The sequence below is a fragment of the Streptomyces sp. NPDC048420 genome, from assembly GCF_040651535.1.
Lineage (GTDB): Bacteria > Actinomycetota > Actinomycetes > Streptomycetales > Streptomycetaceae > Streptomyces.
In genome coordinates this window covers 348,091-404,835 of the sequence record NZ_JBEZKG010000002.1, presented here as the reverse complement: position 1 = coordinate 404,835, position 56,745 = coordinate 348,091, and the positions used below count along the sequence as shown (strand labels likewise).

At 70.9% G+C, this 56,745-nt stretch carries 48 protein-coding genes, 3 tRNA genes and 2 pseudogenes; 28 read left to right on the top strand and 25 right to left on the bottom strand.

Annotated elements, in window-relative coordinates; translation table 11 throughout:
* Positions 1-30: 30 nt before the first annotated feature.
* Together AB0D34_RS04570 and AB0D34_RS04565 are read right to left on the bottom strand one after the other, a co-directional pair.
* Entirely contained in the window at positions 31-915 is an 885-nt protein-coding gene (locus tag AB0D34_RS04570) for a DUF2797 domain-containing protein (RefSeq protein WP_362656312.1), read from the bottom strand.
* Positions 916-1,091: 176 nt separating this feature from the next.
* Positions 1,092-1,469, bottom strand: coding sequence for an HGxxPAAW family protein (locus AB0D34_RS04565; protein WP_362656309.1), 378 nt, complete (start codon positions 1,467-1,469; stop codon positions 1,092-1,094).
* A gap of 81 nt (positions 1,470-1,550) precedes the next feature.
* Between AB0D34_RS04565 and AB0D34_RS04560 the strand changes: the two genes are divergently transcribed.
* The 4 genes from AB0D34_RS04560 to AB0D34_RS04545 all read left to right on the top strand — a co-directional run bounded on the left by AB0D34_RS04560 (position 1,551) and on the right by AB0D34_RS04545 (position 3,946).
* Positions 1,551-2,039 carry a MarR family transcriptional regulator gene (locus tag AB0D34_RS04560; protein ID WP_362656306.1) on the top strand — a complete coding sequence of 163 codons (489 nt, stop codon included), beginning with the start codon at positions 1,551-1,553 and terminating at the stop codon, positions 2,037-2,039.
* 176 nt (positions 2,040-2,215) lie between these two features.
* Entirely contained in the window at positions 2,216-2,749 is a 534-nt protein-coding gene (locus AB0D34_RS04555; protein ID WP_362656303.1) for a GtrA family protein, read from the top strand.
* A 571-nt stretch (positions 2,750-3,320) separates the two neighbouring features.
* On the top strand, positions 3,321-3,509 hold the full coding sequence (locus AB0D34_RS04550; protein WP_362656300.1) for a hypothetical protein: 189 nt from the start codon (positions 3,321-3,323) through the stop codon (positions 3,507-3,509).
* Positions 3,510-3,760: 251 nt separating this feature from the next.
* Positions 3,761-3,946 (top strand): hypothetical protein, encoded by a 186-nt coding sequence (locus AB0D34_RS04545; RefSeq protein WP_362656297.1) that lies wholly within the window; start codon positions 3,761-3,763, stop codon positions 3,944-3,946.
* 166 nt (positions 3,947-4,112) lie between these two features.
* Here AB0D34_RS04545 and AB0D34_RS04540 read toward each other — a convergent pair whose 3' ends face one another.
* Complete coding sequence (locus AB0D34_RS04540; protein WP_362656294.1) at positions 4,113-5,228, bottom strand: alkene reductase; 1,116 nt, start codon at positions 5,226-5,228, stop codon at positions 4,113-4,115.
* Between the two features lie 429 nt (positions 5,229-5,657).
* A complete protein-coding gene (locus AB0D34_RS04535) occupies positions 5,658-7,004 on the bottom strand; it encodes an aldehyde dehydrogenase family protein (RefSeq protein WP_362656292.1) in 1,347 nt (448 codons plus the stop codon).
* 173 nt (positions 7,005-7,177) lie between these two features.
* On the opposite strand from AB0D34_RS04535, the gene AB0D34_RS04530 reads away from it, so the two are divergent.
* Positions 7,178-8,098, top strand: a complete 921-nt coding sequence (locus AB0D34_RS04530) for a helix-turn-helix transcriptional regulator (protein ID WP_362656289.1) — start codon at positions 7,178-7,180, stop codon at positions 8,096-8,098.
* Between the two features lie 413 nt (positions 8,099-8,511).
* On the opposite strand, the gene AB0D34_RS04525 is transcribed toward AB0D34_RS04530, so the two are convergent.
* Complete coding sequence (locus tag AB0D34_RS04525; RefSeq protein ID WP_362656286.1) at positions 8,512-9,120, bottom strand: TetR/AcrR family transcriptional regulator; 609 nt, start codon at positions 9,118-9,120, stop codon at positions 8,512-8,514.
* 88 nt (positions 9,121-9,208) lie between these two features.
* On the opposite strand from AB0D34_RS04525, the gene AB0D34_RS04520 reads away from it, so the two are divergent.
* On the top strand, positions 9,209-9,928 hold the full coding sequence (locus AB0D34_RS04520; protein ID WP_362656283.1) for an SDR family NAD(P)-dependent oxidoreductase: 720 nt from the start codon (positions 9,209-9,211) through the stop codon (positions 9,926-9,928).
* Between the two features lie 225 nt (positions 9,929-10,153).
* Here AB0D34_RS04520 and AB0D34_RS04515 read toward each other — a convergent pair whose 3' ends face one another.
* Entirely contained in the window at positions 10,154-10,882 is a 729-nt protein-coding gene (locus AB0D34_RS04515) for an SDR family oxidoreductase (protein ID WP_362656280.1), read from the bottom strand.
* Positions 10,883-10,929: 47 nt separating this feature from the next.
* On the opposite strand from AB0D34_RS04515, the gene AB0D34_RS04510 reads away from it, so the two are divergent.
* Positions 10,930-11,226 (top strand): MerR family DNA-binding transcriptional regulator, encoded by a 297-nt coding sequence (locus AB0D34_RS04510; RefSeq protein ID WP_362656277.1) that lies wholly within the window; start codon positions 10,930-10,932, stop codon positions 11,224-11,226.
* 75 nt (positions 11,227-11,301) lie between these two features.
* Here the strand turns inward: AB0D34_RS04510 and AB0D34_RS04505 are convergent.
* Both AB0D34_RS04505 and AB0D34_RS04500 read right to left on the bottom strand, forming a co-directional pair.
* Positions 11,302-11,374: transfer RNA gene (locus AB0D34_RS04505), tRNA-Arg, on the bottom strand.
* A gap of 187 nt (positions 11,375-11,561) precedes the next feature.
* A tRNA-Ser gene (locus AB0D34_RS04500) sits at positions 11,562-11,652 on the bottom strand.
* A gap of 153 nt (positions 11,653-11,805) precedes the next feature.
* Between AB0D34_RS04500 and AB0D34_RS04495 the strand changes: the two genes are divergently transcribed.
* Both AB0D34_RS04495 and AB0D34_RS04490 read left to right on the top strand, forming a co-directional pair.
* On the top strand, positions 11,806-12,234 hold the full coding sequence (locus AB0D34_RS04495; RefSeq protein ID WP_362656274.1) for an SSI family serine proteinase inhibitor: 429 nt from the start codon (positions 11,806-11,808) through the stop codon (positions 12,232-12,234).
* Between the two features lie 171 nt (positions 12,235-12,405).
* Complete coding sequence (locus AB0D34_RS04490; RefSeq protein WP_362656271.1) at positions 12,406-17,043, top strand: PAS domain-containing protein; 4,638 nt, start codon at positions 12,406-12,408, stop codon at positions 17,041-17,043.
* Between the two features lie 245 nt (positions 17,044-17,288).
* On the opposite strand, the gene AB0D34_RS04485 is transcribed toward AB0D34_RS04490, so the two are convergent.
* The 6 genes from AB0D34_RS04485 to AB0D34_RS04460 form a co-directional block, all read right to left on the bottom strand.
* On the bottom strand, positions 17,289-18,947 hold the full coding sequence (locus tag AB0D34_RS04485) for a long-chain fatty acid--CoA ligase (protein ID WP_362656269.1): 1,659 nt from the start codon (positions 18,945-18,947) through the stop codon (positions 17,289-17,291).
* Positions 18,948-19,352: 405 nt separating this feature from the next.
* Positions 19,353-19,910 carry a SigE family RNA polymerase sigma factor gene (locus tag AB0D34_RS04480; RefSeq protein ID WP_362656266.1) on the bottom strand — a complete coding sequence of 186 codons (558 nt, stop codon included), beginning with the start codon at positions 19,908-19,910 and terminating at the stop codon, positions 19,353-19,355.
* A gap of 147 nt (positions 19,911-20,057) precedes the next feature.
* Positions 20,058-21,224 (bottom strand): lipid-transfer protein, encoded by a 1,167-nt coding sequence (locus AB0D34_RS04475; protein WP_362656263.1) that lies wholly within the window; start codon positions 21,222-21,224, stop codon positions 20,058-20,060.
* A complete protein-coding gene (locus AB0D34_RS04470) occupies positions 21,221-21,628 on the bottom strand; it encodes a MaoC family dehydratase (protein WP_362656260.1) in 408 nt (135 codons plus the stop codon). The genes AB0D34_RS04475 and AB0D34_RS04470 overlap by 4 nt, the downstream gene beginning before the upstream one ends.
* Positions 21,625-22,545, bottom strand: coding sequence for a bifunctional MaoC family dehydratase N-terminal/OB-fold nucleic acid binding domain-containing protein (locus AB0D34_RS04465; RefSeq protein ID WP_362656257.1), 921 nt, complete (start codon positions 22,543-22,545; stop codon positions 21,625-21,627). Before AB0D34_RS04465 ends, AB0D34_RS04470 begins: the two co-directional genes overlap by 4 nt.
* Before the next feature lie 170 nt (positions 22,546-22,715).
* On the bottom strand, positions 22,716-23,030 hold the full coding sequence (locus AB0D34_RS04460; RefSeq protein WP_362656254.1) for a hypothetical protein: 315 nt from the start codon (positions 23,028-23,030) through the stop codon (positions 22,716-22,718).
* 346 nt (positions 23,031-23,376) lie between these two features.
* On the opposite strand from AB0D34_RS04460, the gene AB0D34_RS04455 reads away from it, so the two are divergent.
* Positions 23,377-24,246 (top strand): bifunctional DNA primase/polymerase, encoded by an 870-nt coding sequence (locus tag AB0D34_RS04455; protein ID WP_362656252.1) that lies wholly within the window; start codon positions 23,377-23,379, stop codon positions 24,244-24,246.
* A gap of 621 nt (positions 24,247-24,867) precedes the next feature.
* Here AB0D34_RS04455 and AB0D34_RS04450 read toward each other — a convergent pair.
* Positions 24,868-25,650: an AAC(3) family N-acetyltransferase gene (locus AB0D34_RS04450; RefSeq protein WP_362656250.1), complete on the bottom strand. Its 783-nt coding sequence runs from the start codon at positions 25,648-25,650 to the stop codon at positions 24,868-24,870.
* 309 nt (positions 25,651-25,959) lie between these two features.
* On the opposite strand from AB0D34_RS04450, the gene AB0D34_RS04445 reads away from it, so the two are divergent.
* Positions 25,960-26,883 carry a DUF4231 domain-containing protein gene (locus AB0D34_RS04445; protein ID WP_362656648.1) on the top strand — a complete coding sequence of 308 codons (924 nt, stop codon included), beginning with the start codon at positions 25,960-25,962 and terminating at the stop codon, positions 26,881-26,883.
* Positions 26,884-27,112: 229 nt separating this feature from the next.
* Here AB0D34_RS04445 and AB0D34_RS04440 read toward each other — a convergent pair whose 3' ends face one another.
* The gene (locus AB0D34_RS04440; protein WP_362656247.1) at positions 27,113-27,607 is read right to left on the bottom strand and encodes a hypothetical protein; all 495 of its coding nucleotides are present in this window, start codon (positions 27,605-27,607) and stop codon (positions 27,113-27,115) included.
* 144 nt (positions 27,608-27,751) lie between these two features.
* Positions 27,752-27,838 (bottom strand) — tRNA-Ser (locus AB0D34_RS04435).
* A 355-nt stretch (positions 27,839-28,193) separates the two neighbouring features.
* On the opposite strand from AB0D34_RS04435, the gene AB0D34_RS04430 reads away from it, so the two are divergent.
* Positions 28,194-28,502: a hypothetical protein gene (locus tag AB0D34_RS04430; protein WP_362656244.1), complete on the top strand. Its 309-nt coding sequence runs from the start codon at positions 28,194-28,196 to the stop codon at positions 28,500-28,502.
* A 78-nt stretch (positions 28,503-28,580) separates the two neighbouring features.
* Here AB0D34_RS04430 and AB0D34_RS04425 read toward each other — a convergent pair whose 3' ends face one another.
* Both AB0D34_RS04425 and AB0D34_RS04420 read right to left on the bottom strand, forming a co-directional pair.
* Entirely contained in the window at positions 28,581-29,105 is a 525-nt protein-coding gene (locus AB0D34_RS04425; protein ID WP_362656241.1) for a DUF6221 family protein, read from the bottom strand.
* 149 nt (positions 29,106-29,254) lie between these two features.
* Entirely contained in the window at positions 29,255-30,751 is a 1,497-nt protein-coding gene (locus AB0D34_RS04420; RefSeq protein WP_362656238.1) for a trypsin-like peptidase domain-containing protein, read from the bottom strand.
* A gap of 258 nt (positions 30,752-31,009) precedes the next feature.
* Here AB0D34_RS04420 and AB0D34_RS04415 point away from each other — a divergent pair, with 258 nt between their 5' ends.
* From AB0D34_RS04415 to AB0D34_RS04405, 3 genes are all read left to right on the top strand, one after another.
* The gene (locus tag AB0D34_RS04415; protein WP_362656235.1) at positions 31,010-31,837 is read left to right on the top strand and encodes a glycerophosphodiester phosphodiesterase family protein; all 828 of its coding nucleotides are present in this window, start codon (positions 31,010-31,012) and stop codon (positions 31,835-31,837) included.
* A 58-nt stretch (positions 31,838-31,895) separates the two neighbouring features.
* Positions 31,896-32,531, top strand: a complete 636-nt coding sequence (locus tag AB0D34_RS04410; protein WP_362656232.1) for an ATP-binding protein — start codon at positions 31,896-31,898, stop codon at positions 32,529-32,531.
* Positions 32,532-32,719: 188 nt separating this feature from the next.
* The gene (locus AB0D34_RS04405; RefSeq protein WP_362656229.1) at positions 32,720-33,685 is read left to right on the top strand and encodes a DUF5926 family protein; all 966 of its coding nucleotides are present in this window, start codon (positions 32,720-32,722) and stop codon (positions 33,683-33,685) included.
* 245 nt (positions 33,686-33,930) lie between these two features.
* On the opposite strand, the gene AB0D34_RS04400 is transcribed toward AB0D34_RS04405, so the two are convergent.
* On the bottom strand, positions 33,931-34,560 hold the full coding sequence (locus tag AB0D34_RS04400; RefSeq protein ID WP_362656226.1) for a hypothetical protein: 630 nt from the start codon (positions 34,558-34,560) through the stop codon (positions 33,931-33,933).
* A 55-nt stretch (positions 34,561-34,615) separates the two neighbouring features.
* Positions 34,616-35,281: a bifunctional DNA primase/polymerase gene (locus AB0D34_RS04395; RefSeq protein WP_362656223.1), complete on the bottom strand. Its 666-nt coding sequence runs from the start codon at positions 35,279-35,281 to the stop codon at positions 34,616-34,618.
* Positions 35,282-35,732: 451 nt separating this feature from the next.
* Between AB0D34_RS04395 and AB0D34_RS04390 the strand changes: the two genes are divergently transcribed.
* The 3 genes and pseudogenes from AB0D34_RS04390 to AB0D34_RS04380 form a co-directional block, all read left to right on the top strand.
* Positions 35,733-37,244, top strand: coding sequence for a PP2C family protein-serine/threonine phosphatase (locus tag AB0D34_RS04390; RefSeq protein ID WP_362656220.1), 1,512 nt, complete (start codon positions 35,733-35,735; stop codon positions 37,242-37,244).
* An 83-nt stretch (positions 37,245-37,327) separates the two neighbouring features.
* Positions 37,328-38,794 carry an aminopeptidase P family protein gene (locus AB0D34_RS04385; RefSeq protein ID WP_362656217.1) on the top strand — a complete coding sequence of 489 codons (1,467 nt, stop codon included), beginning with the start codon at positions 37,328-37,330 and terminating at the stop codon, positions 38,792-38,794.
* Between the two features lie 61 nt (positions 38,795-38,855).
* Positions 38,856-39,790: pseudogene (locus AB0D34_RS04380) on the top strand (PLP-dependent aminotransferase family protein); the annotation flags it as partial.
* 161 nt (positions 39,791-39,951) lie between these two features.
* On the opposite strand, the gene AB0D34_RS04375 reads toward AB0D34_RS04380, so the two are convergent.
* Both AB0D34_RS04375 and AB0D34_RS04370 read right to left on the bottom strand, forming a co-directional pair.
* Complete coding sequence (locus AB0D34_RS04375) at positions 39,952-40,785, bottom strand: triphosphoribosyl-dephospho-CoA synthase (protein WP_362656214.1); 834 nt, start codon at positions 40,783-40,785, stop codon at positions 39,952-39,954.
* A gap of 9 nt (positions 40,786-40,794) precedes the next feature.
* The gene (locus tag AB0D34_RS04370) at positions 40,795-40,956 is read right to left on the bottom strand and encodes a hypothetical protein (protein ID WP_362656211.1); all 162 of its coding nucleotides are present in this window, start codon (positions 40,954-40,956) and stop codon (positions 40,795-40,797) included.
* Between the two features lie 541 nt (positions 40,957-41,497).
* Here AB0D34_RS04370 and AB0D34_RS04365 point away from each other — a divergent pair.
* The 4 genes from AB0D34_RS04365 (at position 41,498) to fxsT (ending at position 49,603) form a co-directional block, all read left to right on the top strand.
* Entirely contained in the window at positions 41,498-41,695 is a 198-nt protein-coding gene (locus AB0D34_RS04365) for an FXSXX-COOH protein (RefSeq protein WP_362656208.1), read from the top strand.
* A 52-nt stretch (positions 41,696-41,747) separates the two neighbouring features.
* Positions 41,748-44,156, top strand: a complete 2,409-nt coding sequence (locus tag AB0D34_RS04360) for an FxsB family cyclophane-forming radical SAM/SPASM peptide maturase (protein ID WP_362656205.1) — start codon at positions 41,748-41,750, stop codon at positions 44,154-44,156.
* 131 nt (positions 44,157-44,287) lie between these two features.
* A complete protein-coding gene (locus AB0D34_RS04355) occupies positions 44,288-45,547 on the top strand; it encodes a TIR-like protein FxsC (protein ID WP_362656202.1) in 1,260 nt (419 codons plus the stop codon).
* Between the two features lie 90 nt (positions 45,548-45,637).
* The gene (fxsT, locus tag AB0D34_RS04350; RefSeq protein ID WP_362656199.1) at positions 45,638-49,603 is read left to right on the top strand and encodes an FxSxx-COOH system tetratricopeptide repeat protein; all 3,966 of its coding nucleotides are present in this window, start codon (positions 45,638-45,640) and stop codon (positions 49,601-49,603) included.
* A 214-nt stretch (positions 49,604-49,817) separates the two neighbouring features.
* On the opposite strand, the gene AB0D34_RS04345 is transcribed toward fxsT, so the two are convergent.
* Both AB0D34_RS04345 and AB0D34_RS04340 read right to left on the bottom strand, forming a co-directional pair.
* A complete protein-coding gene (locus AB0D34_RS04345; protein ID WP_362656196.1) occupies positions 49,818-50,696 on the bottom strand; it encodes an alpha/beta hydrolase in 879 nt (292 codons plus the stop codon).
* 100 nt (positions 50,697-50,796) lie between these two features.
* On the bottom strand, positions 50,797-51,237 hold the full coding sequence (locus AB0D34_RS04340) for an ATP-binding protein (protein WP_362656194.1): 441 nt from the start codon (positions 51,235-51,237) through the stop codon (positions 50,797-50,799).
* Between the two features lie 230 nt (positions 51,238-51,467).
* Here AB0D34_RS04340 and AB0D34_RS04335 point away from each other — a divergent pair, with 230 nt between their 5' ends.
* The 6 genes and pseudogenes from AB0D34_RS04335 to AB0D34_RS04310 all read left to right on the top strand — a co-directional run.
* Complete coding sequence (locus AB0D34_RS04335) at positions 51,468-52,310, top strand: hypothetical protein (protein WP_362656191.1); 843 nt, start codon at positions 51,468-51,470, stop codon at positions 52,308-52,310.
* 125 nt (positions 52,311-52,435) lie between these two features.
* Positions 52,436-53,173 (top strand): YcnI family protein, encoded by a 738-nt coding sequence (locus AB0D34_RS04330; protein WP_362656188.1) that lies wholly within the window; start codon positions 52,436-52,438, stop codon positions 53,171-53,173.
* Between the two features lie 77 nt (positions 53,174-53,250).
* The gene (locus AB0D34_RS04325; protein WP_362656185.1) at positions 53,251-53,907 is read left to right on the top strand and encodes an SCO family protein; all 657 of its coding nucleotides are present in this window, start codon (positions 53,251-53,253) and stop codon (positions 53,905-53,907) included.
* Positions 53,904-54,344: a copper chaperone PCu(A)C gene (locus tag AB0D34_RS04320; RefSeq protein WP_362656183.1), complete on the top strand. Its 441-nt coding sequence runs from the start codon at positions 53,904-53,906 to the stop codon at positions 54,342-54,344. The genes AB0D34_RS04325 and AB0D34_RS04320 overlap by 4 nt, the downstream gene beginning before the upstream one ends.
* Before the next feature lie 13 nt (positions 54,345-54,357).
* Entirely contained in the window at positions 54,358-56,376 is a 2,019-nt protein-coding gene (locus AB0D34_RS04315) for a copper resistance protein CopC (RefSeq protein WP_362656181.1), read from the top strand.
* 8 nt (positions 56,377-56,384) lie between these two features.
* A pseudogene (locus AB0D34_RS04310) lies at positions 56,385-56,745 on the top strand (hypothetical protein); the annotation flags it as partial.

Sequence of the window (56,745 nt, the reverse complement as noted above, 5' to 3'; positions counted from 1 at the left end):
TCGGTGACCGGCACAGCGCAGCCTCCCCCGTCAGAACAACCCGTCCTGAACCCCCGCCGCCTCCTTGAACTCCCGTATCGGCACGGTGTTCTCCGCGTTGTCCGCTCCGGTGACCGGGACCAGCTCCCACCCCGTCATCAGCCGTGTGTCCAGTACGACGACCCCCTTGCCCTCCGCCAGCAGGTGCAGGTCGGGCCCGGCGGCCGCGAGCAGCCGGCCCCCGACGGTGCCGCCCGCGACGAGCCGGCTCACCTCACCGACGGCGGTGGGCAGCCCGGCGAGGCCGAAGACCCCGACGTGGTCGACCGGTTCGTACGGCGCGCGCTCCAGGGAGTCGGGCCAGCCGCCCAGCACCACCGCCCGCGCGTGCAGTTCGGCGATCTCGGCGGCCCGGTCGGTGGCCGACGCGGGCAGCAGGGACCGTACGGCCCGCTTGTCGCCGTAGGGAATGCGGTCGGGCACCGAGAGCGCCGCCCGCAGGAGTTCCTCGGTGCGTCGCGCCGCCATGAGCGGGCCGGTGCCCAGCCAGCTGAAGCAGACGGCACCCTGCTCCAGCAGCCGCGCGGACCCGCGCTCGTGCGCGGTGATCCCGACCTTGACCAGCCCTGGCCCGAACCACGCCAGATATACCCGGTAGGGCCGGGGGTCGTCCGCGATGGTGTCCGCGGCCACGGAGTGCGCCCGGTCCAGCCGCGCACACTCCTCGCACCGCGCCCCCGTGCTCCGCTCCGACACCGCGGCCCGCGCCGCACACGCATGCCCCCGCGCTCCCACGCATATCCGCACACCCCCCTCCGCGACCCCGAAGGCCACCCGCTTCCCCCAGGTCAGCGCACTGTGCCGCCCGCCGTCCCAGCGCAGCACGGGACCGTCCGCCGACCACGACAACCCCGAGCACTTCCATCCCTGTGCCATCTCTCACGAGGGTAGGGGGCAGCACTGACAACGCCGGTCGCGCGAGAGCGGAGGGCCGGCCCGACACCAGCCCGGCACCGGTCCGGCGACCGCGCTCCATGAGGGAACGGAGGCGGAAGACCAACCCACCCGACATCGTCCCGTCCCTCCCCCCACGACGGCGGGGCCGACGGAAGTCACCCGGCCGACTCCGCGGGGACGGGTTCCGCCTGCCCGGCCGCCCCACCCCTCGGCTCGACCGCCGTGACGCGCGAGCCTCCCCGCCCCGCCATCCGGCACCCCACACACCCGGGATGCCCGTCCCGCGCGCTCGTGTCCCGTACGCGCATCCCCCACTGCTCGCGCGGCCGGCGCCCCGGCGGCTTGCCCCAGCCGGACAGGTGCAGGGCCCAGGTGACGAGGGCGCTGACCAGGGTTGTCGCGAGGCCGACAGCGATCAGCGCGGTCGACACCATGCACACCCCCACTCCCAGCACGGACGTCCCGACGGTGGCGATGGCGACACCGGTCCACCCCGCGACCGTGTGCCCCTCGTCATACTGATGTGCACTCACAGATCCTCCTCGACCCGATCCCTCACTTCCTAAGAAGTTTAGCGAAGAAATCTCTCACCATCTAAGAGAATCAGGATTCCGATGCACGCCGAACCCCGCCCCACCGCCACTCCGGCCCAGGCGCTGGAGGCGATGGACTTCTTCATCGCCACCGCCCACCTCGGCCAGCAGGAGATGGCCCAGCGGCTGGGTCTGAACGTCACCGACCTGCTGAGCTTCGCCTGCGTCCTGAAGGCCGGCGAGAACCTCCTCACCGCGGGCGACCTCGCCGAACACGCCCACGTCACGACCGGCGCGGTCACCGGCATCCTCAACCGCCTCGAACGCGGCGGGTACGTCACCCGCGTCCCCGACCCCACCGACCGCCGCCGCGTCCGGGTCGCCGCCCGCCCCGACGCCGTGGCCAAGGTCGTCGCCCTCTACCAGCCGTACTACGACCGCCTCGACGCCGTCTTCGCGGAGTACTCCGCCGACGAGATCGCCGTACTCCACGACTGGTTCAGCCGTACGACGAACCTCGCGCTGGAGTACATCGAGGAGCTGCGGGCGAAGGACGCGGAGGGCAGGTAAGGGGAGGGCAGGTAAGGGGCTTAAGGGGGCCTCCCCACCCCGGAGGGTAGAGCCAGCCCCACCATGAGTTCGGGAGGGCACTCCATCGTTCCGGCGAGCGCGCGACGGCATCGTTGATCTCACCCTGATCCACCCGGATCAGGCAGAGAAGCCGCGCCGAGCCGGAGGAAACCACCATGGAGACGCAGACGGCCGACAGGACCCAGTCCCCGTCCGCTCCGGCTTCCCCCTCCGCCGCCCCCGGCCCGATCGCCTCCTTCGTCCGCTTCGTCGTCTGCGGCGGCGGCATCGGCATCCTCTCCAGCTTCGCGGTTCCGCTGGTCGCGATGACGATGCCGTGGGCGGTCGCGAACGCGGTGATCACGGCGGCCTCGACGCTCCTGTGCACCGAACTCCACGCCCTGTTCACCTTCGGCACCGGCCGCCGCCCGGGCCTGCGCGAACACTTCCAGTCCTCCGGCTCGGCGATCGCCGCGTACGCCGTCACCTGCGCCGCGATGTTCCTCCTGCACACCGTCCAGTCCTCGCCGAGCATGGTCACGGAACAGGTCGTCTACCTCAGCGCCTCCGCCCTGGCCGGCATCGGCCGCTTCCTGGTCCTGCGCCTGTTCGTCTTCGCCGGCACCCGCAAGCCGGGGCGCCCGGCGGCCCGGACCACGCCCCTGCCCCGCCCGGTGCTGTCCCGGGCGGCGGTGGGCACGGCCTGCTGACCGAGGCCGCGACTGCGTATGTCCGGGGGGAGTGAGCCCCGCCGGGTCGCCCCCTCGAACTCGACGGCCGGGACCTTCAGCGGCGTCGGGGCGCAGGCAACTGACGCAACGCGCCCCTAACCCCTTCTACGGCGCCGCCATCGACTCGGTGCTGTCGGGCTTTCGGAGACGGGTGACGTGGTCTCGGCGGCGTCGATGGCGGCGATGGCGTCGTACAGCGGATGCGGCTGGGAAGGCGACGACCACTGGACCCTCGAGACGGTTGGCACGTGGTGGCGAGAGTGCGGGCGAGCGGATTCTGCCCATCGCAGCCGAACCGGGCGCGAGGGACTCCGTCCGCTTCCGCGACCACTACCTCGACGAGTTCACGGGCCGCCAGTGCACGAGAATCCGTCCGCCAGGATCCCGGCAGACGGGTACGACAGCGACCGTGGGAGGGCTGGCGTCCCCCTGGAGGTACAGCTGGCCCCACCCTGGATTGGGCGGCCGGCCACATGTCGCCGTCACGGGGTCAGCGGGATCGTAGAACCCATCGGAACCCCGTCCCAGGCCCTCTCCGGAAGGAACTCCCATGAGCCAGCTGCCGTCTCCCTCGACCGAGTTCACCCCCCACACCCCCGAGAGCGAGCTGACTCCCCTCCTCACCGCCTGGGACCTGGCCCACCCCACCACTCCCGACCCCGACTGGCGCCACCTGCTCGACGAGATCGCCCACCCACGCACCACCCAGGCCTTCCACAGCCTGGCAACGGCCGCATGACGGCACACCACCCCGACGCGCAGACCGCAAGAGGCCCCGGAGCACCGGCTCCGGGGCCTTCGTCCGATGTCCTTACACGATCACCAGGAACATGATCCACATGATCCCGGTGACGGCCGGCATCAGATACGCGAGCAGGAGTCTGGACTCCAGCCCCGGCGATCTCGTGCAGGAGACCGTGTCCGCATAGGCACGCGGGTCTGCGCGCCCACCACCAGGAGCTGCACGAGCTGATCGACGCGAGCACGCTGGTGGGGCACGGGCTGATCGACGCCACAGCGGTGCATACCGCGCTGGACGTCGCCGCGGCGGGGATCGGCCGGCCGCCGCTGCCCGCGCTGGAGAACTTCCTCATCACGTCCTGGTGGCTGTCGCACACCATGGTCCTGGCCCCGACCGGGGGTGCCCGGGCAACTTGCGGGTCCGCCCTGTCATAGGCGTCAGCCGTGGCCGAAGGGCCGCCGCGGTGGCCACGCACGAGAGCGATGTGCTCGACGAGGTCACCGAACGCAGGCTGCTGACCAGGAACCTGCGGACCGCGACCGCCCTGAAGGACCCTAGAGTCCTCGGGCCGGTGATCGCCGGTGTGACCGCAGGGGGCTTTCAAGCCGCTTCGAGGAAGGGGTAGTCGGTGTAGCCCTCGGCGTCCAGCCCGTAGAACAGTTCCGGCCGCGGCTCGTTCTCGGGGTGGCCGCCGTGCCAGCGCTCGACCAGGTCGGGGTTGGCGATGAGGGCCCGGCCCACGGCCACGGCGTCGGCGTGGCCGGCCTCGATCTGCTGGAGCGCCTGCTCGCGGGTGGTCTGCCCCCCGCCGAGGGGGCCGGTGTTGACGATCAGCTTGCCGGCGAAGCGCCGGCGCAGCTCCTGTACCAGGTCGCCGCCCGGCTCGGCGTGCAGGACGGACAGGTAGGCCAGGCCCAGCGGGCGCAGTTGGTCGAGCAGGGTGCCGTAGGTGGCCAGGACGTCGTCCCGGTCGGTCTCGAAGACGTCCCCGAAGTCGACCTCCGGCGAGATCCGCAGCCCGACCCGCTCGGCACCGACGGCCTGGGCGACCGCCGTGACGACCTCGACGACGAAGCGGGCGCGGTTCTGCGGCGAGCCGCCGTATCCGTCGGTGCGCTGGTTGGCCGCCGGGGAGAGGAACTGGTGGAGCAGGTAGCCGTTGGCGCCGTGGATTTCCACGCCGTCCGCTCCCGCCTCGATGGCCCGGCGGGCCGCGGCGACGAAGTCCTCCAGGGCTGCACGGACCTCTGCGGTGGTCATCGCTTCCGGTACGGGGTAGGGCTGCTCGCCCTTCTCGGTGAACGTCTCGCCGGTCCTGGCGATCGCACTGGGAGCGAGGACGCGGCGGCCGCCGTTGATGTCGGGGTGGGTGCCGCGGCCGGCGTGCATGATCTGCAGGACGATGCGGCCGCCGTCGGCGTGCACCGCCTCGAACACCCGCTGCCAGCCGGCCGCCTGCTCGTCGGTGGCGATGCCCGGCTCACCGACATACCCCTGCGACGCGTGGTCGGGGTAGGTGCCCTCGGCGATGATCAGCCCGACGCTCGCCCGCTGCCGGTAGTACTCGACCATCAGGTCCCCGGGGATGCCTGAGGAGCCGGCCCGGACCCGGGTCATCGGTGCCATGACGACGCGGTTGGCGAGCTCGATCTTCCCGAGAGAGACGGGGGAGAAAAGCGACGGAACGGGCGAAAATTCTGAAGTGTTGGCAGACATGGGTTTCTTTCTTTCTGTAATACGGAGGGGAACGGGATGAAGGTCTGCGACGCAGGGGGTCCACGCTGTCCTGGCGGAGGCGCGGATGCGGTCCTCGGGCAGGCGTGGGCCCGCTGACGGTGACGCGGTTCCAGGACCGCGATCGGGGTGGGGGTGATGTTGGCGGCGAACGCGGTGAGAGCCGCATGCCGTCGGTGTCGGCGTCGGTGTCGGCGTCGACGCCGGTCAAGCGCAACCGCCCGCCGGAGTGCGGGTGTTCACTCCTTGCGCACGATCAGCAGCCGGCCAGGTGACGAAGTCATGGGTGCCGCCGCCGGAGCCGGTACGGATCGGTGTCTGCACCCCGCGCCGCGACCGACTCCCTCGACGCGCCCCCGCGAAGAGGCTCGCCCATCGGACAGCCTGCTTCACGAAAGCGCGAGGCTAGGGCTAGCTGAGCGGGACATCCGCGACACCCTTGAGGTGGCTGAACGTCTCCAGGGAGTACCGGCCGTGGTAGCGGCCCATGCCGCTTTCGCCGACGCCACCGAAGGGCAGGCCGGTCATGAGCAGCTGCATCACCGGCTGGCCCCAGGCGACGCCGCCGGAGGACGTCTCGTTCACCAGGCGCGACTTGATGGCCTCGGACTCGGTGAAGGCGTAGAGCGCGAGGGGCTTGTCACGTTCGTTGATGAAGGCGATGGCGGCATCGAGGTCTTCGACTTCCACGACGGCGATGATCGGACCGAAGATCTCCTCCTGCATGGCCGGCGATGCGGGGTCGACATCGGTGAGCACGGTCGGTGCGATGAACAGGTCGTCACGGTCGTGCTGGCCTCCCACCGCCGCCCGGCCGGAATCCAGCAGACGAGTGAGCCGGTCGAAATGCCGCTCGTTGATGATCCGGCCGAAGTCGGCCGCGGTCTGCGGAGCGGTGCCGAACTGAGCTTCGACCGCCGCGCGGAGGGCGGGAACCAGTGCGGCAGCGGTGGCAGGATCGGCCAGAACGTAGTCGGGGGCTATGCACTGCTGCCCCGCGTTGCCGAACTTGGCGCCGACCAGCCGCTTCGCGGTCTCGTCAACGTCCGCGTCAGGTGCCACGAAGACCGGCGACTTGCCCCCGAGTTCGAGCGTGACGGGGGTGAGGTGCTTGGCGGCCGCGGCCATGACGACCCGGCCGACCGTGCCATTGCCGGTGTAGAAGATGTGGTCGAAACGCTCTGCCAGAAGGGCCGTGGTCTCCTCGGCGCCCCCCTCGACCACCGAGAGCACGTCAGGGTCGAAGTACTCGCGCAGGAGGCGTGACGCGACCGCCGAGGTGTGCACCGAGATCTCGCTCGGCTTGGCCACCACGGTGTTCCCGGCGGCCAGTGCGCCGATGATGGGGTCGATGAGAAGGTGCAGCGGGAAATTCCACGGGGCGATCACCAGGACGACCCCGAGCGGGTCGTACGTGGTGTAGGCCGTGGTCGTGGGACCGAAGTGGGCGGGAACCTCCACCGGGCGGGGCTGAAGCCAGCTCTCGAGATTCGCCAGCGCCTCGTCGATGTCGGCGACGGTGAAGTCGATCTCCTGCGTCTTCGCCTCGGCGGGGTTCTTCCTCAGATCCGCCCAGAGCGCTTCGATCAGCTCCTGCTCGTTCTCCACCAGCAGGGCCCGCAGCCGCCGCAGCTGGTCGACGCGCCAGTCCAGTGGGCGGGTGACGCCGGTGTTGAACGTCTTACGAAGGCGGCCGACCACCTCCGCCGCCGTCTCGCTCTGGCGGGTCCTCGACTCGGTCCCCTGTGTTGCGGTCATGGGATGTACTCCGTTCCTGATGCAAGCCACGCCCCGGCTGCCATCCAGCCGGGCACAGTGGCCAGCGTGCTGGACGATCCGGTATCCACCCAGGTCACGGCTTTGTGTACATCCGCTGTGCCTACCACTGACTGGGGCAGGCTGGTGTGCGTCCGACCGGGGATACTCGAGGCATGGACGAATACCCCGAACCGGTGCACGAGCCCGCCGACGGCGCTCTGGACCCGCGTGCCGATCTCAGCGAGTTCCTGCGCACCCGGCGGGCCCGGCTGAAGCCGGAGGACGTGGGACTGCCGGACTTCGGGCGGCACCGGCGGGTGCCGGGGCTGCGCCGCGAGGAGCTGGCACAGCTGGCCGGGGTGTCGGTGGGGTACTACACGCGCCTGGAGCAGGGCAACGGGCAGCACGTGTCGGCGGAGGTCCTCGACGCCATCGCCCGCGCGCTGCGGCTGAGCGATGCCGAGCACGCCCACCTCACGCACCTGGCGAAGCCGAGACAGAAGAAGAAGCCGGCCGGCCGCGCCCAGCAGGTGCGGGGCCCCCTGCGGACTCTGCTGGACACCATGGACGGCGTCCCGGCGACCCTTGTGGGACGGCGGGGGGACATCCTCGCCTGGAACCGGATGGCCGCGGCGGTCTTCGGCGACTGGGCCGAGCTGCCCGAGCACGAGCGGAACTGGGCGCGGCTGGTGTTCCTCAGGCCCGAGTACAGCGACCTGTTCGTGGACTGGGAGGACAAAGCGAACGACGTCGTCGCTCAGCTGCGCCTGGACGCCGGCTCCCATCCAGGCGACCCCCGGCTGTCCGCGCTGGTGGGCGAACTCTCCGTGAAGAGCCAGGAGTTCCGGCGACTGTGGGCCACCCACGACGTCAAGGAGAAGTGCCACGGCGTCCAGCGCCTGCACCACCCGCTCGTCGGCGAACTCGACCTCCGCGTCGAGTCGTTCCGCCAGGCCGACGCCCACGAACGGATGCTGGTGACGTACCACGCCGAACCCGGTTCCCCGTCGGCGGAGGCACTACGACTGCTGGCCAGCTGGGGTACCGACGCGACAAGGGCGGGAGCCGGGATGCCGCCGGCACGCACGGCTTGATGAACAGTTGATCATCGGTAGTTGGCTGCGCGCCACGCCCAGCGTCCCTTCGCACGCCGGACGCCTCCGGGGGCGGTGTCGGATTCAGGACGGCGCGGGCGTGCTGCGGGTGGGCAGTGGAAGAACGGTGCCGCTGCTGACTTCTCCCCGCACGTCTGCCGCGTCGACATCAGATACCGCTCCAGGTGACGCACCCGCAGTTCCTCCACCCGTCGCGGCGGTTCCGTGAGCCCGTTGACCGTGGACACCTCCCGGTCCCGGCTCGTGTCCTACAGACGAGGTCCACGCTCGTCGCGACGACGGCCACCCGTACGCCGCCCGGTCATCCATGGACGCGCGCGCCAGTCAACGCTGGCCTCGCGCGAACCACAGAAAGTCGAAGTACGTGCGCAGATCCCGGGCTGACTGGCTGACTACAGCTTTGGCCAGCTACCCAACGCGAGGTCCGCGACTTGCAGCAGCTCAGGGCGGGAACTCCCACTCGTGGCCTGGACGGCGATCCCATTGGCGACTGTTCTCAGGTAGAGCGCAAGAAGATGAGGATCTGCGGAAGGCGGAAGGTCACCGGCGTCCACCGCCTGTTGAAACCGGCGCGTCAGGTGGGCTATCCCGTCCTCACGCCATGCGATGAGTGCGTCTCGGACTGGGCGGCTGTCATCCCCGGTGGCCAACGCACCCTGCACGCCAAGACAGCCCGTGGGGAATCCCGGCATGGTTGCCGCCTCGACCGTCCCGTGGAGCACGGCAGTAGCCACGGCTTGACTGGTGGGCTCTGCCAGGGCTCGAGCGAAGTAGGCGGTCAAGCCCTCGGTGTACCGCTCCAGCGCCTTGTAGAAGAGGTCTTCTTTGCTGCCGAACGCCCTGTACAGGCTGGGGCGGCTGATACCCATCGCTTCCGTGAGGTCGTCAAGGCTGGCGCCCTCGAAACCCTTTGACCAGAACACCAGGACTGCACGATCGAGTGCCTCGTCGATGTCGAACGCGCGGGGCCTGCCAGGAGGGACCGGTGTCGTCGAGCTCATTTCTTCATCCTACCCCTTCGGTACCGATCGGTACGGATGTGGTAACGTGTTTCGTACCAATCGGTACGCTATACGGAGAGGTGACATCGTGTCACAGACCGTACTCATCACTGGCGGGACCTCAGGCATCGGCTTGAGCCTCGCGCAATCCTTCGTGGAGCTCGGGGCATCAGTCGTCGTCTGCGGGCGTTCGCAGGCCGCGCTTGACCGATTCGCGCAGGCACACCCGCAGGCGCTGGCCGTGCGGGCCGATGTGACGGACGCAGCTGATCGGGCCGCGCTGTTGCAAGCAGTCGCTGATCGCTTCGGGCGTTTGGACGTGTTGGTCAACAACGCCGGTACGTTCGAGGAACGAGACTATGCCGCCGCCAAGAACCCCAACGCGACTCTCGATGACGAGGTGGCGTTGAACCTCACCGCACCCATCCACTTGACGGGTGAAGTGCTCGAGCGATGGCCAGAACCCGACGCGATCGTCTTCATCACCTCGGGGTTCGCTCTGGTCTCGCCCACTCGCGCGCCTACCCACGGCGCGGTGAAGGCCGGCCTGCACGGCTTCGCGGACGGTTTGCGCCGTCAACTCGCCCCGCAGGGCACCCATGTCCTCGAGGTCCTCCCACCGTCCACGGACACGCCCATGAATGCCGAAGCCACGGGGAAGAAACTGACTCCCGCACAGGTGGCGGCGGTCACGATGAAAGCTCTTCGGCGGCGGCGGAACATGGCTTTCCCCGGTCAGACGAAAGTCATGCCCGCCATGCTGCGCATCGCGCCGGGCACACTACGACGCGTCGTCTCCGAGCTCTGAACCCCATAGAAATCATCGCCGGTGCCGGAGACGAGGCCCAGGTTCCAGCCCAGCCGCGGCAGGCGCCGCGGCGGCGGTGATTCCGGCGACGAGGAGAGTACGGCCGCAAGCTGCGGCTATCGGCGTACGGCCGTACCGGTCGACGAGCCAGCCGGTCAGCGGGGAGGGCAATACAGACATCACGTCACGTACCGCGACCGAAGTCAGTGTGGCCCAAGGGGCCCCTCATGCCGCCGTCAACGCCGCCAGCGCGCGGTCCATCGCGGCGTTGAATTCCTCCGGCGTCAGCGGCAGCCGGGACTTGACGTCCCGACTCCACTGGTCGGCGAGGACCTCGGCGGAGCCCGCCTCGACACCGTCGAGCGCCGCGTCGGCCAGATCCGACGGCGCGAGCTTGGCCACGGGCCAGCCCGCGGCCATGTCGGTGTCGGCCAGGCCGAGGTGCACCGCTGTCACGAGCGTGCCCTGCTCGGCGAGTTCCAGGCGGACGCCGTTGGTCATGGCCCAGGCGGCGGCCTTGGTCAGGTGGTAGGCATTGGCGCCCCTGCCCCCGAACCATGACATGGCGGAGAGGACGTTGACGATCGCGCCCCCGCCGTTCCTGGCGAGCGCCGGCGCGAACTCCCGGATCATTCCCAGGTGGCCGAACATGTTGGTCTCCAGCTCGTGCCGCACCGCGTCCAGCGAACCGGTCACCAGGTCGGTCCCCGTACTGATTCCCGCGTTGTTGATGAGCAGCGAGACGTCCGGGGCGGCCTCGGCGGCGGCCCTCACGGATGCGGGATCGGCGATGTCGAGGGGCAGCACCTCGACCCCGGGCAGGTCCACGCTCTCGGGTCGGCGAGCCGTCGCGTAGACCTTGCGGGCGCCCCGTTCGAGCAGCCTCTGGGCGAAGGCGCGGCCCAGGCCGCGGTTGGCTCCGGTGACAAGGGCAACTGAGTCGTTGATGTCCATGCCCAGCACGCTAAAACCTGACGTCAGCGTCAGAGGCAAGTGCTGCCGTGGCCGAGCGGCTGATCCGCATCGGCGAGGTGGCGCGGGGTGCCGACGTCTCGGTACGCGCCGTGCGCCACTACGAGCAGCAGGGGCTGGGCTGCTCGTCGCGGAGCGCAGCCCCTCCGGCCAGCGCCTCCACCGGCAGGATGCCGTCGCCCTTGACCAGCCGAAGGATCACGGAACTCCTTCCGTACTGGGACGCCGGGCACCGAGCCATGCTGCGCGCCGAGTGGGACGGCATCCAGGCCAAGGTCGACGACTTGCGGTCGCCCTGGACCACCTCGACGAGGTCATCGCCTTGACTCTGGACATCTACGCGCATGTGCCACTGACGTCAAAGGCCCCTTGGGATGATCCCAAGGGGCCTTTGATCTATGTGCACTCGGCAGGATTCGAACCTGCAACCTTCTGATCCGTAGTCAGATGCTCTATCCGTTAAGCTACGAGTGCTTGTTTTGTTTTCCCGCCGGTCCTTGCCCTTCCGGGCCGCTCGCGGCGACAGGAAGAACATTACATGACTGCCGGTCGCATGTGAAATCCGTTTGCCGTAGCCCTTGTGAGCTGCGGAAACGGGTCCGAGAGCGCTCAGGAACGACGAAGCCCCGGTCCAGTGGACCGGGGCTTCGGTGATCTTGCGCGGAGGCGGAGGGATTTGAACCCTCGATGGGATTGAAGTCCCAAACCGCATTAGCAGTGCGGCGCCATAGACCGGACTAGGCGACGCCTCCCGCACAGCCGCCCGCGCGAGCGCGAGTGGTGCGTGCAGATGATGACACAGCCGAAGGTCGCGCCACCAATCGGCTCCCACGGTACTAGGCGGGCGGGGGGCAGGGCAAAGTGCTTCCGCGCAACGTACGGCGCCGTCCGGCGTTAGTCAGGGCATGTCACACGTCATCCGGTTCCGCCGGCTCGCACGGTTGAGCCCGCTCCCCCTGTTCCTCGCCGCGCTCGCACCGGCCCCCGCCTCCGCGCACCCGGCCGACGGCGACCACCTCACCGTCACCGTCCGGGGCGCCGGAGGTGGTGCGGACGGGACCTTCGAGGTCGACTGTCATCCCACGCGCGGCAACCATCCAGATCCCGGCGGTGCCTGCGCCACCCTGGACCGGAACACCCGGTGGGGGCGCGACACCTTCGCCCCCGTCCCCGAGGGCAGCATCTGCACGATGCTCTACGGCGGTCCCGCCACCGCCCATGTCACGGGGACGTGGGCCGGGCGCCCCGTGGACGCCCGGTTCGACCGCAGCAACGGGTGCGAGACCGCGCGCTGGGACCGGTTCGTGCCGCTCCTGCCCGGCATGGACACCTGAGGCCCCCGAGATGCGGTCACACGTTCTACTTCACTTCGTCGTGCGACCTCCCTCTCATCCGGCTCCCCCGCACAACCGCTGCGCTTAGACTCCCTCGCGTGACACGTCGCGGGCCCCTTGGCAAGATGGCCGAACGGTCGGCAAGGTGCGGTAACAGGGAGGAAGCGTCTCGTGAGCAGCAGGCCATCCCGAGGCGCTGCTCGCCTCGCAGCCATTCTCGACGCGCTTCCCGACGCGTTGGTGCTGGTCAACGCCAATGGAACCGTCGTCAACGCCAACACCATCGCGCTGGAGGCGTTCGAGGCGCCGGGGACGGCTCTGGTGGGGCGGGGGCTCCTCGATCTGCTGCCCGAGTTCGACTCGCGGCTCATCCCGGGCTCCATGCGACGGCCCGACCACATGGACCCGCGCGGGCGCACCAAGCCGACCCGGATGGTGGCGCGCAGGACCGACGGCACCGAGTTCCCCGTCGAGGTCACCAGCGCGAACCTGGAGAACGGCCAGCAGGCCTACGACGGTTACGGCTACAGCGGCGACGAGCTGCTCATGCTCGTCGTACGGGACCTGACCGGGACCGTCGACACCGAGGCCGAGCTGGCCCGTTCGCAGCGGCAGACCGAGATGATCCTGCGGGCCGCGTCCGAGGGGGTCGTCGGTACCGACACCGACGGGCGGATCGTGCTCGTCAACCCGGCCGCCGCCCAGATACTGGGTTACCGGGCCAGTGACCTCGGCGGCCGCGAGCTGCACGACCTCATCCTGCACTCCCGCGCCGACGGCACCCCGTTCGCGTACGAGGAGTCCCCGCTCGCCGACACCCTGCGCTCCGGGCGCAAGCACCGGGTGCGCGGACAGGTGCTGTGGTCCAAGAAAGGCGAGAAGGTCCCGGTCGACCTGACCACGGCGCCCGTGCGCGACGGTGACCAGCTCGTCGGCGCGGTGCTCACCTTCACCGACCGGCGGCCCTACGACTCCCTCGCCGACGAGAAGTCCGCCGCCGAGAAGGCCCACGCGGAGGAGCTGGAGCGGCTCGAGGAGGAGCACGCCTCCGAGCTGACCGCGCTGCGCCAGAAGCACATCGCCGAGCTGGAGGAGCTCCAGGAGCAGCACGACGAGGAGCTCGCCGCCGGCGAGGAGCGGTACGCCGCCCTCGGGGAGCGTGAGAAGGACCGTTACGAGGCCCTCGCCGGTCGGCATGACCAACTGCTGACGCTGCTCGGGCGCTCGCTGCGCGGCCCCCTGGACGAACTGCGCCGTGAGCTGTCCGCGCTCGCCGCCGACGACGCCGGGCAGCTGTGGCCCGAGGCCAACCAGGTCCTGCACCACCTCTCGGCGGGCTACTCCCGCATCACCAACCTCATCGACAACGTCCTCGGCTACCAGCTCCTCGACGCCGGCACCGACAGCATCGGCCGTACGAAGGTGATGCTCGACGCCGTCGTCGCCGCCGGTGTGGACGGCGCGGTCGAGCTCATCGGGCCCGGCCGCGTCCAGTTCGCCGTGCACGCGCCGCCCATCGAGGCCGAGGTCGACGCCCAGCGCCTCGCGACCGCGCTCGCGCATCTCGTCGCGGACGTCGCAGGGGTCGACGCGACCGGGAACTCACCCGTGTCCGCGGGCGGTTACATGGACAACACGGTCGTGGTGGCGGCCGCGCTGCGCGGCGAGAGCGTACGCATCGAGGTGCGCGGGCCGTACGCCGGGGGAGACCCGGTGCACGAGCCGATCGTGCGCGGGATCGTGCGCGCCCACGGCGGTGTGCTGCAGACGCACGAGGTGCCGGGCATGAGCGGCAGCGCGTACGTCCTCGAAGTGCCCATCGGCGGTGGGGCGGGGGCCGTCGCGGCGCCCGGTCCGGCCGCGCTGGAGGCCGCTCCCGTGGCGGCCGCTCCCGCCGAGGGCGGTGGGCGGCGGCGGGCCCGGCGGTCCTCCACCGACTCCTTCCTGGACGGCGATGTCCCGGCCGAGAACGACGACTCCGCGGCGCCCACCGGGCGGCGCAGGCGTCGGGCGGCGGCCGAGCAGGAACAACAGGCCGTGGCCGTGCCGGCTCAGGCCTCAGGCGATGACGGGGACGGTTCCGGCGGCACCGGGCGGCGGCGCGGGCGGTCCGCCGAAGGCGCCGAGGCCGGTGAGTTCACCGAGTCGGCGGATTCCGTGGAGTCCGGCGTCTCCGAGGGTGCGGTCATGACGGCCGCCGAGCATGCCGCGGGGTCCGCCGCCGTGGGCAGCGGTCTCGGCGGGACCGTGCCGCCGCAGGGCGTGCCCATGCCCGCGGGGCGCCAGGCCCGGCACGACGGCGGAGAGCAGCACGCGCTGCCTGCGGCGTTGCCCGCGGGCGGCTCCGCCCAGTCGGGGCAGGGTCAGATCCAGGTGGCCGGACAGGGTTCGTCCGGTGCCGGCACACCGCAGCAGGACGGACGCCGACGGCGTGCCCTCGCCGCCGCGTCGGAGCGGGCCGCAGCGCAGGAGGCGGCCCCCCGCTCGGTGTTCGCCCTCCCGCCCGCCGAGGCGGACCGTCCGGCCGACGGCCCGGACGCGGCGGGTGCCGCGCAGGTGCAGGCAGCGCAGGCGCAGGGACTGGCTCAGGTACAGGGGCCGACTCAGGTGCAGGCAGCGCAGGCGCAGGGACTGGCTCAGGTACAGGGGCCGACTCAGGTACAGGGGCCGGCTCAGGTACAGGGGTCGGCTCAGGTACAGGGGTCGGTTCCGGTTCCGGGGCAGATCCCGGGCCAGGTTCCGGGCCAGGTCCAGGCACAAGTCCCCGGTCAGCTGACGCAGACGCCGGGTCAGCTTCCGGTCCCTGGGCAGGCGCAGGTTCCGGGCCAGGCGCAGGCTCCGGCTTCCGCCCCCGCCGCGGCCAACGGACTCGCCCAGATTCCCGGCCAGGCCGTCCCGGTTCCCGTCCCCGGTCAGCCCGTCCCCGCCGACGGTCACGGCGACGAGGGTCGGCACGACGCCGTCCCGCACGACCAGGCCGACGACCACACCCCGCCGCAGCCGCACCCCACCAACGCGCCGACGGGCCGCCGTCGCCGGGCCGTGGCCCAGCCGGCGGAGGCCGCCGGTACGCCCGCATCGGGCCAACCCGTTCCGACGGCAGTCCCTACGGCCCCTGCCCAGCAGGTCCCCGCGGCGGTGCCGCCGGGCCACTTCCCGGGTGTCCCCGTGCAGAACGCGACCGGACAGGCCGGTCTGGTCCCGCAGAACGTGCCCGCCCCGGCCTCGCCCGTCCACGCGGCCGCCCAGGGACAGCCGGTACCCGGACAACCGGTGCCTGGACAACCGGTGCCCGGACAGCCTGTACCTGGACAGCCCGTGCCCGCCCAGCAGGTCCCCGGGCACCCCGGCGTCCCGGCCCAGGCCGGACTGGCCCCCGCCCAGGCCGTTCCGGCCCCCGGCGGACCCCTGCCCGCCGAGGCACCCCAGCCGTGGCCCACCGCCCAGGGCACGCCCGGCGCCGACACGCCCGTACCGGCGAACGGCGCCGCCACCGCCGTACCCCCGAACCAGCCCGCTGCCCAGCCCGCGCAGGGTCCCGAAGCCGGGCAGGCCGCCTTCCCCCTGGGCGCGGAGACGGCGGCGCAGGCCCGGGCCGCGCAGCCGCTGCCCGCCGAGGCCGCCGGTACGCCGGCCGCGCCCGTCGCTCCCTCCGCGCCCGTTGACCCGAACTCGACGCAGGGGCGGGCGATCAGTGTGCGGACGCTCGGTCAGGGAGTCCCGTTCACCCGGCAGGCGGCCCAGGTGCAGCAGCCGGGGGCGGCCACGCCTCCCCCGCATCAGTCGAGCGGTTCGGGGCGGCGGCGCAAGCTCGGCACCCGGCCCGAACCGGTGGCCGCCGCGGCTCCGGAGCAGACGGCGCGGCCGCATCCGGTGGCCGAGCAGGCCGTACCGGCGCAGGCACCGCAGCCCCAGCCGTCGTTGGCCGGGCAGTCGCGGCTCACGCACGCCACCGAGGCGGCCGGACGGTCGTACGCCATAGGGGCGCCGGACGAGAACGCCGCCGAGGGGCCCGAACCGCTGGACGGTCCCGGTGGGGCCGTCGAGATCCCGGACACCCCGCGGCCGCAGCCGATGGACGACGAGCTGCCCCCGGAGCCGCTCGACAACCCGCGGCGGCTGCTGGTGTGGCCCGCGCCGGACGTGACCACTCAGCAGGCGCTCAGTGACCGTGGGTACCGGCCCGTCATCGTGCAGTCGCGTGAGGAGGTCGACGCGCAGATCGCGGCGTTCCCGGCCGCGCTGTTCGTGGACCCGCTGACCGGGCCGATCACGCGGACCGCGCTCCAGTCGCTGCGGCAGGCGGCGGTGGCCTCCGAGGTGCCGATCATGGTGACCGCCGGGCTCGGGCAGGCCTCGCGGGAGGCGGCGTACGGCGCCGACCCGGCCGTGCTGCTGAAGGCGCTGGCGCCGCGGGACAGCGAGCAGCACCCGCCGCGTGTGCTGCTCATCGAGGAGCACGCGGAGATCGCGCTGGCGCTGACGGCGACGCTGGAGCGGCGGGGGATGCAGGTCGCCCGCGCGGCGAGCGACGCGGACGCGGTGACGTTGGCCGGGCAGCTCAGGCCCAACCTCGTGGTCATGGACCTGATGCAGGTGCACAAGCGGCGGGCCGGGATCGTGGACTGGCTGCGGGCGAACGGACAGCTCAACCGGACGCCGTTGGTCGTCTATACGGCGGCTGTGGACCAGGCGGATCTGCCTCGGCTGGCGTCCGGGGAGACGGTGTTGTTCCTCGCGGAGCGGTCGACCAGTGCGGACGTTCAGTCTCGGATCGTGGATCTGCTGGCCAGGATCGGGACGAACTAGGCACGTCGATACGGCTCCGCGCCCCTGAAGGCCGTGCCGAGACGCCCTCCTACCTGGCGATCAATCTCCGCGCCGCCTCCTTCACCGACGCCCGAAGCCGGTCCCGGTCCGCCGGTTCCCCGCCCACCAGGAGAATTCGGTACGACGGTGGGCGTGTCGTTGTCCGCCGGTGAGGCTTCTGCCGTACGGCGATCAGGGCCCCCGGTGCCGGCGTGGGAGCCCTGATCGTCGTGTTCCCGTGCTTTTCAGAGCTGGGTGACGTCCAGTTCGCCCGCCGCGTACTGCCTGCGCAGCACCTTCTTGTCGAACTTTCCTACGCTCGTCTTCGGGACCGCCGTGATGATCGACCAGCGCTCCGGGAGCTGCCACTTCGCGATCTTGCAGACGTCGCTCGCGAGGAAGGCGCGCAGGGACTCGAAGTCGGCGGTGGAGCCCTCCTTGAGGACGACCGTGGCCAGGGGGCGCTCGCCCCACTTCTCGTCGGGGACGGCCACCACGGCGGCTTCGGTGACGTCGGGGTGCGACATCAGGGCGTTCTCCAGTTCCACCGAGGAGATCCACTCGCCGCCGGACTTGATGACGTCCTTGGCGCGGTCGGTGAGGGTGAGGAAGCCGTCGGCGGAGATGGTGCCGACGTCACCGGTCTTCAGCCAGCCGTCCTCGCTGAACTTGTCGGCGGGGCGCAGGGGTTCGGCGTCGGGTCCGTTGTAGTAGGCGCCGGCGATCCACGGGCCGCGGACCTCCAGCTCGCCCGCGGACTCGCCGTCCCAGGGCAGGCGCTCGCCGCCGGGGCCGGTGAGGCGGGCCTCGACGGAGGCCGGGAAGCGGCCCTGGGTGAGACGGTAGGCGAACTCCTCGTCGGTGCCGACGGCCTGGGCCGGCGGGCGGGCGATGGTGCCGAGCGGGGAGGTCTCCGTCATGCCCCAGGCGTGGAAGACCCGCATGCCCAGCTTGTCGAAGGCCTCCATGAGGGAGGGCGGACAGGCCGAGCCGCCGATGGTGACCTGGGTGAGGCAGGAGACGTCACGCGGATTCGCGAGCAGCTCGCCGAGCAGGCCCTGCCAGATGGTCGGGACGGCGGCCGCGTGGCTCGGCCGCTCCCGCTCGATCATCTCGGCGAGGGGCGCGGGCTGCAGGAAGCGGTCCGGCATCAGCAGGTTGACGCCGGTCATGAAGGTCGCGTGCGGCAGACCCCAGGCGTTGACGTGGAACTGCGGGACGACCACGAGCGAGGTGTCCTGGTCGGTCAGGCCCATCGACTGGGCCATGTTGACCTGCATGGAGTGCAGGTAGATCGAACGGTGGCTGAAGACCACGCCCTTGGGGTCGCCCGTGGTGCCGGAGGTGTAGCACATCGCGGCGGCCTGGCGTTCGTCCAGCTCGGGCCAGTCGTAGGTGGTGGGCTTGCCCGCGAGGAGGTCCTCGTACTCGTGCACGCGCACGTGGGAGCCTTCGAGGGCTGTGCGGTCGCCGGGTCCTGAGACCACCACGTGCTCGACCGTCTTGAGGTGCGGGAGCAGCGGGGCGAGCAGGGGAAGCAGCGAGCCGTTGGCGATGACGACCCGGTCGGCCGCGTGGTTGACGATCCACGCCAGCTGTTCGATCGGCAGGCGGAGGTTCAGGGTGTGCAGGACCGCGCCCATGGAGGGGATCGCGAAGTAGGCCTCCACATGCTCGGAGTTGTTCCACATGAGGGTGCCGACCCGCTCGTCCCCGGTGACGCCGAGGTCCTCGCGCAGGGCGTGCGCCAGCTGGGCGGCGCGGGCGCCGATCTCGGCGTAGGAACGGCGGTGCGGCTCGGGCTCACCGGTCCAGGTGGTCACCTGTGAGGTGCCGTGGATCGACGACCCGTGGGTCAGGATCCTCGAGATCAGCAGCGGTACGTCCTGCATGGTGCTCAGCACGGCGTCCTCCCGGTGGCGACATTGCCTGCGCGGTCGTAAGGGGTCGCGCCGATTCTGCGCACATACCGCGTGGTATGTCACTAGAGCCGGGCGATCGATCACGTCACGATGCCCTCACAACGGCCGGCTGACGCGAACGGTTCCCTGCCGGACGGCACCACCTCGCGTCACGCCCCCCGGCGGACGGCACCATTTCGCGTCACGCCCCCCCGGCGGACGGCACCATTTCGCGTCACGCCCCCCGGCGGACGGCACCACCTCGCATCACGACCCCCCGGCGGACGGCACCACCTCGCATCACGACCCCCCGGCGGACGGCACCACCTCGCATCACGACCCCCCGGCGGACGGCACCATCTCGCGTCACGATTCCCCGGCGCGCGAGACCGGCTCAGGGCAGCGGTTCTAGCGGGCGAGCACCAGTTCGGGGTCCTCGCGGAGCTTGCCCAGCGCCCGGGAGACCGCGGACTTCACGGTGCCGACGGAGACGCCGAGCACCTCGGCCGTCTGCACCTCGCTGAGGTCCTCGTAGTACCTGAGGACGACCATCTCCCGCTGCCGGACCGGCAGCTTCATGATCGCCCGCCACATCGCGTCGTGCAGCGCCTGCTGCTCGGCGGGGTCGCCCTCGCCTGGGACCGGGTCGGGCTCGGGGATCTCGTCGGTCGCGAACTCGTCGACCTTGCGCTTGCGCCACTGCGAGGTCCGCGTGTTCAACAGGGCCCGGCGCACATATCCGTCGAGGGCCCGGTGGTCCTCGATGCGCTCCCAGGCGACATAGGTCTTGGTCAGGGCGGTCTGCAGCAGGTCCTCGGCGTCGCTCGGGTTCGCGGTCAGCGACCTGGCGGTACGCAGCAGCACCGGCTGGCGGGCCTTCACGTACGAGGCGAACGAGGGGTACGCGAGGGTCTGCGTCGCCGGTACGGCGGCCTTCGAAGCGCTGGTGCAGACGGGTGTGGTCATGGCTCCACGCTAGGTTCGAGACCGCCTCCCGCTCATCGGCCACAGGTCCCGAAGACGACTCCGCCTCAGGTTGTAGAGGTGGGGCTGACTGCACCTCCTGAAGGTGGACGAGGGGGACACGTCTACTGCGGGTTTACCCCTGCGGGGTTACCCCTCTGCGGTGAGGACGAGCCCGGACGTGGGTACTCCGGTCCCCGCCGTCACCAGCACCCGCCCCGCCTCCGGCACCTGGTTCACCGCCGTCCCCCGCAGCTGGCGTACGGCTTCCGCGATGCCGTTCATACCGTGGAGGTAGGCCTCGCCCAGCTGGCCGCCGTGGGTGTTGAGGGGGAGCCGGGCCTCGCGTACGAAGTCCGCCGCCTCGCCCCTGCCGCAGAAGCCGAACTCCTCCAGCTGCATCAGGACGAACGGGGTGAAGTGGTCGTAGAGGATCGCCACGTCGATGTCCCCGGGGGTGAGGCCGCAGGTGCGCCAGAGCTGGCGGGCGACCACGTTCATCTCGGGGAGGCCGGTGAGGTCGTCGCGGTAGAAGCTGGTCATCTGTTCCTGGGCGCGGCCGGCGCCCTGGGCGGCCGCCGCGACGACGGCGGGCGGGTGCGGGAGGTCACGCGCGCGTGCGTGCGATGTGACGACGATCGCCTGGCCGCCGTCGGTCTCCTGGCAGCAGTCGAGGAGTCTGAGCGGCTCGACGATCCAGCGGGAGGCCGCGTGGTCGGCGAGGGTGATGGGGCGGCCGTGGAACCAGGCCGCCGGGTTCGTGGCCGCGTACGCGCGGTCGGTGACCGCCACATGGCCGAAGGCCTCAGGGGTGAGGCCGTAGGTGTGCAGATAGCGCTGGGCCGCCATCGCCACCCAGGAGGCCGGGGTGAGCAGGCCGAAGGGCAGGGACCAGCCGAGGGCGGCCCCCTCGGCGGAGGGTTCGCGGTACTGGACGCCGGAGCCGAAGCGACGGCCGGAACGCTCGTTGAAGGCGCGATAGCAGACAACCACCTCGGCCACGCCCGCCGCGATCGCGAGCGCCGCCTGCTGGACGGTCGCGCAGGCCGCGCCGCCGCCGTAGTGGACGCGGGAGAAGAAGGACAGCTCGCCGATGCCGCAGGCCTGGGCGACGGTGATCTCCGGGCTGGTGTCCATGGTGAAGGTGACCATGCCGTCCACGTCGGCGGGCGTGAGTCCGGCGTCGTCGAGGGCCGCGCGGACCGCCTCGGCGGCCAGGCGCAGTTCGCTGCGGCCGGAGTCCTTGGAGAACTCGGTGGCCCCGACACCGACGATCGCGGCCTGCCCGCCGAGCCGGTCACGCGCGCGTGTGCTCATTCGGCGCTCCCCAGAGTGAGGGTGGCCGTGCCCGTCACGTGGTTGCCGAGGCCGTTGGTCCCCACGATCCGGACGGTGACGACGGAGTCCTCCAGGCCTTCGGAGTCTTCCAGGGCTTCGACGGTTCCGGTCAACACCATGGTGTCCCCGGGGTAGTTGGGCGCTCCCAGCCTGATGGCCACCTTGTGGAGGGTGGCCCGTGGTCCGAAGTGGTCGGTGAGATAGCGGCCGACCAGGCCGTTCGTCGTCAGGATGTTCATGAAGACGTCCGGGGAGCCCTTCTCGCGGGCCAGCTCCGGGTCGTGGTGCACGTCCTGGTAGTCCCGGGAGGCGATCGCGCCCGCGACGATCAGGGTGCGGGTGATCGGGATCTCGATCGGTGGCAGCTCGTCCCCGGCCTTCATACGGCAGCCTCCTCGACGGCGCGGAAGACCGGCAGGGTGAGATCGCCGTCGTACGACTGGAAGGCGAGCCGCACCGGCATCCCGATCCGCACCTTGTCGTACGGCGTCCCGATCACGTTGCTGATCATCCGTACGCCCTCCGCGAGTTGGACCAGGGCGACGGCGTAAGGGGGGTCGAAGGCCGGGAACGGCGGGTGGTGCATGACGACGTACGAGTAGACCGTGCCCTCGCCGCTCGCCCGGACGGTGTCCCAGTCGGGGCCGCCGCAGTGGGCGCAGCCCGGGAGCCAGGGGAAGCGGAGGGTGGCGCAGGCGGTGCAGCGCTGGATGAGGAGTTCGTGCCGTACGACACCCTCCCAGAAGCCGGCGTTGTCGCGGTTGACGACGGGACGGGGGCGATGGGGACGGTGGGGGCGGGGTGGGGTCTTCCTCTGTTGCGCGGGCGCGTACTTGAGGATGCGGAAGCGGTGGGTGCCGACGAGGGTCGCGCCCACGTGGACGTCGGTGCGGGTGGTGACGAAGTGGCCGGTGCCGAGCTTGGTGGTCTTGCGGCCGGAGACCGACTCGATGACGGTGTCGAAGGTGATCTCGTCACCGGGGCGCAGGGGCCTGAGGTACTCCTGCTCGCAGTCGGTGGCGACGACCGAGGTGCAGCCCGACTCGTCGAGGAGGGCGAGGAGTTCGTCGTACGCCTGCGCGCGGCCGGTGGCGTGCCCCGTCAGACCGCCCATCGTCCAGGCCTGGAGCATGGTGGGCGGGGCGATGGCGTCGGGGCCGGTGTAGGCGGGGTTGGTGTCGCCGAGGGCCTCGCACCAGTGGCGGATCATGGGGGCGTTGACGGGGTCCTTGCCGGTGCCGGCGACGGCGGCGGGGCGGCCCTCGTAGGTCTTGAGCCGGGTCACCAGGTCGTCGTCCACGACAGTGCCCTTCCGGGTCGGGGTTTCTGACTGTCCGTCAGATTCAAGGGGATGTCAAGGTCGTTCGCCGGTCCCCGGAAACGCCTGCGCGGCGGCGCCGAAGCACCGCCGCGCGGACGTGTCACACCCCATGAAGCACACCCCGTCGGGGGCCGGTCAGCCCCCGCGTGTCACCACCACAGCGGGGTGAAGTTGACGGACGTGTTGTTGTTCCCCTGGTTGATGGCCGTGAACGCGGAGCCGTTGACCTGCGCGGTGTTGCTCTGGTTCGAGGCACCGGAGCCGACGGCGTTCTGCTGTGTGGTGGACGAGTTGCCGTTGTTGTCGTGCCCGACACCGCTGCCCACGATGCTCGCGACACCCGCGTTCGATCCGTCGTCCGCGAAGCCGCCGTTGTCCGCCGCCGCGACGCCGGTGAAGAGCGCGGCGGCGAGCGGGAGGGCGGAGACGGCGCCGATGACGCGGGCGGTACGGATGCTTGCCATGTCTTCCTCCAGAACCCGGCTTCCTAGCCGGAAGTACGTCAAGTGAGGCTGTTCACCGGGCAGTTGGCCGACCGCCCCGGTGTGGTGCACGACGTCGCGAGATCAGAGTTGCCCACCGAAACCCCGGCGAACCAGAGCGGAAGCGGTTATTCCCCCTGAAGCGTGAGGACAAGTCGATAAACCCCTTTCACGACTTCAGTCGGCAGGGTGGGGCGATAGGGACACTTGATCGCCAAGTGGGGCAACAGGGGAAGCGTTCCGGCGCATTTCCAGCCAATCGTCCGGCCCCGGCGAGTCGCGCCCGCCACCCCTTCCCTTTTTCGAACACGCGTACGAACATGGAGGCATGGCCACCACAGACCGGCAGGCCACGACGCTGGCCCTCGCACACGCCCTGTCAGCCGCCGAACGCGGACTGGCCGTCATCCCCCTGTCCCGCACCAAACTCCCCGCCCTGCGCTCCCCCCACCGCGACGACCCACTGGCGGCGCCCTGCCACGGCGAGTGCGGCTCGTTCGGCCACGGGGTCTACGACGCCTCGACCGACCCCGTCCGCATCCGCGAACTCTTCTCGGCGGCGCCCTGGGCGACCGGCTACGGCATCGCCTGCGGCCTGCCGCCCCACCATCTGATCGGCATCGACCTGGACACCAAGTCGGGCACGGATTCCTCTGCGGCCCTGCGTGAACTGGCCCTGCGTCACCTCTTCACGATCCCCGACACGGTCGTCGTCCTCACCCCGAGCGGCGGCCGCCACCTCTGGCTCACCGGCCCGCCCGACGCCGCCGTCCCCAACTCGGCCGGCCGCCTGGCCCCCGGCATCGACATCCGCGGCGCCGGCGGCTACCTCGTCGGCCCCGGCTCCCGCACCGACCACGGCACCTACGGCACGGCACCGGGCACGGCCCACCTGGCCCCGGCGGCCTGCCCACCCGCACTGCTCCGCCTGCTGCTCCCACCGCCGCGGCCCACCCACCCGGCGACCCACCCCTCGGCCGGCGACCACGGCCAGGGCCTGGTCCAGTTCGTCCTCGCCGCGCATGAGGGGCAACGGAACACACGCTTGTTCTGGGCGGCGTGCCGGGCGTACGAGAACGGGATCGGGCCGGCGCTGGTCGCTCCGCTGGTGGACGCGGCTCTGAACACGGGGCTCACGGAGAGGGAGGCGCGGGCGACGATTGCTTCGGCGGCTCGGATGACGGGGTATCGGGCGTGACGGGGGGTGCGGGGCGGGTGGGGGCTCCGGGGGGGCGGGGCTCCGGGGGGCGGGGTAGGTGGTGGCGGATGGGGGGCGCGGGGAGTGGGGGCGCAGGGAGTGTGACGGGTGGGGCCGGGGCGGCGAGCGATCGCGGGCGGGGACGGGAGAGGCCGGGGCGGCAAGCGACCGCGGGCAGGGACGGGAGAGGCCGTAGCGGCAAGCGATCGCGGGCAGGGACGGGAGAGGCCGTAGCGGCAAGCGATCGCGGGCGGGGACTGGAGGGCTCAGGGTTCAGTCGCGCCGACGTCAGGTGAGTGCCTCGGCCGGTCGGCTTCCGGCTGCTGCGCCGTCGTGGCTTGTCGCGCAGTTCCCCGCGCCCCTAAGGGCGCGTCGCCGGCAGCGGACGAGCGGTCACCGAGGTCGTGACAGGCGGGCCGCGGCCGCCGGGCCACCGGGGGGTGTGAAAGGGACTGGGCCGTCACGGACTGGCGAGCGCAGGGGCCGTACACAGGCGGGCCGTCGCGGACAGAACGCCACCGCCTCGCCCACGCCCAGTCCAAGACCGCCGACGCCATGACAGGCAGGGCGGGTCCGTGACAGGCCGGAGGCCGCCCGGGTCGTAGCCGCCAACCAGCTGCGCTACGACCGGTGTTCGATCAGCCACTTCGCCGCGTACGCCACCGCCGGTGCCAGGTCGAACAGGCGGCAGTCGGCGCCGCCCACCGGGCCCCGGGTGACCGGCCGTTCCGGCTGTGACTCGTACGCGTCGCCCAGCGCCGGGAAGTCCGACGTGTCGAAGTCCACGTCGAGGTAGCGGTGCCAGCGTCGGCCCGACCCGTCGGCGACCGCACAGCCGTAGGAGCGGCTGCCCCGGCTCGGGACCCGGTACTCGGCCAGGTGGAAGGACGTGCAGACGGAGTAGCCGACGCCCAGTAGCAGGACGCGGGCGTTCAGCTCCTCCAGCCGGGCGAGGGGGGACTCCTCGCCCAGGTGACAGTTGAGGGCGTGCCCGTCGGTGATCCGGGCGGCGGCGGGACCCAGTGCGGCGAACGAACTCTGCGGATGGCTGCTGCGCAGCGCGCCGGCCCGGGTGCGGACCTCCTCCGGCAGGACACCGACCCCGAAGCTCGGGGTCCGCGCGGGATCGAACGCGGGCAGGGTCTCCCGCAACCGGGCCCACTCCGCCGCGGGCACGGCCCGCCCCCGGGTGACGGCCCAGCGGGAGGGGTCGGAGTTGTCGGGGGTCTGGGTGGAGACGACCAGGGTGCCGTCCGCACCGAGCGTGTCCAGGAGCGCGTCGACGACAGCGCGGACACCGCCACGCACGGGCCCGACGGCCCGCAGGGACGCGTGCACCAGCACGGTGTCGCCGGGCCGGATACCCAACGCCCTGAACTGCGAGCTGACGGCACTTGTGGTCAACACAGCGCTCCCTGAAGGAAGTTGGTGGCTCTTTACAGTCGTCGCTTGAGAGGTCGGTGAACAGGTCCGGGGTTCACGCACCATAGGGCATCGGACGCCGCCCGTCGGTGTCCTGCGACCCATGGACACGGCCATATCTCGCCAGGGTGCGGCCAAGCCCCCCTCGACAACGCGGTGTTGGCACCCGCACGAGTCCAAGTCACCATGAGTCTTCTCCTCTTCATGGCGAGGTGACCCATGGCCGCGACCACTCCTGGGCAAAACGTTCCGGGGCCGCGCGCGACGATAGGGAACGACGATCTGCCACCGCTGTTCCGGTCCAACGACACCTGGGCACTGAACCGTCAGAGCGAGGCGTTCCGGGCCACCACGACCCAGCTGTCGCTGCTGCTCGTGGCGACCGTCTGCGCCACCCTGGCCGACCACTTCGACAGCCATGTCCTCACCGGGCTGTCGGCCCTGCTGTACGGGCTCACCGTGGTCGCCGGTGTCGTCATCCAGCGCCGCCGGGCACGCGCCCACTGGCAGGCGCACCGTGACGCCGCCGAGACCGTCAAATCGCTGGCGTGGCAGTACATGGTGCACGGCGGACCGTTCCACTCCGGCGTGCGCGATGCCGACGGGCTGTTCGCCCAGCAGCTGGAGGAACACCTGCGGTCGTTACGGCGCATAGGCTGGCAGGAGCCCTCCCACGACCACGGTAGGGCCCCGGCCCCGGCCCCGGCCCGGAACACCTTGTGGGACCCCGCCAGCCGTCACGAGCCGGACGATCCGCGGCACCCCCAGATCACCCGCGCCATGCGGGCCGTACGCGAGAAGCCGTTCACCGTCCGAAGAGACATCTACCTGCGCGACCGCGTCGTAGAACAGCTCAGCTGGTACAGCGGGCGGGCCGTCCAGGCGCGTCGGTCCGCCGCCGTCTGGTCCGCGCTGACCGCGCTGCTGACCCTGCTGGCCCTGGCCGCCGCGCTGGCCAGGAGCGCCGGCATCGCCACAGGCTGGGACCTCAGCGGCCTGCTCGCCGCCTCGGCCGCGGCCGGCGTCGCCTGGCTGGAGACCCGACGCCACCACCCGCTGTCGTACGCGCACACGCTGGTCCGGGAAGGACTGGAGACCCAACGGGCCGTCCTGGCCCGGAGCGTGGCCGAGGAACGCTGGCCGCAGGCCGTGGCCGACACGGAACACCTGATGCTGCCGCAGCACACGGACTGGCTCGCGCGGTTCGGGGGATGAGCCGGGCCTTGTCGTAGGTGGCGTCCCGCCAGGTGGTGTAGCGGATCAAGGCGCCGGAATCCGCAGGTCATCGCCGCATCGGTGCGGTTCGGGGCCGCGCATGGCGCTGACGGCAGGTCAGCCGCTGCGCGACCCGGGAGCCATGTCCCATGGCGTGGCCGACGCGCGGTTACCGGAACTCGTCGAGCAAGGTCGCTTACACCACGAAGAGGGACACGAGCCTGTCGTATCAGGGGCGTCGCGCTCCAGGACGCCACAGCACGTTCACCGGTACGCCCACCCGGCTCGCGTACGCCACGATGTCGCCGGTGCCCCCCGGGCCCCGCGCGGGCTCGCCGTCCCACACGGCCACCAGGCGGTCCGTGTGGTCCACGATCCAGCGGCCGGCCGCCGCGTACGCGTCCTCCCGGGTCCGTTCGACCGGCAGGTCGACCCGGTCCGCGCAGGCACGCAGCAGACGGTGGAACGCGGCTCGGGCCTCCTGGCCGCCCAGGTGAGATACGTAGTCCATGCCGGGGATCACCGCCGTGACGGGAACCCCGCTCCGCAGGGCGAGTTCGGCGAAGAGCTGGTCCGCACCGGCGGCCAGGGCGCTGAAGGCCTCGACGGGACCACCTGCGGCCTGGCATCTGAACTCGTCGAGGATCCCCGTGCTGACGCGCTCCAACACCGGTTCGGGGATGTCCCGGTGGCCGGTGACTCCGATCCGAGTCGTACGCTCCACGCTCGCCGCCACCCTCGTGAGAACGGTCCGGACGCCTGCTCCCTACCCAGCCCCGACACCGAAGGCACACACCGCCCCCACCCCGACACACGAAAAGGGCGCCCCCACATCGGGGGGGGCGCCCCTTCCTTCACACCGGTCACGCGGTGGGTGTGGGATTTGAACCCACGGTGACATCGCTGCCACGACGGTTTTCAAGACCGTTCCCTTAGGCCGCTCGGGCAACCCACCTCTGTCCTGCCCACCAGGGGCGGAGCCTGTACAGAGTACCGTTCGCAGTCCCTGCGGTGGAGTCGTGGCCCGCACATGACCCACAAGCCCGTGCCCCGGGACAGTCACCACACTCGCGGCCCCGTTCCGTTGCACGGGTGCGATCATGAGGGGCTGATGGGACAGTTGTTCCACCGGGGGATATTCGCCAACCGTTCTCGCCGAGTCGTTCAGGGCCGGCGGCGATCTGCATCGGCGGCTACTCCAAGGCCGGCTATTACAAGGTCTCTTGGAGTGTCAACTGCCCCGCGCGGTCCTTGACGGCGACACACCTACTTCACGAACCCCTGGCCGGGCTGCCTACCGGAGAGATGGCATGACCCACCCGCAAACGATCCTCGGACAGGCGCGTCAAGGTCCCGTACCGGCGGGTTGGCGGATCTTCACCAAGAAGCGGGGAAGGGTGTCCGGCTTCTTGCGTGGGACTTCGAATGACCCGGATCCGCTGCTGGTCATCACCCTTGACGGTGTCGTCGAGTACGTGAGCGACCGCAAGCCGCTGACAGTCGTGGATTTCTACGATCTGGCCGAGATATCGCTGAGTCGTCAGTCTGAGCGTATGGGTCGATCTGCGCTATCGCGACGGCCGAAAGGCAAAGTGGCGATCTGCGTCCTTCTCGGATGACCTGAAGTCGATCCAGTGCTTCATCGAAGCGTACGGCGCTCACAAGGCACTTCGATGGCGTTGATACTGCTGTCCTGACTACCCGTGAGGGCTGCCCCACGATCGAGGTCGCGCGTCCGGTGCCCACTCGGGCCGGTAATCCGGATGGTCCGCGTAGGGCAATGCGAGCAGTCTCAGCACCATGTCGTTGCCGAAGGCCCCGTCCGGGCGCTCATCGACGGCCCGCGAATGGCGCTCGCAGATGACATCAGGGTCGTACTCATCCCCGTACGGATCGAAATGCACGCTGTTGGTGCAGGGGAGGCCGGGATGGGGATCCGTGGCGCCAGGCCGGTACATGTCGAGGATGGCGAGCTTGGCCTTCACCTCGCGACGGACGCGAGCCGGGTTGTGGCGGGCTATGTGAACTGCCTCCAGCCGATCGGGGACCCCTGTGTCGGGGACCACGACATGGCCGTTCGACTTCTCTTCAACGGGCCCTTCCTGACCAGAACGTCCGCGCATCAGCCACTCGCCCCCGCCGACCGTGGCCACCGCCATCTCGGCGAAGGCATCGTCCTCATCGAGTCGGGCGCGCAGGAAATCGACCAAGTTGTCCTTCACGTGCCACTCCCGGTCAGGCATGCAGCGGTCCGGCAGAGCCTAGCGGTCACGCCCCCGGTCGACGCGCTGTTGACGTGCGAAGACTGAGCAGAAGGGGTGCCTCTCAGCGAGAGGCACCCCTTCAAGCCGTTCCAGAACGCGCGTGCGGGTCAGCTGTCGCCCGTGCGGGAGCCCAGGGTGAGGTCGACCGTGTGGGTCTTGCCGTCGCGTTCGTAGGTGATCTCGACCTTGTCGCCGGGCTTGTGGGTCCAGATCTCGCCGATCAGGGTGGGGCCTGAGTCGATGACCGAGTCGTCCAGCTTGGTGATGACGTCGCCGGGCTTGAGGCCGGCCTTGGCGGCGGGGCCGCCCGCCTCGACCGAGTCGGAGCCGCCCGCGCCCTCAGCGGTGATCTTCGCGCCGCCGGAGGAGTCCTCCAGGGAGACGGACGCGCCGATCTTGGCGTAGACCGGCTTGCCGGTCTTGATCAGCTGCTGGGCGACGTACTTGGCCTGGTTGATCGGGATGGCGAAGCCGAGGCCGATCGAGCCGGACTGGCTGGTGCCGCCGAGACCGCCGCTGCCGGTGGACTGGATCGCGGAGTTGATGCCGATCACGTTGCCCTGGGCGTCGAGGAGAGGACCTCCCGAGTTGCCGGGGTTGATCGACGCGTCCGTCTGGAGCGCGCTCATGTAGGACGCGCTCGAACCGCTGGCGTCGCTCGACGCCACCGGGCGGTTCTTCGCGCTGATGATGCCCGTCGTCACGGTGTTCGACAGGCCGAAGGGGGCGCCGATCGCGATCGTGGAGTCGCCGACCGCCACCTGGTCGGAGTTGCCCAGGGTGAGCGGCCTCAGGTCGCTCGGCGCGCTCTTGAGCTTGATGACCGCGACGTCGTAGCCCTGCGCGTGGCCGACCACCTCGGCGTCGTACTTCTTGCCGTTGGGGAAGGTCGCCGTGAGCTTGCCGCCGTCGACCGCGTCGGCCACCACGTGGTTGTTGGTGACGATGTGGCCCTGGGTGTCGAAGACGAAGCCGGTGCCGGTGCCGCCCTCGCCGTTGGTGGACTCGGCCTCGATGGTGACCGTGCTGGGCAGGGCCCGCTGTGCCACGCCCGCGACGGTGCCGGCGTCCCGCTTGACGCTGCCGCCGCTGTCCGAGGCGGACACGGTGGTCGAGGAGCCGTTGTCATTGTTCTTGGCCAGGGTGTAGCCGAGACCACCGCCGATGCCTCCGGCGACCAGCGCGGCCACCAGGATCGCGGCGACGAGACCGCCGCGGCCGTTCTTCGGCTTCGGCGCGGGCTGCTGGTAACCCGCACCCCAGGCTCCGCCGGCGCCCGGCCCACCCGTGCCGCCGTCGGCGTACAGCGGAGTGCCCGGGGCCTGCGGCGGTGGCCAGGCGCCCTGGGGGCCCGGGCCGCCGGGGTACTGCGGTGCGCCGCTCGCCCCCTGCTGAGCGCCGCCCTCGGCCGCGGCGTACGCCGGAGCCGGTCCCGCGTGCACGAGTTCCGGCCCCTGGGCGTCGCCGGAGGCGTTCGGCGGGATCGGGGCGGTGGGGGCGCTCGCGTCGGAGGCCTGGGGCGCCGAAGCCGCGGGAGCGTCCACCGGCACGGGGGGTGCAGACGGCGCCGGGGGTACCGCGGTGCCCTCGTTCTCGGTGCTCACAGCTTCTCTCCTCGGTCCACGGCTGTCTCTTGTCGGTCGCACTCGGTCACGCTCGGCCACTGCCGTTCGGTGTCCGGCGTACGTCAGCTGCGCATGTCCTTTTGTATGCCGTCAGCTTTTCCCACAGGCCGTCAGGGCACCATAAGCGGTGCCTGTGGGTCTGCGGCTGCTCTTTATATAGGCCATGTAAGACAAATGAGGCGCAATCCATATGCCTCCGTTCGCACGCGTACCCCCGTGCGGTGGCACCATGACGCGGTGACCCACGCACGGCAGCAGCTGACTCAAGTCGTCGCCCACCGCGGAGCCTCGGAAGACGCTCCCGAGCACACCCTCGCCGCGTACAAGAAAGCGATCGAGGACGGTGCCGACGCCCTCGAATGCGATGTACGTCTCACCGCGGACGGTCATCTCGTCTGCGTCCACGACCGCCGGGTCAACCGTACGTCCAACGGCCGGGGCGCGGTCTCGGCCCTGGAGCTCGCCGATCTGGCCGCCCTGGACTTCAGCTCCCGCAGAACCCGGGAGCTGTGGCGCACCCGCGACGAGGAGCCGGACTGGGTGTACCGGCCCGAGGACCGGCAGGAGACCTCCGTCCTCACCCTGGAGCGGCTGCTCGAACTCGTCGCCGACGCGGGGCGGCGGGTGGAGCTGGCCATCGAGACCAAGCACCCGACGCGCTGGGCGGGCCAGGTCGAGGAGCGGCTGCTGCTGCTCCTGAAGCGGTTCGGCCTGGACGCCCCCGCCTCGGCCGCCGAGTCGCCGATCAGGGTCATGAGTTTCTCGGCCCGCTCGCTGCATCGCGTGCGTACCGCCTCGCCGACGCTGCCGACGGTCTATTTGCTGCAGTTCGTCTCGCCCCGGCTTCGGGACGGCCGGCTGCCCGTCGGTGTGCGCATCGCCGGCCCCTCGATCCGGATCGTCCGCAACCACCCCGGCTACATCGAGCGCCTCAAGCGCGCGGGCCACCAGGTGCACGTGTGGACCGTGAACGAGATGGAGGACGTGGACCTCTGCGTCGAGCTGGGCGTGGACGCCATCATCACCAACCGCCCGCGCGCGGTGCTCGACCGACTGGGCCGCTGACGTCCCCTCCGTCACAGGGTGTGCCCCGGCGCGTTCGATGCGTGTTCGATCGTTGCGAATGCGTCAGCGGAACGGGATTGGCCGGTTTCCGGTACAGGCCAATGGGGCATCCACTCCGTGGCGTGGGGCGAAGGAGGTCTCGGGGGTGGCGTTGGTGGTGGCACAGGAGGTGCCCACGTCGTCGAGCATGGCCGTACCCCATGGCCCTGCGGGCGTGGGGGAAGCGAGACACCGTATGCGCGTGCAACTGCGCACGGGCGGCGTGGCGGAATCGGTCATCGACGACGCCGTACTGATTCTTTCCGAACTCTTGAGCAATGCGTGCAAGCACGGCAGGCCGCTGGGCGATGCCCTGGCCGGTGACGGGGACGTGCGGGCCGCATGGCGTGTGGACGGCAGGGGCCGACTCACCGTCGAGGTGACGGACGGTGGTGGGCCCACCCGGCCGGCTCCGGCGACGCCCTCGGTCACCGCGCACGGTGGGCGTGGGCTGAACATCATCACCGCGCTGGCCGACGACTGGGGGGTGCGGGACGATGCGCGGGGTGAGGTGACGGTGTGGGTGATCGTGCACTCGGACGTGCGCAACGCAGACGCGGGCCGCCGTGACGACTTCGCTTCGCGTGTCATGGCTCCCCGGGTGTCGGCAATATCCGACCTGGGCTTCGCCGAAGCGTTTGACGATCTGGACTGAGTGCCCAATGGGGTGCCGCAGTAGGCCGTCGGGCGGCTGCGGGCTCGTTGTGGCTTGTCGCGCAGTTCCCCGCGCCCCTAAAGGCCCCTGCCGACCCTCACCCGTTGTCCACAGGCTCCCGTCAGTCAAGTCACGAACGGCTAGGCTCGCGCCCGTACGAGACGAGCCGTAACCGGGAGACAGCCACGATGGCCAAGAAGCGACCCCAGACGAAGGCCAAGCGCCCGCAGATCACGGATGGTGAGGTCCCGGTCGTCGGCGCCCGCGAACCCTGCCCCTGCGGAAGTGGCCGCCGCTACAAGGCCTGCCACGGCCGGGCCGCCGCGCACGCGGTGACCGAGCTGGTGCACCGCCCGTTCGAGGGCCTGGCCGGCGAGGGCGACTGGGTGGCCCTGCGCGAACTGGTCCCCGCCGCCACCGTCGAACTGACCCTGAAGGACGGCCTCCCCGAAGGCGTCCCGTCCGTCACCCTGGCCACCGTGCTGCCCATGGCCTGGCCCGCCCTGCGCCGCGACGACGGCTCGGTACTGCTCGGTCTGCAGAACGACACGGCGTCCGGCGACATCAGCCGCGACCTCGCCGACACCCTCCAGCGGGCCCTGGAAGCGGCGCCCGGCACTCCGGTCGAGGGCCGGCGCGCCCCCGCCGACGGTCCGCGGCTGCAGGATCTGCTCGATCCCGAAGGCACGTTCGAGCCAGTTGTGCACGAGGGCTTCGAGTTCTGGGTCCCGGACGCGGAGAACGCCACGCCCGAGGTGACCGCCTCCCTGGAGCGGGCCAACGCGGCGGCCATCCCGACCGCCCGGCTGACCGGCGTGGACGCCGCCTACTGGTGCGAGACGCCGGACAAGAACCACCTGCGCTGGGTCATGCCGCACCCCGAGGAGCAACTTCTGGACGCGCTCGCGCGGTTGCACGCGGCGGGTCGTTCGAGCCTCGGTGAGGGCACCCGGCTCGTCGGTTCCTTCCGCGCTCACGGCCTCACCGTGCCGGTCTGGGACCTGCCGAGCGGGGTCTCGGCGGAGGACGTCGAGAAGCCGGCCGCCGAGTTCGCCGAGCGTCTCGCCGGCGCTCTGGCCACGGACGCACCGCTGACCGCCGACGAGCGCCGCGCGCGGGGCGGCCTCACCAACCGCCAGGTCACGCTCAGTTGACAGAGTTCGTGCGGCTGACCGGTCGGTCAGCCGCACGAACCCCTCACAGATCGACCGGAGTCGTTCACAACTCCCCCAAGGAGTAGGTGAATCGGTGTCCGAATCGGCCAGGAAGCGTCGCGGTCGAATTTGCGAACAGCCGATCTCTTGTTACCGTTCGAGTAGCCCGGTTGCTGGTGCATCCCCCGTCGCCAGCAACCGGGCCTCTCTGTGTCCGGGCAACCTTTACGGAACGCCGTCACGCGTCAACTGCCCGTGTTCTCCCCGGAGTTGCTACCGACCCGCAGCAGCAGCGGTCCACTGCCGTGCCGGGCGGCGAACTCCGCGACCGCCGTGTAGTCGGCCGGCGCTCCCAGGGTGCGCTCCCGAGGTGTCTCACAGCTGTCCGGCTCGTCCCCGGCGCCGACCGAGCAGTGCATCTGCACCGTCCGCCCGCCGGGCTCCATGAAGCTGAGCACGGCGTCCAGCGCCGCACCGGACGCGTTGCGGTAGTAGGTGCGCGCCCATGTCTCCTCACCCTGGGTGAGGACACAGGTCTGCGCCTCGATGCCGTCGGGGGAGGACAGTTCGGGACCGCAGCGGGCGGCGGTGGCCAGGCCCAGGCCCAGCAGCAGCGGCGATCGGGGGGCGTCGGCGAGCGGCGCCTTGAAGTCGTCGGCCGCGGAAGGCGGTACGGCGGAAGGCCGTGCCGCTGAAGGACGTGCAGGGGAAGGGCGTAGGGCAGAAGACCGCGCGGAAGGCTCCGCAGGAGGACGCACGAGGTCGCGTACGACCGTACGGCCCCCCTCGCCCACCTGTCCCGCGGAGGCCACGGCCAGTGGCAGCGCGACCGCGCAGACCACGGCACCCGACAGGGCAAGCAGACGAAGGTTCATGAAGCGGACGATAACTACCGGCGCGGGCGCTCGGTTCGGCCCGCGCCCGACACCCCTACAACTCGGGTGCGCTCACACCCGTACGAGTGAGGGCCTCGACCACGGCGTCCACCACGGCCTCGACGTCGGGGACCCACGGGGAGGCCGAGCCGGGGAGCGGTGCGCGCTCCCATTCGATGTCGCCGTGGCCGGTCTCGGACGGGGGCAGGGCGAGGTAGCCGCCCTCGCCGTGGAAGCGGAGGGAGCCGGGGACGTGGTCCTGGGCGTACAGCAGTTCGCCCAACTGCTCCAGGGAGTACGGCTTGACGAGGATCGCCCAGCGGGTCGGCGAGGCGACCACCGGACCGAGGCGCATGCCCTGGGCGTCGAGCGCGGCCAGGGCGCGGGCGGCCGGGAGGGCCGGGAGGCTGACCGCGCAGGGGGCACCCGCGCCGGTGGCCAGGATGATCGGCGCGGCCGGGCGGTTGGTCCACCACCAGCGCACCATGCGCTCGTCGGTCGTGGCCGCGAGGAGGCCGGGATCGAAGGGGTGGGCGCCGGGAACCGTGCATTCCGGGTCGGGGCAGCCGCAGCGGGCCCGGCCCTCGGGGTCCGGTGCCACACCCGGGAGTACGGGCCACTGCCATTCCGTCGCGAAGGTCAGGGCCGCGCCGAGCAATTCAGGCCTTCCGTCGCTGCGCTGGGACAGGAGCCTGCGTCGCCTTCCGAGGATCTCGCGCATGAGCGCTCGTTCCTTTCCGTTGCACCGCTGGCAACACCGTGGACCACATCACACCATGTGTCGATCACTTCACTGTGCGTACCTGTTGGCGCATCACACCCTTGTCCGAGACAAGGGGAACCCCATACTGCGTCTATCAAAAACCTGGGCGTGGCGGGGGGTGGCGAAGTCTGGCGTTTGCCGTCGCGCGTATTTCTCTCCGCCTCCGCCACGGGAGGATGGGGCCCGGTCGTCGCTGGCTAAGACGCCCGGGTCGGTCACCAGGTTCCGGGTGGCTGTCCACCACCCCTGGTCCTTACCGAGTACGTACCCACCACGACCGTTGTGACGCTCTGTGGAGCAAGGCCAGTCGACCTCAATACACCGTAACCCGAGGCAGTTTTGAGCCAAGTTTTCCGATGGACCCACCCTCCACCGGTTACCCACGGACACCAGGAATCCCGGCAGGACAATGCTGGACATCCCCTTACGAGTGCGTGTACATGTGGAGACACTGCTAGCGGCGCAGAATGACATGGGGGTTTGCGATGCTTTTGAGCAATACGCACCGGTCGGAAAGCCGGACGCCATGAACGCCCCTCACCCTCCGAAAGTGGCCGGAATCGATTCAACGGTTCCCGCACCAGCACACACTGTCGCGCCCGCGCCTGCCGCCCCGGGCACCTCTCAGGTAGCCCCTCCCCACGCCCCGGGGGCCCTGCTCCAGGACCGCCTCGCCGGCTGGGTCTCCGACCTCACGACCCTGCATGAACTGACCGAACGCCTCACGCGCACGGCCGCGCTGCCCGACGCTCTCCAGGAACTGCTGCGCGCCGGATCCGCCCTCGTGGGAGCCCGGCGCGGACTCGTCGTCCTCGAACCGGACGACGGCCTCGGCCCCGACACCACCATCGGCCTCGGCCTCGCCCGCGCCGACCTCGGGCACATCGAGACGGTGCCGCGCAGCGCGATGTCGTACGGCCGCATCCTCGATGGACTGCCGGGCGGTGACGGTGAGATCGCCCAGCCCGATCTGCTCGCCGAGGACGGTCTCGACCCGCGCCACCGCGAGGTCGCCGCCCGCCTCGGCTACGCGGCCTGCTATGCGCTCCCTCTCGCCACCGATGCCGCCGGCCGCCTCGGCGCCGCCGTGTGGCTCTACGACGAGCCTGCCGAACCGGGCGAGCGCCAGCGCCACCTCGTCGGTCTGTACGCCCGGTACGCCACCGAGCACCTGGCCCGGCTCCTGGAAGTCGAGCGCACGCGCGCGTGCATGGCCACGATGGCGGAGGAGCTGCTGCCGTCCCGGCTCCCCCGGGTCGCCGGTGTGCGGCTCGCCGCCCGGCACCGCACCGGCCCGCGCGGTGGCGGCGACTGGTACGACGCCCTCCCACTGCCGGACGCGGCACTCGGCCTCGCGGTCGGTTCGGTGACCGGCTCCGGCCCGAGCGCGATCGCCGCGATGGGACGTCTCAGAGCGTCCCTGCGGGCGTACGCCGTGATGGAGGGCGAGGACCCGGTCGCGGTCCTGTCCGATCTGGAGCTGCTGCTCCGGCTGACCGAGCCGGCCCGCTCCGCCACCGCCCTGTTCGCCTACTGCGAGCCCGCGCTGCGCAAGATCACGCTGGCCGGCGCGGGGCACTGCCCGCCGCTGCTGATCGGCGAGCGGCGCACCGAGTTCGTGGAGACCTCCGTGTCCGCGCCGCTCGGGATGCTGGCCTGCTGGGAGGCGCCGAGCGTGGAGCTGTGCGCCGAGCCGGGAGAGACGGTTCTGCTGTACACCGACGGGCTGCTGCACCGCACCGGCGACCCCACCGACCGTGCCTTCGCGCGGCTGCACTCCGCGGCCGCCGGGGTGCCGAAGGGGCTGCGCGACGACCCCGGCGCGATCGCCGACCACGTCCTGCGGACCGTGCTGCCGGACGGGCTGGACGAGGCGGACTCCGAGGAGGACGTCGTGCTACTCGCGGCTCACTTCGAGTAGCGCGCGGTAACAGGTCATTCGGCCCTGGGCCCCCTTCCGTACGACCGTACGATGGACGGGGTCCAGTGCCGTTTCGTAGGAGGATGACCGTGGCCGAAGAACTCACCCCGGCGACCCCGGAAGATGAGTCCGAAGAGCCGATCAAGAAGCGGAAGAACGGCCTGTACCCGGGCGTCTCCGACGAGCTGGCCGAGAGCATGAAGTCCGGCTGGGCCGACACCGAGCTGCACGACCTGGAGCCGATCGCGCAGGCCGCCGAGACCGCGGCCCGCCGTGCCGCCCTGTCCGCCCGCTTCCCGGGTGAGCGTCTGGTGATCCCGTCCGGCAACCTGAAAACGCGTTCGAACGACACGGAGTACCCGTTCCGGGCCTCCGTCGAGTACGCGTACCTCACCGGTAACCAGACCGAGGACGGCGTGCTCGTCCTGGAGCCCGTCTCCGGCGGTCACACCGCCACGCTGTACCTGCTGCCGCGTTCCGACCGCGAGAACGGTGAGTTCTGGCTCTCCGGCCAGGGCGAGCTGTGGGTCGGGCGGCGGCACTCGCTCACCGAGTCCGAGAAGCTGTACGGCCTCCCCGTTTCCGACGTGCGCGAGCTGGCGGACGCCCTGCGCGAGGCCACCGGTCCGGTGCGGGTCGTACGCGGGTACGACGCCGGGATCGAGGCCGCGCTGACCGACAAGGTCACCGGGGAGCGGGACGAGGAGCTGCGGGTCTTCCTGTCCGAGGCGCGGCTCGTCAAGGACGAGTTCGAGATCGGCGAGCTGCAGAAGGCGGTCGACTCGACGGTCCGCGGGTTCGAGGACGTGGTGAAGGTCCTCGACAAGGCCGAGGCCACGTCCGAGCGGTACATCGAGGGCACCTTCTTCCTCCGCGCGCGGGTCGAGGGCAACGACGTCGGCTACGGCACGATCGCCGCGGCCGGGCCGCACGCGTGCACGCTGCACTGGGTGCGGAACGACGGGGCCGTGCGCTCGGGTGAGCTGCTGCTCCTCGACGCGGGCGTCGAGACGCACACGTACTACACCGCCGACGTGACGCGGACACTGCCGATCAACGGTCGGTTCAGCGCTGTGCAGAAGAGGATCTACGACGCCGTGTACGACGCCCAGGAGGCCGGGATCGCGGCCGTGAAGCCTGGCGCGAAGTACCGGGACTTCCATGACGCGGCGCAGCGGGTGCTGGCCGAGCGTCTCGTGGAGTGGGGCCTTGTCGAGGGGCCCGTGGAGCGGGTCCTTGAGCTGGGGCTTCAGCGGCGGTGGACGCTGCACGGGACCGGGCACATGCTGGGGATGGACGTGCACGACTGCGCTGCCGCGCGGGTGGAGTCGTATGTGGACGGGGTTCTTGAGGCGGGGATGGTGTTGACCGTCGAGCCCGGGCTGTACTTCCAGGCCGATGATCTGACCGTGCCTGAGGAGTATCGGGGTATTGGCGTGCGGATCGAGGACGACATTCTGGTCACGTCGGAGGGGAACCGGAATCTGTCGTCCGGGCTTCCCCGGCAGTCCGACGAGGTCGAGGCGTGGATGGCGGGCCTCAAGGGTTGAGTTTCGGCTGCGGGTGGGTCGTGGCTGGTTGCGCAGTTCCCCGCGCCCCTGGGGGGTTGCGGTGGACCTGCATGTAAAACCAGACCCCGATCACGGGCTTCGTGCTGGGCATGAGAGGGCCTTGCGTGACGCCGTTCGCAGTGGGCGGCTGGCGCCTGGAGCCCAGGACCAGTTGGTCGCCGAGGGGTAGCTGACGGCTCGGCAGGGGGCGGGGACGGTTGTCGCACCGCTGCCGTCCGTCGAGGGCGGGCTGTTCGAAAAGAGGGCGCACGCGTGTGTGCGCCCTCTTTTCGATCTGCGGACCGGGAGCCCGGATGTGGGGGCGTTTCCGGCTGCCGCCTGGATGCGAGCCCTGCGGAAGGCCGTCGACCGGGCGCCCGTCTCCGCGTACGACTACGGCGATCCCCTCGGGCGGATCGAGCCGCGGACCGCCCTCGCGGAGTATCTCGGGCGGGCCCGTGGGGTCGTCGCGTCTCCTGAGCGGATCGTGGTCACCTCCGGAGCCGTGCAGGGGCTCGCGCTGCTCACGCGCGTGCTGGAGGGCGTCACGGTGGCCATGGAGGACCCCGGGTTGCCTTCCACCGGGAGGTCGTACGGCACGGTGGTGGGCGGGTGGTGCCGGTGCGGGTCGACGAGCTGGGGGTCTGTCCGGAGGACGTGGGGGCCGTCGATGCCGTCGTCGTCACTCCCGCCCATCAGTATCCGACCGGCGTGACGCTGCATCCCTCGCGTCGGCGTGCGCTGACCGACTGGGCACGCGCGCGTGGGGCGTTGGTCGTCGAGGACGACTACGACGGGGAGTTCCGGTACGACCGGCAGCCCGTCGGGGCGCTGCAGGGGATGGCGCCGGGGCAGGTCGGGTACGGCGGTACGGCGTCCAAGACGCTCGGGCCCGGGCTGCGGCTCGGCTGGATGGTGCTGCCGCCGCAGCCCGTCGGACCCGTCGCCGACGCCAAGCTGCACAGCGACCACAGCACCGAGGTCGTCGGTCAACTCCTCCGCGAGCCCCGTGGCCAGACCCGACCGACACCGAAACCCACGCCCCTGAGCCCACCGGCACCCGGCCGAGCCCTGAGCCGAGCGGCGCCAGGGCTCGTATTCATGAGCTGATCAGTACCGGGTGGACCATGGGCACAGGCCGACCGGCGTCGGTGGTGTCAGGTGCGGTGGGTCGTGGGTGGGGCCGGGAGCGCGTCCACGAACAGGGCCCCCGCGAGCAGTCCCGCGCTGCCGCGGGGGCTCCACGCGCGTGTGTGGAGGTCGGTGTCGAGGGTGAGCAGGGCCTCGCGGCCCGCCTCCGTCGTCGTACCGCCCGCCTCCAGGACACCGCGCGCTCCGGCCTGGACGTGGCGGAGGCCCAAGGGGCCCGCCGTGTAGAGGAGTTCGGTGTCCTGGAGGGTGGACATCACGGTGAGCAGGGCGTCCAGGCGGGCCTCGGACTCGTCGGCGCCCGCCCTGCGGGAGGTGGCCAGTGCGTCCAACGCCCGCCGTACGTGCGGGAATCCGGCGCGGGCCTCGCCCCGGGCGCCCGCGGCGCCGTACTTCGCGGACACCGAGGAGCCCCGGGAGGCTCGGCGCGGGGCCCGCCTGTCGGAGTGGGCGGCGATCTTCTTGGCGGTCGTGGTCACGTCCTTCGACCGTGCCCCCGGGTCGAGGGCGGCCGCGGCGACCAGCAGGCCCAGGGTCCACAGGGCGCCGCGATGGCCGCCGCCGGCCAGGCCCACGGAGTGCTCGGTGCACCGGCCGATCGCGCCCAGTTCGGCCCGGAGCCCGGGGCTGGGCTCGCCGGTGCGGCGGGCGGCGGCGGCCATCGCCGCGAGGCCGGGCGCGAGCGCCTTGGCCGACCAGCGCAGGGAGCAGTGGTCCCTGTTCGTGGCGCGGGCGCCGAGGTCGCGCGGGTCGGGCAGGCCCGGCTTGGGAGCCAGGGCCAGCTGACCGGTGAGCGCGGCCACGGCGGCGAGCGCCAGCGCCTCGTCCTCGCGGCTGCTCATGGCCGGACCCTACGAGGAGGCCGAAGTTGAGGGACCGGCACTTTCGGACGGAGCGCCGCTGCCGGCGCCCGTGCTCTCCGCGTCCGGGTCGATAGCGCTGGTGGCGGTGTCGAAGGCCGACTGGTACCCGGCCATGGCGATCCCGCCGGCCGCGCTGTGGTTTCCCGTCATGAGACGGAAAGTAAGAACAGAACCCGTCAGGATCTTCGGCACGGGCTGTGCGCGGACTGAGAGTACTGAGAAATCTGAGGGCGGGGGGCGCGCAGGGAAAAAATACTGCGGACGGGTGAAGCATCGGCGCGTATTCGTGCACGCACACAGCTCGAACGGGTGAGTTATGCGCGGGCGGCGCCGGAAGCGTCCAATCCTCACACCCGGCAAAGAATCGGCAAATTATGTGAGGGATCGCCGCTGACGGACACCCCTTACTCACCCAAAGGGGTGAGTGCTCGATTTCACTTCTGCCCCTCGCGTACCAGCAGAATCCGTGGACCGACATGCGATCCTGGCAGGTTGAAGTACCGCTCGGGCGACGCCAGTTGGATCCAGCATGCGCCTCCCGCCCACTCGGGCGTTATGCGAGGATGGCCGCCCAAAGCTGAGCGTGTTTCGCGAGGTGATGGACCCAGCCAAATGACATTGTCCTTATTTGGGTGGCTTTACTCCTGCCCACTCGCCACCCGTGGGACACAGGGAAGAACGAGGTTCGCCCATGAACACGCTCGCCAACGCCTCGGCCGAAGAGCCGGGGAAGCCGTCTGCCGCCGGCCCCGAGCGCATTCCGCTGACCCGGCTCGCCGCCCGCAACGACGGTCTTGGTTCCGGCGCCCTCACCCGTATCGTCTCCCCCGGCACCTCGGGCCGGGGTCCCGCGCGCGTCTCGGTCGCGGCCTTCCAGTCGGCCGTCTGACCGTCATACTCCCGACCGTCATACTCCGGGGCAGGAATCGGACAGTGGGCTCATGGATCCTTCACCACACCCTCTGAGCCAGTTCGTACTCAAGATGCACAGCCGCTGTGATCTCGCCTGTGATCACTGCTATGTGTTCGAGCACGCGGATCAGAGCTGGCAAGGCCGGCCTGTGGTGATCTCCGGTCCGGTCCTGGACCTCACTGCCCGGCGCGTCGCCGAGCACGCGCGGGCGCATCGCCTCGACACCGTTCACGTCGTCCTGCACGGCGGGGAGCCACTCCTCGCCGGGCGGGCACGACTGCGCCACGCCGCCGTGGGCTTACGCACCGCCCTGGAAGGCGTCTCGGCCCTCGATCTTCGTATCCACACCAACGGTGTCACCCTCGACGAGAAGTTCTGCGACCTCTTCGACGAGTTCGACATCAAGGTCGGTGTCTCCCTCGACGGCGACAAGACCGCCAACGACCTGCACCGCCGCTACCGCAACGGCCGCACCAGCCACGACCGGGTCCTGCGAGCGATCTCCCTTCTGCAGCGCCCGCGCTACCAGCACCTCTTCGCCGGCATCCTCTGCACGATCGACCTCCGCAACGATCCGGTCGGCGTCTACGACGCCCTCGCCGAACTCTCCCCGCCCCGCATCGACTTCCTGCTGCCCCACGCCACCTGGGACGAGCCCCCGCCGCGTCCGGCCGACGGCAACTCCGGGACGGCGTACGGCGATTGGCTGCTCGCCGTCCACGACCGCTGGACCGCCGACGGCCGCCCCATGGGCGTACGCGTCCTCGACTCGGTGCTGCGCACCCTGCGCGGGGCGAACAGTCTCACCGAGTCGCTCGGACTCGCCCCGGTGGAGTTGGCGGTCATCGAGACCGACGGGGCGCTGGAGCAGGCGGACTCGCTGAAGACGGCGTACGACGGCGCACCGGCCACCGGGATGAGCGTGCACCACAACTCGTTGGACGAGATGGCCACGCACCCCGGCATCCTGGCCCGGCAGCAGGGGCTGGACGGGTTGTGCGAGACGTGCCGGGACTGTCCGGTCGTGCGTTCCTGCGGCGGGGGGCTGTACGCCCACCGGTACCGAACCGGGAGCAGTGGCGGCGGGTTCATGAACCCCTCCGTGTTCTGCGCCGATCTCAAACACCTCATCACCGGGATCCGCGACAGGGAAGCCCAGCAGATGTCCGTATCACCACTGCCCGACGTCCACCTCGGCGAACTCGCCTCCGGGTACGGTGGCTTCGACGCCGTGGCCCGTCTCGTCCGCCACGAAGTCACCGTCAACCGCGAGCTGTTGGCCGCCGTCTGGCACGAGAGTCCGCACGACGCGATCGGCACCGCCGCCTGGGAGACCCTGACGGTCCTGGACGCCGAGGCGCCCGAGTCGGTGGACACGGTTCTGGCCCACCCGTATCTGCGCCCCTGGGCCCAGCGGGTCCTTAGCGGCGACGAGGAGGAGGCGGGCCGGACCGCGATGCGTGGCGTGGCGGAGCTCGCCGCGGCGGCGCTGCTGCGGGCCGGACGGGCGGGCACGGTGACCGTGCCGGTGCATGCCGGGGTGGTGCGGCTGCCCACCCTGGGGGCGCTGGTGGTGGACGACGCGGCACAAGCAGAGATCACCGGTGGCGGCGACGACGGCTTCAGCGTGCGGGTGGGCTCGCGGGAACACCTCGTCGGGCACAAGGGCGCGGGCGCGGCCGATCCGGCGTGGCTGCCCCGGCACCGGTTCGAACTGGACGGCTGGGCCGTCGCGTTGGAGGACACCGACCCCTGGCGGGACGCCCACGGCTACCCCGTGCAGGCACGGCTGTCCGAGGAGGCGGCCGAGCGCTGGCGTACGGATCTCACCGCGGCCTGGGAGTGGATCCGACGGGAACTGCCCGCCTACGCCCCCGGGCTCTCGGCAGGCCTGAGCCTGGTCACCCCCCTGCGGGAGAACTCGTCCGGAGCGGACATCAGCTCGGCCGCACGGGACGCCTTCGGCGCCGTGGGCATCGCGCGCCCGGCCACCCCCGAGACCCTCGCGTGCTTGCTGGTACACGAGTTCCAGCACGTCAAACTGGGTGCCGTGCTCGACATGGCGGACCTGTACGACCCCGGCTGCGATCGGCTCTTCTACGCCCCCTGGCGGCCGGACCCGCGCCCGCTGGAGGGTCTGCTGCAGGGGACGTACGCCCATGTCGCCGTCGTCGACTACTGGTGGGCCCGCCTGCGCACCACCGAGGGCGCCGAACGGCACGCGGCCGAGGTCCGGTTCGCGCGCTGGCGTGCGCAGACCGCCGAGGCCGTGGATGTGCTGGCCGGCTCGGGCGCCCTCACGGAACTCGGTGAGCGGTTCGTCACGGGCATGGGAGAGAGTCTGGCGAGCGGCCTGGCCCAGCCGCTGAGCGCGGGCGCGCTGGCGGAGGCTCAGCGGGCGGCGGAGAAACACCGGGAGCGTTCCGCGGTGTCCTGAACGGGTTCCTCGCCGCCGTATCTGATGTTCCGTCACATTCCTCTTGTCGAAGGCGTGTTCTCCGTACCGTTCCGCAGATGAGGCCTGCTTCCTACACTGAAGCTCCATCGGCGGCGTATCGGGGGGTATTGGTGCCAGGAGACGCAGACGGCTCCAAGAGGAACCGACCGTACTTCTTCCTCAGTTACGCGCACACGCCACAGTACGAAGCCGAGGCCGGGGACCCGAACATCTGGGTGAAGAAGCTGTACGACAGCCTGTGCTCGCACATCATGGAGATGACCGAGTTACCGAAGGGGGCCCGGGTCGGGTTTCTGGACCAGGGCATCGAGGTGGGGTCGCGGTGGACCGACGAGCTGTCGGAGAACCTGGCCAGGTGCCAGGTGTTCGTGCCGTTGTATTCGCCCCGGTACTTCATCAGTGAGCAGTGCGGACGGGAATGGTGGGCGTTCCACCAACGTGAGATCCACCGCCGGGCCCGGCAGGTCGAGTCCCGGGAGAGCGCGATCATCCCGGCGTTATGGGTGCCCGTGGAGCTCGCCCAACTTCCCCCGATCGCCAAGGACTTACAGTTCCACCACTCCGACTTCGGGGAGGACTACGCGACGGAGGGCTTCTACGGGCTGATCAAACTCAGCTATCTGAACGAACAGTACGAACGCGCCGTCTACCGGCTGGCGCAGCGGATCGTCCGGGTGAGCCGGGCCATCGGCCTGGAGGAAGGGCCGATTCACCAGGACTACGAGTTACTGCCCAGCGCGTTCGGCGACAAGGCGCATCCTCCCGGATTCGACGTCACCGTGATCGCCCACTGCCTCTCGGACCTCCCGGCGGGCCGGATGCGCGACTACTACGGCGACACCCCGGCCGACTGGAACCCGTTCCACCCGACGTCGAGCCGCCCCCTGGTGAAGCACGCGGCGGATCTCGTGCAGTCCATGAACTACCGGGTCACCATCAGCGACTTCGAGACCGAGGCCGACCGTCTGCTCACCACCGACCGGCCCACCGCGCCCGCCCTGCTGCTGCTCGACCGGTGGACCCTGGAGTCGCCCCGCGTGCAGAAGCTGATGGCGCAGCTTTCCAGGCACCCCCGCCCGTGGATCAGCGTGCTGGTCCCCCAGTTCCGGGACGACCTGATCCCACCGGAGCGCGACCAGCAACTGCTGGGACTGACCGACCGCATCCTGGGCGCACGCAAGGTCGTCGGTTCGGGCTACCGGTCGCCGAACAACGGCATCCGCACCCTGGAGGCCTTCTCCGTCGAACTGCACAAGTCCGTGAGCCAGGCGGTCATGTACTACCAGGCACGCGCGGAGACCTTTCCGCCCCCGCCGGAGGGGCAGCCGAAGGATCCCCCGTGGCGGAGCAGGCCGGGGTATCCCGGCTAGCCGGTCCGCCGGTCAGCCGGCAGACCGCACCGCGGCACACCGACACGCACCGCACGAGGGAAGAGCAAGGCCGACACAGCGGAGGGTTCCATGACCGAGGACCGCAAGGGCTCAGTGATCACGTTCTACTCGTACAAGGGCGGCACCGGCCGGACGATGGCCCTCGCCAACGTGGCCTGGATCCTGGCCGCCAACGGTCACCGCGTGCTCGCCGTCGACTGGGACCTGGAAGCTCCTGGCCTGCACAGGTTCTTCCACCCCTTCCTCAAGCCCTCCTTACTCCGGGCCACGCCCGGCCTGATCAACCTGATCGACGACTACCGCCGCGAGGCCCTGCGCGATCTGCCGGACCGCAAGCCGGACTGGCACCGCCAGTACGCCCGGGTCCGGCCCCACGCCATCTCCCTGGACTGGCCGTTCCCCGGGACGGGCAGCCTGGACTTCCTGTCGGCCGGGATGCGCCACCGCGACTACCCGATCGTCGGCAACATGGACTGGGACCGCTTCTACAGCAGCTACGGCGGCGGCCAGTTCTTCGACGCGATGCGCGCCGACATGGAGCGCTACTACGACTTCACCCTGATCGACAGCCGTACCGGCCACAGCGACCTCGCCGACATCTGCACCGTGCAGATGCCCAGCACCCTGGTGGTCTGCTACACCCTCAGCGACCAGAGCATCGAGGGCGCCGCCGACATGGCCCAGGACATCCAGGAACGCTACGGCGACAAGGGCATCCGGATCCTGCCGGTCGCCATGCGCATCGACGACGGCGAGAAGGACAAGGTGGACGCGGGCAGGGCACTGGCCCGCGAGCGCTTCGACGGCCTGCCCAGCGGCATGGACCCCGACGAACTCGCCGCCTACTGGGGGTCGGTGGAGATCCCGTACCGCCCCTACTACGCGTACGAGGAGATCCTCGCCCCGTTCGGCGACCCGCCCAAGGTCGCCAGTTCCATGCTGACCGCGTGCGAGCGGCTGACCGCGGCTGTCACCTCGGGCCGGGTCACCTCGCTGCCGGCCCTCAACGAGGTCAAGCGCAGCCAGTACGTCTCGGCCTACACCCGCCGCCGCCCGTTGCCGCCCTCGAAGCTGCTGCTCCAGTACGTCTCCGAGGACCGGATGTGGGTGGACTGGCTGGAGGCGGTGCTGCGCGAGGCCCGCTTCGATGTGGTCTCCCAGGACGTGCGGTCGATGACGACCCTGGAGGTGGGCGCCGAGTCCCTGCCCGGCGGCCAGCACCGGGTGCTCGCCGTGGTCTCCCCCGCTTTCCTCGGCTCCCGCACCGCGCAGGCCGCGTGGGAGGCCGCCGCGCACTCGGGTGGCTCGGCCGAGCACCAGCCGGTCGCGCTGCGGGTCGGTGACGTGCAGCAAATCCCGTACGCCGGCCGGGGCAGCGCCATCGACCTGGTGCGCCTGGACGAGGACACCGCCGCCGGCACCCTGCTGTCCGGTCTGGGCCGTCCCGGCTCCCCGCAGCCGGCCACCCGCCCGCACGGGGTGCGCTTCCCCAACACCAGCACGAGCGTCTCCAACGTCCAGCCCCGCTACCCGTACTTCACGGGCCGTTCGACGATCCTGGAGCAGGTGCGCCGGCAGTTCGTCTCCGGGCCCGGCGGGCTGCGGCTGCCGCAGGTGCTGCACGGACTCGGTGGCGTCGGCAAGACGCAGCTGGCGCGGGAGTACGCCAACCGCTTCAAAGCCGACTACGACCTGGTGTGGTGGGTCGACGCCGAGCAGCCCGACCTGGTCCCGCCCAAGCTCGCCGACCTCGGCCGGCGGCTCGATCCCGGCATCGGCGACGACGTCAACGAGGCCGCCCTGGCCGCGTTACAGGCGCTCCGGGCCGGACGGCCGTACAAAAGGTGGTTGTTGGTCTTCGACAACGTGGAGGACCTGGACCTGATCCTGAACCGGTTCGAAGAGGAGACCGCGCCGGTCCCGGACGAGGTCTACGGGCACCTGCTGGCCACCACCCGTACCAAGCCCGCCTCGACCCAGGTGCAGCCGGTGGAGGTGGAGGTGTTCACGCGGGAGGAGAGCGTCGAGCATCTGACCGGGCGGGTGCCCGGACTGGGGGAGGCGGACGCCACCCTGGTCGCCGAGGCGGTCGGTGATCTGCCGCTGGCCATCGAGGTCGCGGCGGCCTGGCTGGAGGCGACGGCGACGCCCGTCCGCGAGTACATCGAACAGCTGCGCGAGCAGAGCACCAAGGTGCTGTCGGTGAAGGCCGCCGTCGACGCCGTGGAGTATCCGTCGTCCGTGGGTGCCACCTGGAACATCTCGGTGACCCGGCTGCGCCACGAGTCGCCCGCGGCGGCCCGGCTGCTCGAACTGTGCAGCTTCCTGTCCGCCGAGCCGATCTCGATGACCCTGATCGGCTCCGACGCCATGATCAGGGCCCTGCTGCCGTACGACAAGGACCTGCGCGCCCGTTACATGCTCGGCAAGGTCACCCAGGCGCTGAACCGGTTCGCGCTGGCCAAGGTCGACTCCACCGACAACTCCATCCAGGTGCACCGGCTGGTGCAGGCCGCGGTGCGTGACAGCCTGGCCCCCGACGTGGCCGAGGACACCGTCCACGAGGTGCACCGCATCCTCGCCGCCGCCCGGCCGCCCGAGGGCGCGGTGGACGACCCCGTGCAGTGGCCCGGGTTCGAGGTGATCTGGCCGCACCTGGTGCCCTCCAACATCCGCGAGTGCGCGGAGGAGGAACCGCGGCAGCTGATGGTGGACCGCATGCGCTATCTGTGGAAGCGCGGCGAACTGCATGTCGCCCGCACCCTGGGCACCCAGCTCAACGAGTTCTGGAGCACCGAGTTCCCCGAGGCCAACGACGAGCAGATCCTCAACCTCCGCTTCGAACTGGCCAACGTGCTGCGCTCCCAGAGCGAGTACCAGACCGCCCGCGAGCTGGACGAGGACACCCTGAACCGGCAGCGCGACCTGCTCGGGGAGGGCCACCCCACCCTGCTGATCACCTCCGGCAGCGTGGCCGCCGACCTGCGGGCGCTCGGGCACTTCAGCCAGGCGCTCGAGCTGGACGAGCAGATCTACAGCGGGTTCCGCGAGATCTTCGGCGAGGACCACCCGCGCGCCCTCGTCGCCGCCAACAACCTCGCCATCGACTACCGCCTCACCGGGGACAACGCGGCCGCCCGGCGGCTCGACGAGGACACCGTGCGCCGCCGCACCGCCCTGCTCGGCCCGCTGCACCCCTACACCCTGACCACGCGCAGCCACTACGCGCGTGACCTCAGGGAACTCGGGGAGTACGACGACTCGGTGCGGATCCTCCAGGAGGTGCGGGAGTCCTTCGGGCAGGTGCTCAACCCGTACGTCCCCGAAGTGCTGCGGGTCGACAAGTCCCTCGCCGTGTCACTGCGCAGGGCGGGGCGGCTCACGGAGGCGCTGCGGCTGAGCGAGCAGACCTGGGAGACACACGCGCGCTACCGGGAACGCTACGGGCGCTCCATTCCCGAGGAGCTGGCCTGCGGGCTCAACCTCGCCGCGGACTACTTCGCGACCGACCCCGAGCACGGGGCGCGGCGGGCCGTGGATCAGGTGGGCGAGGTGCTCGGGGGGTACCGGAACTCCTTCGGTGTCGAGCATCCGTTCACCATGTACTGCCTCAACAACCTGGCCATGTACCACCGTTCGCTCGGTGAGACGGAGAGGGCCGCCGAACTCGCCGAGCGGGCCCGCTCCTCGCTCGCGGCGGCCCTCGGCGAGGTCCACCCCGCGACGCTCAGCGCGGGCACCGGTCTCGCCAACGCCCTCGCCGACCTCGGCCGCTTCGAGGACGCCGAGCACTGGGAGCGCCTGACCATGACCGGCCTGCGCAAACGCCTCGGCGCCGGGCACCCCGACACCCTCACCAGCATGGCCAACCTCTCGGTCACCCTGCGCACCCTGCACCGCGACCAGGAGGCGGCCAAGCTCCACCAGGAAGCAGAGACCGAGTTGGTCCAACGGCTCGGGGAAACACATCCGCTGAGCGAGGCGACAATCGGGTGGCGGCGGATCGACCGGGATCTGGAGCCGCAGCAGGTGTGAGGTGAGGGAGGGCTCCGCGCGGTTTCCGGTGGGTGCCGCCGATTGCCCTGCCTGCCGCGCGAGTGCCCTGCCCGCCGCACGGTTTCCGGTGGACGCCGCCGATTGCCCTGCCTGCCGCACGATTCCCGCCGGATGCCGCCGATTGCCCTACCCGCCGCACGATTCCCGCCGGATGCCGCCGATTGCCCTACCCGCCGCACGATTCCCGCCGCCGTCACCCCTCCCCGTCCTGGTGCGAGGCCCAGCCGATGAACCGCGTCATGACGCGCAGTGCTCCGAAGTGGGCAGCGTCGTCTGCCACCTCGACCTGGGCGCCGGGGATGTTGCGGCCCAGCCAGCGGGTGTGTTCGACCGGGGCGAAGATGTCCTCGGCGCCGTGCCAGAGGGAGACGGGCGCGGTGATGCCCGCGAGGTCGAAGCCCCAGCCGGTGCTGAAGGCCATGACGTCGTCGACCCAGCCGTCGGCCGAACTGCGCAGCCCCTCCGCGAAGTTGCGCTCCAGCATGGCCTGGATACCGGCGTCGGCGACGATCCGCCGGTCGGACTCGGGCAACCCGCTGCGCATGTCGGCGACGGAGGCCGCCGGGTCCGCGAGGATCGTCATCGACTTCGGCCCCAGCACGGCGGTGAGCCGGTGCCGCCCCGCCGCCGCGTTGACGTAGGCGTGCACATTGGCCTCGGTCATCCCGTCGAACCAGTCCAGGTCGGCGGCGTCCGGCGGCGCGAGCGCCACCAGCACCCCGACCCTGGCCGTGCGCTTCGGCAGCAGCGCCGCACAGGCGAGCGCATGCGGGGCGCCCCCGGAGCGGCCCACGACACCGAACCGGTCGATCCCGAGGGCGTCGGCGATCGCGGCCACGTCCTCCGCCGCCGCGCTCACCGCCCGGCCCGCCCGGCGGTCCGAGTCGCCGTAGCCCGGCCGGTCGAAGGTGATCAGCCGGACTCCCATGCGGTAGAGCACGGACGGCCGCGGGGCCGGACCCAGCCGGCTTCCGGGCGTGCCGTGCAGCAGGAACACCGGGCGCCCGAGCGGATCACCGCGCTGCTCCACGGTGAGCCGCCGTCCGTCCCTCGCGCATATCGTCCACGCCATCGGCAGTCCCCCCACGGCCCGGCGTTGCTGTGACGCCGGCAGCGGAACAACCGGCACCGGCCAGTATGCAGACCGGAGCGGCTGGAGTCATGGCATCGGATCACACCGCCATCAGCGGAGCGTCCTTCTTCCACTTGAGGATCTTGTCGAAGCTCACCACGGCACCGCGGCCCGGTTTGTTGCCGATCTGGACGTGGTCGGCGAGTTCGTGGATGAGACAGAGGCCGCGGCCGTTCTCCGCCTCCATGGGGGCGGGGCGACGGCGCACCGACGGGAAGCCGGGGCCCGAGTCGGTGACCTCGATACGGCACTTCTCGCCGTCCAGGTATGCGGTGACCCGGTACGCCGCCGAGGAGTCCTGCCGGTCGCTCTCCCCGCCGTGCTCCACGGCGTTGGCGCAGGCCTCGCTGAGGGCGAGGGAGAGGTCGTAGGAGACGTCCGGGTCCACCCCCGCGGTCTCCATGGTGCCGAGCAGCAGGCGCCGGGCGAGCGGAACGCTCGCAGCCTCACGCCGCAGATGGAGTGACCACCAGATGCTCATGCTCCAGCCTCCCGGCCGCGGCTCGACATACCGTTACGTATTGCCGCGCGTGCCCGGGTGTAAGCACATCGCCGACGTGATGCCGCCCATATGGGGGATGTGCGGGGCGTGTTCAGCGGTGTATGTGGGGCAGCGCGTACCAGAAGTGACCTTCCGGTCGTACACCCCGTACGTCATCTTGTGGACCTGCCGTATGGCGCCTATAAGGCCAGTGCGATGATGAGCCCGCCATGACTGCCCCCCACGCACGCTCCGGAGGGGATCTCCGGGTTCTGCGGGCCGCGGTGTTCGCCGCGGTCTGCGTCGTGCTGGCCGCGGCCGGTCACTCGATCGCCTCCTGCGCCACCGTTCCGCTGTGGACGCTCGGCGCGGGGTTCCTCGGGGCCGTCCTGGTCGTGGCACCGCTCGCCGGACGTGAGCGCTCGCTGCCGGGCATCGCGACGCTGCTCGCGGTCGGACAGACCGTGCTGCACGTGCTGTTCGGACTGGGGCAGCACGGTACGACGGCGATGGCCTCGATGACGTCGATGTCATCGGCGCAGTCGGCGTCCGGCGCCACGCTGGTCCAGCAGGCGTCCGACGCCACGCTGGTCCAGCAGGCCGCACGGCTGCTGTGCGGGACCACCGCCGCGGCGATCAGCCCGGCACAGGCCCAGAAGCTCCTCACCGACGCACGGCTGTATCCGGGCACACCGGATGCCCCGCACCACGCGACGCAGGCCATGTCCGGTTCCTCCGTCTGGCCGTCCCTGCCGATGGTCCTCGGGCACGTCCTCGCGGCCGTCGCCGCCGGATGGCTGCTGCGGCGCGGGGACCTGGCGCTGCTGCGGCTCGCCGAACTGTCCGCATGCTCGGCGCAGTCGGTCGCGGAGGCGGCGCTCGTACGGTCCCTGCGCGGGGCGCTCGCGCTGGTGCGGGCCCTGCGCGCGGGGCTGCCGGGAGCGCCCGGGACCGGGCCGCGCGCCCCGCTGACGGCGTCGCCCGCGCCGCCCCGACCGCGTACCACGGCACTCCAGCACTCGGTGATCAGGCGTGGCCCGCCGGCCCTCGCCGTACTCGTTCTCGCCGCCTGACGCGACGCGACCACCGCTCCACTTCCCGAGGGACCTGGACATGGGGGCCGCCGTCGTGCGGCACGCGCGTGTGCGCACGCGCATCCCTCTTCACCGGAACCCCTTTTCGAAGCGGAGTGCTCTTCATGAAGGCTTCTCGTCTCGCCGCCACCGGCGCCGTCGCCGCCACCGCCGTCGTCGTCCTGTCCTCCCCCGCGTTCGCGCACGTCAGCGTGCAGGCCGAGGGCACCGCCGCCAAGGGCGGCTACGCGGTCGTGGACTTCAAGGTCCCCAACGAGCGCGACAACGCCTCCACCAGCAAGCTCGAGGTCAACTTCCCGACCGACCACCCGCTCGCCTCGGTCATGCCGGAGCCGATGGCCGGCTGGAAGATCGAGGTCACCAAGTCCAAGCTTGCCAAGCCCCTCGAACTGCACGGTGAGCAGATCACCGAGGCCGTCAGCAAGGTGACCTGGACGGCCACCAGCAAGGCGAACGGCATCCAGCCCGGCTACTTCGAGAAGTTCCCGGTCTCCATCGGCGCCCTGCCCGAGGACGCCGACGAACTGGTCTTCAAGGCGATCCAGACGTACTCCAACAAGGAGGTCGTGCGCTGGATCGAGGTCCAGGAGGACGGCGCGGAGGAGCCCGAGACGCCGGCCCCCGTGCTCGCGCTGTCCGCGGCCTCCGAGGACGGGCACCACGGCTCGGCCGCCGCCGAGGAGGCGGACGCCAAGACCGAGAACGCCGCCGCGACCACCGAGGCCGCCGACAGTGACAGCAGCGACACCACCGCCCGCGTCCTGGGCGTGGTCGGCATCGTGGTCGGTGCGATGGGCGTGGCGTACGGCGTGCTCGCCGGCCGCCGGCGCGGCGACGCCTGACCCTGTTTCGCGGGAAGCGCGCCGGGGTCGTACGGCCCCGGCGTACCCCAAAAACCTTACATCTGGGACATTTCGATATGCGCAAGAAGACGTTCGCCGCGGCCGCGCTGGTCGCCGCCGCCACCCTGACCCTCTCCGCCTGCGGCAGCGGTGACGACAGCTCCTCCCCGGTCTCCGTGGTCTCCGAGGAGGCCGGCTCGGACAAGGCCGCCACGGTCCTCGACCAGCCGTTCGAGAAGCCGGACCTGGTCCTGACCGACACCAAGGGCGAGAAGTACGACCTGCGGGCCGCGACCAAGGGCAGGCCCACCCTGATCTACTTCGGCTACACCCACTGCCCCGACATCTGCCCGCTGACGATGAACAACATCGCCGTCGCGAAGAAGCAGCTGCCAAAGTCCGAGCAGGACAAGCTGACCGTCGTGTTCGTCACCACCGACCCGGGCCGCGACACCCCCACCGAACTCGGCAAGTGGCTCAAGGGCATCGACACCCAGTTCGTGGGCCTCACCGGCGACTTCGCCACCATCCAGGCGAGCGCCCGCACCCTCGGCATCTCCATCGAGCCGACCCACAAGGACAAGAAGACCGGCAAGACCGTCTCGGTGCACGGCACCCAGGTCGTCGCCTTCTCCCCGAAGACCGACAAGGGGTACGTCCTCTACGGCGAGGACGCCACCGTCGACGACTACACCAAGGACCTGCCGAAGATCATCAAGGGGCAGAACCCGTGAGGCGTACGGCGCTGTCGTTCGCGGTGCTCGCCGGCGCCCTCGTCCTCGCCGGGTGCTCGGACTCCTCCGCGGACCTCAGCGTCTCCGGCGCCTACATCCCGCAGCCCGTCTCCGCCGACATGGCCGCCGGGTTCCTCACCATCTCCAACTCCGGTGGCGCGAAGGACGAGCTGACCTCGGTCACCAGCAGCGACGGCGACGTCACCATGCACGAGACCACCGGCGGCATGATGGAAGAGGTGTCCCGCCTCGCCGTCCCGGCCCACGGTCAACTCGTGTTCAAAAGCGGCGCCAACCATCTGATGTTCGACAAGCTGAAGCGCAAGCCCACGCAGGGTGAGACCGTCACCGTCGAACTGCACTTCTCCAAGTCCGACCCCGTCGTCGTGAAGATGCCGGTGAAGTCGGCGACCTACGTCCCGAAGACCGGACACTGAGGGAGGGACCACCTTGACGCAGACCATCGCCCCCCGCGTCCGGACCCTGGTGCTTTTGCTCCTGGCCACCTGCGGCCTGCTGCTGGCCACGGCCGGGCCGGCCTCCGCGCACGCCGCGCTCACCGGCAGCGACCCCCAGCAGGGGGTGGTGGTCGACAAGGCGCCCGACCAGGTCTCGCTGACCTTCTCCGAGAAGGTCGCCCTGTCGAACGACTCGCTGCGCGTCCTCGACCCCAAGGGCAAGACCGTCCAGCAGGGCAAGCCCTTCGAGGTCGGCGGCACGACGTACGCCGTGAAAGTCCACAGCGGCCTGCCCGACGGCACCTACACCGTCACCTACCAGGTCGTCTCCGCCGACAGCCATCCCGTCGCCGGCGCCTACACCTTCTCCATCGGCGCCCCCTCCACCACCTCCGTCTCGGTCTCCGGTGAGACGGCGGGCGGTGGGGTCGTCGGCTGGCTGTACGGCTTCGGCCGCTATATGTCGTACGCCGGTTTCATCGTCCTGGTCGGCGGCGCGGCCTTCGTGCTCGGCTGCTGGCCGCGCGGCGCCGGAGTACGGCCCATGCAGCGCCTCGTCGTCGGCGGCTGGCTCACGCTCACCTCGGCCACCCTGCTGCTGCTCCTGCTGCGCGGCTCCTACACCGGCTCCGGGAAGGTCGGGGACGTCTTCGACCTGGACCTGCTCGGGAACGTGCTCCAGACCAAGACGGGCGCGGCCCTCGTCTCCCGGCTGCTGCTGCTCGCGGCGGCGGCCCTGTTCATCTCCGTGCTCTTCGGGGCGTACGACAAGCGCGACGACGAGGAGAAGCGCGACCTCACCTTCGGGCTCGCGATCGGCGGGACGGTCGTCGCGGCCGGACTCGCGGCGAGCTGGGCGATGGCCGAGCACGCCTCGGTCGGGCTCCAGACGGGCATCGCCATGCCCGTCGACGTCGTCCACCTGCTGGCCGTCGCCGCCTGGCTCGGCGGGCTGACCGCGCTGCTCGTCGCCCTGTACCGCTCGGACGCGCCGATCGAATCCGCTGCCGTACGACGGTTCTCCCAGGTCGCCTTCGGCAGCGTGGTCGCGCTGGTCGCGACCGGGACCTACCAGTCCTGGCGCCAGCTCGGCTCCTGGTCGGCGTTCACCGAGACCACGTACGGACAGCTGCTGCTGGTCAAGATCGGACTGGTGGCGCTGCTGGTCGGCATCGCGTACATCTCACGGCGGTGGACGGCCCAGCTCGCCGACACCGTCGTACGGCAGAACAAGCGGGCACCTCAGAAGGAACGGGTGGGCGCGAAGGCGGGTGGCGCCAAGGGGGGCGGTGCGGCGAAGGGGGCCGATGCGGAGGGTGCCGGTTCCAAGGGTTCGGGGTCGAAGGGTTCGGGCTCGAAGGGGATCGCTTCGAAGAGTTCCGGCTCGAAGGGCACCGGTTCCAAGACGTCCGGTGAATCCAAGCGGGCCGCTCAGCTCGCTCGGCAGCAGGCCGCGATGGACACCGCCCGGCAGAAGCGGTCTCGGGACGCCGATCCCCACCGGTTCGGGCTGCGCCGCTCGGTGCTCGCCGAGGCGGGGGTCGCGGTCGTCCTGCTGGCTGTCACGACCGTACTGACGCAGACCGAGCCCGGCCGTACGGAGGAGGACGCCAAGGCTGCCAAGGCCGCCGCCTCTTCCTCCTCTTCCTCGTCGTCGGCGGCCGGTTCCGGGGCGGTGACCCTGGACATGTCCTTCGACACCGGCGGCACGGACGGCAAGGGGGTCGTGACCGTCGACTTCGACCCCGCGCGCGTGGGCGGCAACGAGATGCACGTCTACGTCCAGCGGCCCAACGGCCGTGCCTTCGACATCCCCGAGGTGAAGGTCGCCCTCACCCTGGAGGCCAAGAAGATCGGCCCGCTGGCCGTCACCCCCGACCACATCGCCACCGGCCACTGGTCGGCGAGCAACGTGCAGATCCCCATGGCGGGTGACTGGAAGGTCGCGGTCACCGTCCGGACCTCCGACATCGACCAGACGACCGTCTCCAAGAACGCGCAGATCGGCTGAACCGCACCATGGCTGAACACTCCAGTCCCGTCACCGGCACCGAAGAGGGCGACTCCGGGGAGGGGGGTACGCCCGAGGAGGGCGCGTCCACGAAGCGGGCGGGCGCTGCGGAGGGGCAGGCGCGGAAGAGAGGGGCCGCTGCCGAGGGGCGAGCGTCCAAGACGGGTGCCACTGGCAAGGGGCAGGCACCGAAGCCGGACGCCGCTGCCGAGGGGCAGGTGCCGAAGGCGGACGCCGCCGCCACGGGGCGAGCGTCCAAGACGGATGCCACTGGCAAGGGGCAGGCACCGAAGCCGGACGCCGCTGCCGAGGGGCAGGTGCCGAAGGCGGACGCCGCCGCCACGGGGCGAGCGTCCAAGACGGATGCCA

What these genes read in the sequence shown, in the direction of transcription:
- AB0D34_RS04515 (WP_362656280.1), bottom strand. Translation starts at nt 10,882, where the DNA reads ATGGACATCAACGACTCAGTTGCCCTTGTCACCGGAGCCAACCGCGGC.
- AB0D34_RS04405 (WP_362656229.1), top strand. Translation starts at nt 32,720, where the DNA reads ATGGCCAAGAAGCGACCCCAGACGAAGGCCAAGCGCCCGCAGATCACG.
- AB0D34_RS04560 (WP_362656306.1), top strand. Translation starts at nt 1,551, where the DNA reads ATGCACGCCGAACCCCGCCCCACCGCCACTCCGGCCCAGGCGCTGGAG.
- AB0D34_RS04400 (WP_362656226.1), bottom strand. Translation starts at nt 34,560, where the DNA reads ATGAACCTTCGTCTGCTTGCCCTGTCGGGTGCCGTGGTCTGCGCGGTC.
- AB0D34_RS04375 (WP_362656214.1), bottom strand. Translation starts at nt 40,785, where the DNA reads ATGAGCAGCCGCGAGGACGAGGCGCTGGCGCTCGCCGCCGTGGCCGCG.
- AB0D34_RS04555 (WP_362656303.1), top strand. Translation starts at nt 2,216, where the DNA reads ATGGAGACGCAGACGGCCGACAGGACCCAGTCCCCGTCCGCTCCGGCT.
- AB0D34_RS04395 (WP_362656223.1), bottom strand. Translation starts at nt 35,281, where the DNA reads ATGCGCGAGATCCTCGGAAGGCGACGCAGGCTCCTGTCCCAGCGCAGC.
- AB0D34_RS04530 (WP_362656289.1), top strand. Translation starts at nt 7,178, where the DNA reads ATGGACGAATACCCCGAACCGGTGCACGAGCCCGCCGACGGCGCTCTG.
- AB0D34_RS04460 (WP_362656254.1), bottom strand. Translation starts at nt 23,030, where the DNA reads ATGGCAAGCATCCGTACCGCCCGCGTCATCGGCGCCGTCTCCGCCCTC.
- AB0D34_RS04385 (WP_362656217.1), top strand. Translation starts at nt 37,328, where the DNA reads ATGACCGTGGCCGAAGAACTCACCCCGGCGACCCCGGAAGATGAGTCC.
- AB0D34_RS04360 (WP_362656205.1), top strand. Translation starts at nt 41,748, where the DNA reads ATGGATCCTTCACCACACCCTCTGAGCCAGTTCGTACTCAAGATGCAC.
- AB0D34_RS04570 (WP_362656312.1), bottom strand. Translation starts at nt 915, where the DNA reads ATGGCACAGGGATGGAAGTGCTCGGGGTTGTCGTGGTCGGCGGACGGT.
- AB0D34_RS04345 (WP_362656196.1), bottom strand. Translation starts at nt 50,696, where the DNA reads ATGGCGTGGACGATATGCGCGAGGGACGGACGGCGGCTCACCGTGGAG.
- AB0D34_RS04550 (WP_362656300.1), top strand. Translation starts at nt 3,321, where the DNA reads ATGAGCCAGCTGCCGTCTCCCTCGACCGAGTTCACCCCCCACACCCCC.
- AB0D34_RS04430 (WP_362656244.1), top strand. Translation starts at nt 28,194, where the DNA reads ATGACCCACCCGCAAACGATCCTCGGACAGGCGCGTCAAGGTCCCGTA.
- AB0D34_RS04335 (WP_362656191.1), top strand. Translation starts at nt 51,468, where the DNA reads ATGACTGCCCCCCACGCACGCTCCGGAGGGGATCTCCGGGTTCTGCGG.
- AB0D34_RS04365 (WP_362656208.1), top strand. Translation starts at nt 41,498, where the DNA reads ATGAACACGCTCGCCAACGCCTCGGCCGAAGAGCCGGGGAAGCCGTCT.
- AB0D34_RS04330 (WP_362656188.1), top strand. Translation starts at nt 52,436, where the DNA reads ATGAAGGCTTCTCGTCTCGCCGCCACCGGCGCCGTCGCCGCCACCGCC.
- AB0D34_RS04475 (WP_362656263.1), bottom strand. Translation starts at nt 21,224, where the DNA reads ATGAGCACACGCGCGCGTGACCGGCTCGGCGGGCAGGCCGCGATCGTC.
- AB0D34_RS04455 (WP_362656252.1), top strand. Translation starts at nt 23,377, where the DNA reads ATGGCCACCACAGACCGGCAGGCCACGACGCTGGCCCTCGCACACGCC.
- fxsT (WP_362656199.1), top strand. Translation starts at nt 45,638, where the DNA reads ATGACCGAGGACCGCAAGGGCTCAGTGATCACGTTCTACTCGTACAAG.
- AB0D34_RS04390 (WP_362656220.1), top strand. Translation starts at nt 35,733, where the DNA reads ATGCTGGACATCCCCTTACGAGTGCGTGTACATGTGGAGACACTGCTA.
- AB0D34_RS04540 (WP_362656294.1), bottom strand. Translation starts at nt 5,228, where the DNA reads ATGTCTGCCAACACTTCAGAATTTTCGCCCGTTCCGTCGCTTTTCTCC.
- AB0D34_RS04535 (WP_362656292.1), bottom strand. Translation starts at nt 7,004, where the DNA reads ATGACCGCAACACAGGGGACCGAGTCGAGGACCCGCCAGAGCGAGACG.
- AB0D34_RS04370 (WP_362656211.1), bottom strand. Translation starts at nt 40,956, where the DNA reads ATGACGGGAAACCACAGCGCGGCCGGCGGGATCGCCATGGCCGGGTAC.
- AB0D34_RS04470 (WP_362656260.1), bottom strand. Translation starts at nt 21,628, where the DNA reads ATGAAGGCCGGGGACGAGCTGCCACCGATCGAGATCCCGATCACCCGC.
- AB0D34_RS04340 (WP_362656194.1), bottom strand. Translation starts at nt 51,237, where the DNA reads ATGAGCATCTGGTGGTCACTCCATCTGCGGCGTGAGGCTGCGAGCGTT.
- AB0D34_RS04495 (WP_362656274.1), top strand. Translation starts at nt 11,806, where the DNA reads ATGTCACACGTCATCCGGTTCCGCCGGCTCGCACGGTTGAGCCCGCTC.
- AB0D34_RS04325 (WP_362656185.1), top strand. Translation starts at nt 53,251, where the DNA reads ATGCGCAAGAAGACGTTCGCCGCGGCCGCGCTGGTCGCCGCCGCCACC.
- AB0D34_RS04410 (WP_362656232.1), top strand. Translation starts at nt 31,896, where the DNA reads ATGCGTCAGCGGAACGGGATTGGCCGGTTTCCGGTACAGGCCAATGGG.
- AB0D34_RS04525 (WP_362656286.1), bottom strand. Translation starts at nt 9,120, where the DNA reads ATGAGCTCGACGACACCGGTCCCTCCTGGCAGGCCCCGCGCGTTCGAC.
- AB0D34_RS04480 (WP_362656266.1), bottom strand. Translation starts at nt 19,910, where the DNA reads ATGACCACACCCGTCTGCACCAGCGCTTCGAAGGCCGCCGTACCGGCG.